The organism is Exilibacterium tricleocarpae (assembly GCF_007004655.1).
GTDB lineage: Bacteria > Pseudomonadota > Gammaproteobacteria > Pseudomonadales > Cellvibrionaceae > Exilibacterium > Exilibacterium tricleocarpae.
Map to the genome: position 1 here is coordinate 57,672 of NZ_ML660094.1, position 57,671 is coordinate 115,342.

Annotated in this window: 58 protein-coding genes and 2 tRNA genes (2 of these 60 cut by a window edge); 25 read left to right on the top strand and 35 right to left on the bottom strand. The window is 58.0% G+C overall.

Annotation, left to right across the window (positions count from 1 at the left end):
• Positions 1-109: the final stretch of a GFA family protein gene (locus tag FKG94_RS13330; protein WP_142904838.1), read on the top strand. It extends 236 nt beyond the left edge of the window; 109 of the gene's 345 nt are visible here — the last part of the coding sequence; its start codon lies off the left edge, out of view; its stop codon occupies positions 107-109.
• Complete coding sequence (locus tag FKG94_RS13335) at positions 106-591, top strand: GFA family protein (protein ID WP_142904839.1); 486 nt, start codon at positions 106-108, stop codon at positions 589-591. Before FKG94_RS13330 ends, FKG94_RS13335 begins: the two co-directional genes overlap by 4 nt.
• 43 nt (positions 592-634) lie before the next feature.
• Here FKG94_RS13335 and FKG94_RS13340 read toward each other — a convergent pair whose 3' ends face one another.
• On the bottom strand, positions 635-1,072 hold the full coding sequence (locus tag FKG94_RS13340; RefSeq protein WP_142904840.1) for a hypothetical protein: 438 nt from the start codon (positions 1,070-1,072) through the stop codon (positions 635-637).
• A 42-nt stretch (positions 1,073-1,114) separates the two neighbouring features.
• Positions 1,115-2,104 carry an NAD-dependent epimerase/dehydratase family protein gene (locus FKG94_RS13345; RefSeq protein WP_142904841.1) on the bottom strand — a complete coding sequence of 330 codons (990 nt, stop codon included), beginning with the start codon at positions 2,102-2,104 and terminating at the stop codon, positions 1,115-1,117.
• Positions 2,105-2,658: 554 nt separating this feature from the next.
• Between FKG94_RS13345 and FKG94_RS13350 the strand changes: the two genes are divergently transcribed.
• Together FKG94_RS13350 and FKG94_RS13355 are read left to right on the top strand one after the other, a co-directional pair.
• Entirely contained in the window at positions 2,659-3,165 is a 507-nt protein-coding gene (locus tag FKG94_RS13350) for a MarR family winged helix-turn-helix transcriptional regulator (protein WP_142904842.1), read from the top strand.
• A 120-nt stretch (positions 3,166-3,285) separates the two neighbouring features.
• Positions 3,286-4,158 (top strand): DMT family transporter, encoded by an 873-nt coding sequence (locus tag FKG94_RS13355; RefSeq protein WP_142904843.1) that lies wholly within the window; start codon positions 3,286-3,288, stop codon positions 4,156-4,158.
• Between the two features lie 557 nt (positions 4,159-4,715).
• Here the strand turns inward: FKG94_RS13355 and FKG94_RS13360 are convergent.
• The 5 genes from FKG94_RS13360 to FKG94_RS13380 form a co-directional block, all read right to left on the bottom strand.
• Positions 4,716-6,173, bottom strand: coding sequence for a UxaA family hydrolase (locus tag FKG94_RS13360; RefSeq protein ID WP_142904844.1), 1,458 nt, complete (start codon positions 6,171-6,173; stop codon positions 4,716-4,718).
• A gap of 996 nt (positions 6,174-7,169) precedes the next feature.
• A complete protein-coding gene (locus FKG94_RS13365; RefSeq protein WP_142904845.1) occupies positions 7,170-7,583 on the bottom strand; it encodes a type II toxin-antitoxin system VapC family toxin in 414 nt (137 codons plus the stop codon).
• The gene (gene vapB / locus FKG94_RS13370) at positions 7,583-7,810 is read right to left on the bottom strand and encodes a type II toxin-antitoxin system VapB family antitoxin (protein ID WP_142904846.1); all 228 of its coding nucleotides are present in this window, start codon (positions 7,808-7,810) and stop codon (positions 7,583-7,585) included. The genes FKG94_RS13365 and vapB overlap by 1 nt, the downstream gene beginning before the upstream one ends.
• 258 nt (positions 7,811-8,068) lie before the next feature.
• Positions 8,069-8,145, bottom strand: a tRNA-Arg gene (locus tag FKG94_RS13375).
• 34 nt (positions 8,146-8,179) lie between these two features.
• A tRNA-Pro gene (locus FKG94_RS13380) sits at positions 8,180-8,256 on the bottom strand.
• Between the two features lie 230 nt (positions 8,257-8,486).
• Between FKG94_RS13380 and folD the strand changes: the two genes are divergently transcribed.
• The 4 genes from folD (at position 8,487) to FKG94_RS13400 (ending at position 11,531) form a co-directional block, all read left to right on the top strand.
• Positions 8,487-9,332, top strand: a complete 846-nt coding sequence (folD, locus tag FKG94_RS13385) for a bifunctional methylenetetrahydrofolate dehydrogenase/methenyltetrahydrofolate cyclohydrolase FolD (RefSeq protein WP_179957642.1) — start codon at positions 8,487-8,489, stop codon at positions 9,330-9,332.
• A gap of 71 nt (positions 9,333-9,403) precedes the next feature.
• Positions 9,404-10,093 (top strand): 16S rRNA pseudouridine(516) synthase RsuA, encoded by a 690-nt coding sequence (gene rsuA / locus FKG94_RS13390; protein ID WP_142904848.1) that lies wholly within the window; start codon positions 9,404-9,406, stop codon positions 10,091-10,093.
• 3 nt (positions 10,094-10,096) lie between these two features.
• A complete protein-coding gene (locus tag FKG94_RS13395) occupies positions 10,097-11,146 on the top strand; it encodes a class I SAM-dependent methyltransferase (protein ID WP_142904849.1) in 1,050 nt (349 codons plus the stop codon).
• 58 nt (positions 11,147-11,204) lie between these two features.
• On the top strand, positions 11,205-11,531 hold the full coding sequence (locus FKG94_RS13400; RefSeq protein WP_142904850.1) for a hypothetical protein: 327 nt from the start codon (positions 11,205-11,207) through the stop codon (positions 11,529-11,531).
• Positions 11,532-11,603: 72 nt separating this feature from the next.
• Here FKG94_RS13400 and FKG94_RS13405 read toward each other — a convergent pair whose 3' ends face one another.
• The 4 genes from FKG94_RS13405 to recQ form a co-directional block, all read right to left on the bottom strand.
• A complete protein-coding gene (locus FKG94_RS13405; RefSeq protein WP_142904851.1) occupies positions 11,604-12,347 on the bottom strand; it encodes a spermidine synthase in 744 nt (247 codons plus the stop codon).
• 23 nt (positions 12,348-12,370) lie between these two features.
• Entirely contained in the window at positions 12,371-12,964 is a 594-nt protein-coding gene (locus FKG94_RS13410) for a hypothetical protein (protein WP_142904852.1), read from the bottom strand.
• A gap of 221 nt (positions 12,965-13,185) precedes the next feature.
• Complete coding sequence (locus FKG94_RS13415) at positions 13,186-14,694, bottom strand: alpha/beta hydrolase (RefSeq protein ID WP_142904853.1); 1,509 nt, start codon at positions 14,692-14,694, stop codon at positions 13,186-13,188.
• Positions 14,695-14,707: 13 nt separating this feature from the next.
• Complete coding sequence (recQ, locus tag FKG94_RS13420; protein ID WP_142904854.1) at positions 14,708-16,561, bottom strand: DNA helicase RecQ; 1,854 nt, start codon at positions 16,559-16,561, stop codon at positions 14,708-14,710.
• A 278-nt stretch (positions 16,562-16,839) separates the two neighbouring features.
• On the opposite strand from recQ, the gene FKG94_RS13425 reads away from it, so the two are divergent.
• Positions 16,840-17,115: a hypothetical protein gene (locus FKG94_RS13425; RefSeq protein ID WP_142904855.1), complete on the top strand. Its 276-nt coding sequence runs from the start codon at positions 16,840-16,842 to the stop codon at positions 17,113-17,115.
• Between the two features lie 83 nt (positions 17,116-17,198).
• A complete protein-coding gene (locus FKG94_RS13430; RefSeq protein ID WP_142904856.1) occupies positions 17,199-17,936 on the top strand; it encodes an endonuclease/exonuclease/phosphatase family protein in 738 nt (245 codons plus the stop codon).
• 205 nt (positions 17,937-18,141) lie between these two features.
• Here the strand turns inward: FKG94_RS13430 and FKG94_RS13435 are convergent, their stop codons facing one another.
• From FKG94_RS13435 to FKG94_RS13445, 3 genes are read right to left on the bottom strand one after another with little or no spacing between them, the layout of a single operon-like run.
• Positions 18,142-18,927, bottom strand: a complete 786-nt coding sequence (locus tag FKG94_RS13435) for a hypothetical protein (protein ID WP_142904857.1) — start codon at positions 18,925-18,927, stop codon at positions 18,142-18,144.
• Between the two features lie 43 nt (positions 18,928-18,970).
• Entirely contained in the window at positions 18,971-19,342 is a 372-nt protein-coding gene (locus tag FKG94_RS13440; protein ID WP_142904858.1) for a hypothetical protein, read from the bottom strand.
• A 27-nt stretch (positions 19,343-19,369) separates the two neighbouring features.
• Complete coding sequence (locus FKG94_RS13445; protein WP_179957643.1) at positions 19,370-20,443, bottom strand: nucleoid-associated protein; 1,074 nt, start codon at positions 20,441-20,443, stop codon at positions 19,370-19,372.
• Between the two features lie 197 nt (positions 20,444-20,640).
• Between FKG94_RS13445 and FKG94_RS13450 the strand changes: the two genes are divergently transcribed.
• On the top strand, positions 20,641-21,195 hold the full coding sequence (locus FKG94_RS13450) for a DUF3806 domain-containing protein (protein WP_142904860.1): 555 nt from the start codon (positions 20,641-20,643) through the stop codon (positions 21,193-21,195).
• 86 nt (positions 21,196-21,281) lie between these two features.
• Here the strand turns inward: FKG94_RS13450 and FKG94_RS13455 are convergent, their stop codons facing one another.
• Both FKG94_RS13455 and FKG94_RS13460 read right to left on the bottom strand, forming a co-directional pair.
• The gene (locus FKG94_RS13455) at positions 21,282-22,031 is read right to left on the bottom strand and encodes a TIGR00266 family protein (protein ID WP_142904861.1); all 750 of its coding nucleotides are present in this window, start codon (positions 22,029-22,031) and stop codon (positions 21,282-21,284) included.
• Positions 22,032-22,241: 210 nt separating this feature from the next.
• Positions 22,242-22,847 carry a hypothetical protein gene (locus FKG94_RS13460; protein WP_142904862.1) on the bottom strand — a complete coding sequence of 202 codons (606 nt, stop codon included), beginning with the start codon at positions 22,845-22,847 and terminating at the stop codon, positions 22,242-22,244.
• A gap of 187 nt (positions 22,848-23,034) precedes the next feature.
• On the opposite strand from FKG94_RS13460, the gene FKG94_RS13465 reads away from it, so the two are divergent.
• From FKG94_RS13465 to FKG94_RS13500, 8 genes are all read left to right on the top strand, one after another.
• Positions 23,035-23,877: a mechanosensitive ion channel family protein gene (locus tag FKG94_RS13465; protein ID WP_142904863.1), complete on the top strand. Its 843-nt coding sequence runs from the start codon at positions 23,035-23,037 to the stop codon at positions 23,875-23,877.
• Positions 23,878-24,179: 302 nt separating this feature from the next.
• Positions 24,180-24,389, top strand: coding sequence for a cold-shock protein (locus FKG94_RS13470; RefSeq protein WP_142904864.1), 210 nt, complete (start codon positions 24,180-24,182; stop codon positions 24,387-24,389).
• A 557-nt stretch (positions 24,390-24,946) separates the two neighbouring features.
• Positions 24,947-26,695 (top strand): vWA domain-containing protein, encoded by a 1,749-nt coding sequence (locus FKG94_RS13475; RefSeq protein WP_142904865.1) that lies wholly within the window; start codon positions 24,947-24,949, stop codon positions 26,693-26,695.
• A gap of 55 nt (positions 26,696-26,750) precedes the next feature.
• Positions 26,751-27,329, top strand: coding sequence for a sigma-70 family RNA polymerase sigma factor (locus tag FKG94_RS13480; RefSeq protein ID WP_142904866.1), 579 nt, complete (start codon positions 26,751-26,753; stop codon positions 27,327-27,329).
• Positions 27,326-28,357, top strand: a complete 1,032-nt coding sequence (locus FKG94_RS13485; protein ID WP_142904867.1) for a hypothetical protein — start codon at positions 27,326-27,328, stop codon at positions 28,355-28,357. The genes FKG94_RS13480 and FKG94_RS13485 overlap by 4 nt, the downstream gene beginning before the upstream one ends.
• A gap of 411 nt (positions 28,358-28,768) precedes the next feature.
• Complete coding sequence (locus FKG94_RS13490) at positions 28,769-29,089, top strand: DUF6572 domain-containing protein (protein ID WP_142904868.1); 321 nt, start codon at positions 28,769-28,771, stop codon at positions 29,087-29,089.
• Positions 29,090-29,608: 519 nt separating this feature from the next.
• Complete coding sequence (locus FKG94_RS13495) at positions 29,609-30,325, top strand: hypothetical protein (protein WP_142904869.1); 717 nt, start codon at positions 29,609-29,611, stop codon at positions 30,323-30,325.
• A gap of 390 nt (positions 30,326-30,715) precedes the next feature.
• Positions 30,716-30,970, top strand: a complete 255-nt coding sequence (locus FKG94_RS13500; protein ID WP_142904870.1) for a hypothetical protein — start codon at positions 30,716-30,718, stop codon at positions 30,968-30,970.
• Positions 30,971-31,000: 30 nt separating this feature from the next.
• On the opposite strand, the gene FKG94_RS13505 is transcribed toward FKG94_RS13500, so the two are convergent.
• From FKG94_RS13505 to FKG94_RS13550, 10 genes are all read right to left on the bottom strand, one after another.
• Positions 31,001-32,110, bottom strand: coding sequence for a WD40/YVTN/BNR-like repeat-containing protein (locus tag FKG94_RS13505; protein ID WP_142904871.1), 1,110 nt, complete (start codon positions 32,108-32,110; stop codon positions 31,001-31,003).
• Between the two features lie 130 nt (positions 32,111-32,240).
• On the bottom strand, positions 32,241-32,510 hold the full coding sequence (locus tag FKG94_RS13510; RefSeq protein WP_142904872.1) for a MoaD/ThiS family protein: 270 nt from the start codon (positions 32,508-32,510) through the stop codon (positions 32,241-32,243).
• Between the two features lie 82 nt (positions 32,511-32,592).
• Positions 32,593-33,447: a hypothetical protein gene (locus tag FKG94_RS13515; protein WP_142904873.1), complete on the bottom strand. Its 855-nt coding sequence runs from the start codon at positions 33,445-33,447 to the stop codon at positions 32,593-32,595.
• A 218-nt stretch (positions 33,448-33,665) separates the two neighbouring features.
• Positions 33,666-34,481 (bottom strand): universal stress protein, encoded by an 816-nt coding sequence (locus tag FKG94_RS13520; RefSeq protein ID WP_142904874.1) that lies wholly within the window; start codon positions 34,479-34,481, stop codon positions 33,666-33,668.
• Between the two features lie 228 nt (positions 34,482-34,709).
• Positions 34,710-35,402: a zinc metallopeptidase gene (locus FKG94_RS13525; RefSeq protein ID WP_142904875.1), complete on the bottom strand. Its 693-nt coding sequence runs from the start codon at positions 35,400-35,402 to the stop codon at positions 34,710-34,712.
• 18 nt (positions 35,403-35,420) lie between these two features.
• The gene (gene djlA / locus FKG94_RS13530) at positions 35,421-36,218 is read right to left on the bottom strand and encodes a co-chaperone DjlA (RefSeq protein WP_142904876.1); all 798 of its coding nucleotides are present in this window, start codon (positions 36,216-36,218) and stop codon (positions 35,421-35,423) included.
• Positions 36,219-36,408: 190 nt separating this feature from the next.
• The gene (locus FKG94_RS13535) at positions 36,409-37,245 is read right to left on the bottom strand and encodes an ion transporter (RefSeq protein ID WP_142904877.1); all 837 of its coding nucleotides are present in this window, start codon (positions 37,243-37,245) and stop codon (positions 36,409-36,411) included.
• Positions 37,246-37,707: 462 nt separating this feature from the next.
• The gene (gene hemB / locus FKG94_RS13540; protein WP_142904878.1) at positions 37,708-38,679 is read right to left on the bottom strand and encodes a porphobilinogen synthase; all 972 of its coding nucleotides are present in this window, start codon (positions 38,677-38,679) and stop codon (positions 37,708-37,710) included.
• Between the two features lie 301 nt (positions 38,680-38,980).
• Entirely contained in the window at positions 38,981-40,408 is a 1,428-nt protein-coding gene (gene cysS / locus FKG94_RS13545; RefSeq protein ID WP_142904879.1) for a cysteine--tRNA ligase, read from the bottom strand.
• Positions 40,409-42,094 carry a glutamine--tRNA ligase/YqeY domain fusion protein gene (locus FKG94_RS13550; RefSeq protein ID WP_142904880.1) on the bottom strand — a complete coding sequence of 562 codons (1,686 nt, stop codon included), beginning with the start codon at positions 42,092-42,094 and terminating at the stop codon, positions 40,409-40,411.
• Between the two features lie 211 nt (positions 42,095-42,305).
• Between FKG94_RS13550 and FKG94_RS13555 the strand changes: the two genes are divergently transcribed.
• The gene (locus tag FKG94_RS13555; RefSeq protein ID WP_142904881.1) at positions 42,306-42,800 is read left to right on the top strand and encodes a peptidylprolyl isomerase; all 495 of its coding nucleotides are present in this window, start codon (positions 42,306-42,308) and stop codon (positions 42,798-42,800) included.
• Positions 42,801-42,819: 19 nt separating this feature from the next.
• On the top strand, positions 42,820-43,551 hold the full coding sequence (locus tag FKG94_RS13560; protein WP_142904882.1) for a UDP-2,3-diacylglucosamine diphosphatase: 732 nt from the start codon (positions 42,820-42,822) through the stop codon (positions 43,549-43,551).
• 8 nt (positions 43,552-43,559) lie between these two features.
• Here FKG94_RS13560 and FKG94_RS13565 read toward each other — a convergent pair whose 3' ends face one another.
• The 7 genes from FKG94_RS13565 to FKG94_RS13595 form a co-directional block, all read right to left on the bottom strand.
• Positions 43,560-45,104, bottom strand: a complete 1,545-nt coding sequence (locus FKG94_RS13565) for an alkaline phosphatase (protein ID WP_142904883.1) — start codon at positions 45,102-45,104, stop codon at positions 43,560-43,562.
• A gap of 142 nt (positions 45,105-45,246) precedes the next feature.
• A complete protein-coding gene (locus tag FKG94_RS13570; RefSeq protein ID WP_142904884.1) occupies positions 45,247-46,305 on the bottom strand; it encodes an aminopeptidase in 1,059 nt (352 codons plus the stop codon).
• A 109-nt stretch (positions 46,306-46,414) separates the two neighbouring features.
• Positions 46,415-49,105 (bottom strand): hybrid sensor histidine kinase/response regulator, encoded by a 2,691-nt coding sequence (locus FKG94_RS13575; RefSeq protein WP_142904885.1) that lies wholly within the window; start codon positions 49,103-49,105, stop codon positions 46,415-46,417.
• A gap of 149 nt (positions 49,106-49,254) precedes the next feature.
• Entirely contained in the window at positions 49,255-49,944 is a 690-nt protein-coding gene (locus tag FKG94_RS13580) for a crotonase/enoyl-CoA hydratase family protein (protein WP_142904886.1), read from the bottom strand.
• 12 nt (positions 49,945-49,956) lie between these two features.
• Complete coding sequence (locus FKG94_RS13585; RefSeq protein ID WP_218943524.1) at positions 49,957-50,472, bottom strand: SixA phosphatase family protein; 516 nt, start codon at positions 50,470-50,472, stop codon at positions 49,957-49,959.
• A 7-nt stretch (positions 50,473-50,479) separates the two neighbouring features.
• The gene (locus tag FKG94_RS13590; RefSeq protein WP_142904888.1) at positions 50,480-50,743 is read right to left on the bottom strand and encodes a DUF5062 family protein; all 264 of its coding nucleotides are present in this window, start codon (positions 50,741-50,743) and stop codon (positions 50,480-50,482) included.
• Positions 50,744-50,754: 11 nt separating this feature from the next.
• Positions 50,755-51,285 carry a GNAT family N-acetyltransferase gene (locus FKG94_RS13595; protein ID WP_218943525.1) on the bottom strand — a complete coding sequence of 177 codons (531 nt, stop codon included), beginning with the start codon at positions 51,283-51,285 and terminating at the stop codon, positions 50,755-50,757.
• A 308-nt stretch (positions 51,286-51,593) separates the two neighbouring features.
• Here FKG94_RS13595 and FKG94_RS13600 point away from each other — a divergent pair, with 308 nt between their 5' ends.
• The 3 genes from FKG94_RS13600 to FKG94_RS13610 all read left to right on the top strand — a co-directional run bounded on the left by FKG94_RS13600 (position 51,594) and on the right by FKG94_RS13610 (position 54,200).
• Positions 51,594-52,772, top strand: a complete 1,179-nt coding sequence (locus FKG94_RS13600; RefSeq protein ID WP_142904889.1) for an iron-containing alcohol dehydrogenase — start codon at positions 51,594-51,596, stop codon at positions 52,770-52,772.
• A 7-nt stretch (positions 52,773-52,779) separates the two neighbouring features.
• Entirely contained in the window at positions 52,780-53,202 is a 423-nt protein-coding gene (locus FKG94_RS13605; RefSeq protein ID WP_246125142.1) for an acyl-CoA thioesterase, read from the top strand.
• Between the two features lie 71 nt (positions 53,203-53,273).
• Positions 53,274-54,200: a DUF6279 family lipoprotein gene (locus tag FKG94_RS13610; protein ID WP_142904890.1), complete on the top strand. Its 927-nt coding sequence runs from the start codon at positions 53,274-53,276 to the stop codon at positions 54,198-54,200.
• A gap of 161 nt (positions 54,201-54,361) precedes the next feature.
• Here FKG94_RS13610 and FKG94_RS13615 read toward each other — a convergent pair whose 3' ends face one another.
• Positions 54,362-55,138 carry a helix-turn-helix domain-containing protein gene (locus FKG94_RS13615; RefSeq protein ID WP_218943526.1) on the bottom strand — a complete coding sequence of 259 codons (777 nt, stop codon included), beginning with the start codon at positions 55,136-55,138 and terminating at the stop codon, positions 54,362-54,364.
• Positions 55,139-55,239: 101 nt separating this feature from the next.
• A complete protein-coding gene (locus FKG94_RS13620; RefSeq protein ID WP_142904892.1) occupies positions 55,240-56,238 on the bottom strand; it encodes a ketoacyl-ACP synthase III in 999 nt (332 codons plus the stop codon).
• A gap of 671 nt (positions 56,239-56,909) precedes the next feature.
• On the opposite strand from FKG94_RS13620, the gene FKG94_RS13625 reads away from it, so the two are divergent.
• On the top strand, positions 56,910-57,671 hold the 5' portion of the coding sequence (locus FKG94_RS13625; protein WP_142904893.1) for a helix-turn-helix transcriptional regulator. It continues 105 nt past the right edge of the window; the window shows 762 of its 867 coding nt (coding positions 1-762); the start codon lies at positions 56,910-56,912; its stop codon lies beyond the right edge, outside the window.

Here is a 57,671-nt window from a genome sequence, read left to right on the forward strand (position 1 = left end):
TGGCATCGGCCCCGATGGAAACGAGATGGTTGGAATCAATCTAAATTGCACAGAAGGATTCGATCTCTCAACAGTATCGATCGAAGATTTCGACGGGGCAAGCCTATGAAAATACGCGAGGAAACCATCAGTGGCGGCTGCCAATGTGGCGCTGTTCGCTATCATTCTGAAAAAATCTTCGACAACGCACATATATGTCATTGCCGGATGTGTCAGAAGGCTGTCGGGAACCTCTTTGCCGCACTGGTAGCGGCCCCAAATGATGCACTGCAATGGACACGAGGCAGTCCGGACGTGTTTCAAAGCTCCGACCAAGGCGAGCGCGGCTTTTGCTCTCTCTGCGGTACGCCCCTGTTTTATCGAGGGAAAAACAGCGGCAGAACAAACCTGACGATTGGCTCGCTCGACAACCCTCAGCGCGTTGAGCCGCACAGACAAGAAGGAGTCGAGTCGCGAATACCCTGGTTCTCACGTTTGACGGCGATTACCGATGAGGCAGCCACAGGCGCGGATGGCGATGGAGAGTGGGCACGCTCGATTACCGCAACCAACCGCCAGCATCCGGATCATGACACGGATGGCTGGCCCTAAATTTCGAGACCCTTTATGAGTTGGGGTCTCGATTTCCGTCACCCTAACATCGCTCGATACCGAGCTCCCTGAGCGCTTTAGCCACAACAGCATACGAATCCGCAAGCGCCAGAATCATGGGGGGGCTACCACGCCCGCGGCAATCGACCAACACACGGTGAGATGGATACCATCGAAATGTCAAACTTGGATAACCATCTGCGGTTCGCAACTCCAACTCACCGGCGGTATTGATGGCCCACTGCGCGACATCAGAAAAGTTCCCGCTCGCGGCCGAGCCGTCCGCGTTAAGAGAGATCGAATAGCCATTGCGGGGTAGCGCGGGGAAAATATCGGAAAAGACACGCCAGCGATGATCGGTAACGACCGCGGCAGTCAGGCGAACGCCGGCAGTATCCGTCGCTACACCGGCCTTGCCCGGCATCGCCCACCCCATTCCCAACATCGCAATAACTATTATTAAGCGCATCATCAATGCCAATATTCTCCAAAAAGAGCCTAAATCGCAGAGCGGCAGAAGCTATCACTCATGAACCGGATACGGACCATCACTGAATACTTCATCGTGATACCCCTTGCTTCCTACAGCAACCGCAATTTCGCTTATTGGCTTCTCCCCCGCGCGACAGGACGCCAATACATACCTGAAGTCAAATTTTGGCGTCCAACCCAAATCTTTACGGGCCGCCTGGTTGACATAGACCCGGTCAATCCGCTTGAACATCTTCCATCCCAATGACTGATAAACATCATCGAATTCGGGCACACGTCGCTGTACTACCTTGGTCGCATCGGAATTGAGTTGGGTCATATCCTCGGGAAGAAAAGGCGTAGTTGCACTTACGATATAGCGTCCAAATCCCAAACCGTTCGCTCTCTCCGCTGCATTGATATGGGCATTGACAACATCCTCAATATCGGCACGGCGGTATAGAAACTCATTCGCTTTGATATTAGCGTCCAAATAATTTTCTCGCTTTTCCCGATCATCGTCCTGTTCCGGGAAAAAACGCGATGTCCTTAAGACAACGCAACTGAGCCCGTGCTTTCGATGGAAGAGATGGCAAAGCTCCTCAGCTGCCATTTTGGTTACGCCATAGATATTCTTGGGTAGCGGCTTAGTGTCTTCTGTGACCCATGCGGCAGGTTCTCCAGCCGCGGGGCGCATCGCATCACCGAAAACGCTGGTGGTACTGGTGAAGACAAAGCTACTAACATCGTTTGCGACTGCCGCTTCGAGCAGGGTCAAGGTGCCCGATATGTTGGTATCAACGAATGCCTGCTTCGAATGTGTAGCAACATGGGGCTTGTGGAGTGTCGCTGTGTGATACACGACATCCACGCCTGTCATGCAGTCTGCCACGCAGTTCTTATCAGCTACCGAACCTACGACCGTCGTGAACGGTGAAGGCTTGATGTCGAGACCGACCAGATCTGACCCGGGCTCTGCCAGTATGACCCGGGCCAGAGCCTCGCCCAGATGACCTGAGCTTCCTGTTATTAACACTTTCATCGAATCATATCCCGTTACACCGCAACTTCAAGCCAATGCCTTTCTTACATCAATATTTAGGTCATTTTCCACTCGCTATTGTATCACCTGCAGAAGGCTGTCTCTGTGAAGATTCTGCCCAAACTGGCCGTAGCATAAGAGCTTGATCGGATTGACGGCCCAGAGCGCCGGGCGTTTGATCGGGCCCACATTTCGCTTGAAACTACTCATTCCAGGCTCGTGGAGCTTTGATTCAGTAGGGCCTTGGTCGCACTCATGACCCACGAGATGGGCGCATCTGAGGCCACCGGCGCGACAGCGTGCCAGGCTCGCTCAACAAGCACCAACTATTCTGCCACAGGGGGCACCTGCCTCAATTTGATCAGCGGCAAACGCCCGGCCTGAGAAGAAAGTGAAAGCTCGAGGTCAAGGTGCTGGTTCCCCGATGGCACCTCCGCTCTCCCGATTCCGCAATCACGTCCGCAGGGACATCCGGGTAAAGTAGCACTCAAGGAGCACTTCTTTGTCTGCGCTCTCTACTTGTACTATGTATGCAGTATGCATATAATTGCAAAATGAATAAGGATCGCACCGCCAATCTGCTCGGCGCGCTGGCGCTGGGCCTCACCGACGCGCTGAACCGCGAGACGGAGATGCGCGCCGAACATGGGGCGACAGCGCCCGCTGCGCTCGTGACCGTCGGCTTTCATCCGGGCGAATCGATCGATGGACTCTCCAGAACACTGGGCTTGAGCCATTCGGCGACCGTTCGCCTCGTCGACCGGTTGACGAAGGACGGCCTGTTTGAGCGCCGGGGTGGCGCGGACGGGCGTACCTCAGCCCTCTACCTGACACGACGGGGGCAGGCGCGCCGGCGCGCGATCCTTCAAGGCCGTAGACGCTTGCTCACCGAAGTGGTTGGCCCGTTGTCGGATGACGAGCGAGCCGCACTGACCGGTCTGATGGAGAGACTTCTCAACGCGCTAACCCGCGACCGCCAACACGCCGACCATATCTGCCGGCTTTGTGACGAGCGCATCTGTCCGAGCGAGACCTGCCCGGTGGAGTGCGCCGTCACATGATGTCCGAAGACAAGCGAGATCACCTTGGTGAAACCGCCCCACTCTGCCGCTCCAAGTAAGACACCAAGCTCCGTCACGGCGGATGCATCGCCCTCACACCGGCCAGGGCGCGGTATCGCCATGGCGGCGGCAATACTCTCCGCCGCCTGCTGGGGGTCGGCAACCGTTCTGAGCAAGGGAGTGCTCGAGCACATGCCGCCCATGACCCTTCTGATCATCCAACTGACGGCGTCGGTCGCGTTTCTTTGGATCACCGCTCTCGTGCTGCGTGTGCGCTGTCGCTTTGACCGGCGGGCGCTACGCGGAAGCCTGAGCGGACTTCTGGAACCGGGTATTGCGTATACACTTGGCGTCGTCGGACTTGCGCTCACGACTGCCAGCAACGCCTCCCTCATCGGAACAGCCGAGCCGCTTTTTGTAGTCCTACTCGCCTGGATTCTTCTGAGAGAGCGCGTGAGTGCATCGATGTTGGGCTTGGTACTGATGGCGAGTCTTGGCATCGGGTTGGTGGTTATTCCTGACATCAGTAACGACACCGGTGAAGGATCACTGCTCGGCGATGCTCTCATCACAGCCGGCACGCTGTTTGCCGCACTCTACGTAATCGCCACGCGAAAGTTAGTTATGACCTTCGATCCAATATCACTATCGGCTATGCAGCAGAGCGTTGGTCTGATCTGGACTCTTGGGGTGTTGACGCTCGCCCTTTCACTCGGGCTCACCACGGTCGGGCTCGGCGGGGTTGGATTGGACATACTCATTCTCGCGGCCGTGTCGGGCGTCGTGCAATACGCTTTAGCATTCGGGTTATATCTTTTAGCGTTGCAGCGGCTGCCGGCCAACATCGCCGCATTCTACCTTGCTCTGATCCCGGTATTCGGCGTCGGCACGGCCTATATTTTCCTGGACGAGGTGTTGACCCCGTTGCAATGGCCTGGCGCTGTCTTCATCATCATATCTGTCGGTGCGGTATCCTACCTAAGTCAGGAGTGAGGTGTCATTGCGAACACTCCAGGTCAAGGTGATCGTTCCCTGAAAGCACCTTTGCCTTCTCGATTCTGGCGATGACATCCGCAGGAATCCTCCAAGCAAACAGAAAACAAGGATTGTCGGTCAAGGTGCTCTAGCCGCTAATACTTCAAGCCGAGAGGATACTGTGTAGACATAGCCACCCTTGGTAATCGCGACCGGCTCGGCGAGCGCCGGAACTCGGTAATGACCAACATTCTACCGGCACCCCAGGAGAAAACTCTGGCAATTTCGCCCTCCTCAACTATCACCCAAACCTAAGAACCGTAACGAATTCGAACCTCAAAAAATAAGACATTTCAGAATATTGACGATAGACAACGGTGGGCAATAAACTGAAGGCTAGCTAACTTATTGATCAAAAAGCCAAAATCATGATCTAGAGACTGGCGCCTTCTATTTGAAGGCATATCGAACTTTTTGCTGCGCGCCGGGCCTGAAAGATCGGATTATTCTGGAGGAGATTGGGCAGACGTATCCCAGCGAGTATCTTGCTTAAGGCATTGATACAGCATCCAAGATCAGAGAACCGCAGAGCGCCGCCAAAAGGCCATTTGGCGATTTGAATGCGATTTCGGTTGGCGCCCGGAAGCGACATCCAGCACGAGGTCCAAAAGCGCATTCACGCATGATAACTGCTGCGCCGTCTCGATCATTGGCTCGCCGTCGAAATCGATCCAGTCCGGCTTTTCGCTGGCCAGACGTTGCGTCGAGGAAATCTTAACGACGGGCGCGAAAGACCCCATCGGCGTACCCTTGCCGGTGCTGAAAAGAACAATATTGGCCCCGGCTGCGACAAGTGCACTGGTGGATAGTTCATCGGTTCCAGGCGCTTCGACAATCTGAAAACCGCTCGATACCGCGGGTTCGCCATAGCGAAGCACGCCCACCAGGGGAGAGGAACCCGATTTTTGTGCCGCACCGAGCGCTTTTTCGGCCAGGGTCGTCAGGCCGCCCTCAATGTTCCCGGGGTTGGGCTCGCCGGGCACCACCGCACCCTCGTACGCGAACTGCTTCCTGTAGTCTTCGAGAATGAGATCGAGCCGAGTCGAGGTAGCGACTGTGGAGGCGCGAGCTCTAAAGTGGTCGGCCGCTTCCATAAGCTCGGGTAACTCCGTCAGCAGTGTCGCGCCATGGCTGGCGACAACGATATCAGCTATATGTCCGAGCAACGGGTTCGCGGTGAGTCCGCTGAGACCGTCGGTTGCACCGCACTTCAGCCCAACGATGAGCTTGCCAATTTCCTGCCGGGACCGATTGTCCCTCACTATTAGCGAGTGCATCTCTTGCGCAGCCCCAAGGACAGTATGGTAGTCGTCAGGCTCGTCCTGTAAACCAATCTGCCTGAGACGCCCATTCTCAGTTCGCGAAGGGGACAGCCGAGAAAAGTCGGCAGAACGGAGTCCGATAAGAAGCGCCGCGCCGCAGTTCGGGTGTGAAACGAGTGCCCCCAGAAACGCATCGAACGAGGGATCTGGTCTGGGCGAGGAATCCAATGCGGGCACTACCCAAACGCCGTGATCTTCCCCATTCTCTCGCTCGTTAAGTTCGGCTGCAACGCGGCGCGCCAGTTCTTCAACCGAGCCGACCAGACAAACCAGCCATAACTCGTTGCGCGTGCCGACGCGCCCATCGGCTCGTCGAAATCCGAAAAACTCAAGTCTGCGTGTCGAAGTAGGCCTAAATTCGCGATCGGTGGGTCGCACCTCCGGACCGGGGCGCTCGCGTGATCCCGATGCATTGTGCGTGTGGACCAGCGCCCCTGACGGTATGGTCCGGGTTGCCACCGCGATAGTATGCCCGTAGCGGCGGATGGAGGCGGCACGTTCGATGTCCTGCAGGGCGACTTTATAGCCTGACGGAACTCTCTCAATCGCAACCACGTTGAATGTGCCATCCGACAGCACGTCGCCCGGCTTTGCCGCCTCCAGTGCAACTGCGACATTGTCATCCGCGTGCGTTCGGACCGCGCGAGCCACCCGTTCCTCCAGGTCTTTTGGGTATTGCGATAAGAATACATAGAAAAAATGCTGAAGTCAGCTTTTGGTCAACCGGGATTAATGGCGGCAGAATCGCCTAAAATGCGCTCCGACTGCCGCGGACAATCTGCCATGATCGGTGCCCTCCCAAAGTTCATCATGCCCTCCCTATTTCGAAGGCAATGTAAGGGAGGGGCATGCAACATTCGAACTTTTTGCTGTCTGCTGAGCCTTGAGGCTACCCTACTGTCACCAGCACCACTTTTGACGAGTTGCCAAAATCAGCTCTCAGCTCACGCGTGGGAAGAGCTGTGAATATAGCGATCCTCTGCCGCATAGTCGAAAAGCGGAAGTGGATACCCGGCCAAGGCTGTTTGCCAGTTGGTGTCGTCGTGTTGCCTGGGCCAGTCACAATATGGACCCACCGCCTCTGTATATGACGTTACTGGCTTGTATCCCAACTCAGTTGCTGCCCTCGTGCTGAGTACGAAAGGCCTTGGCAGCGACCAAGGTGTCCAGCCGATCGGCGCGCTGCCATGATCATCACCGACGTCCAGCGGGAGTAGCCTTCCCCGATAGCCCAGATGATCGGCAATCGCGGTGCCAATCTCGGCCACGCTGAGCGCCTCAGGGTCGGCGGCAGCGACCGCTGTCCTTTGGCAGGAACTCCAGATCACACACCGTCCCCCAGAGGATTCGAACTTCAAGATTACCCATTATTTCAATGACGTAGAGACGCCGTCGCGTTCTCGACATCGGGCTCACGCCTCGTGAAGCATCCTAAATTATTGATATACCTGAAAAAGCCGCTGGGTGCGGAGGGCGGCGCCCCCTATTGAACGCATATCGAACTTTTTGCTGTGCGCCGGACCTGGAAACTCGAGTTATCTTAGAAGAGGTTGGACAAGCGTATCTCTGGAAAAATCCTGTCTGACAAAACTTTCGTTGCACTTCGCCTTAAGGCAGCGTGTCGAATGCCGCTGCTGTCGGCGAATGTCAATGTTGAGCCCAGTTCTCCAGCGTCAAACCCCGCACCTTTGAGAAGTGCCTGTGGTTGTTTGTAACCAATACGGCGTCGAGTGAAATCGCATGTGCGGCAATCATGGTATCGTTATGTCCGATGGGCGTGCCCTCAGCGAATAGCCGCGACTGCAGCTCGGCAAAGCAATCTGCTTCCTTCGTCGTCCAGTCAGCGATGAAATCCAGCCGATCTGAGAACTCGTCGATCAAGCGGTTGTACTTCTCACTCGCCGCAGAACGAGCGGCGCCCAAACGCAGTTCGGAATACGTGATGACGGAAATGCAAATCGTGCGACCGCTTTCGACTTTTTCTTCCATCACTGACAGCAGAGGTTTAGGGGCCTGTCGCATAATGTAGCTGCAAATGTCTGTATCGAGCATATACAGCATTAAAGCTTAACCCGGTCGGTTTCCATCACATCAGGCCGCTCGGACATAAAGTCATCGCCCGCGGTGCCTGCCTTGGGCAACGAGGTCCAGGTCTTTCGCAACGGCTCCAAAATCAATTTGTTCCCTTCCCGGCGGACGGCCACCTCACTGATACCCTTGAAAGCAAGACTCCGGGGAATCCGGACCGCCTGGCTGCGGCCATTCACGAACAGTTTTGCGGTATGCATGGTATCAACCTCCAAAAGTGTGGGAACTATAGCCCATGCCGCAGCATATCACAAGCATATGCCAAAATCCGGCACATCCTAAAGATCACCCCCCTCTCCTTTCAGGGACCGTATCTGAGGGAGGCATGCAGCATTCGAACTAAAAGTCTATTTATTTCAGAGTCTTAAGGGAAACGAGCTGCGCCGGGGACAGAGGCTATGGCAGTTTTTATGAACTGAGCATTGAATGCTATTGAGAAAATCGTAAAGCGCAGGAGGTGGCGCGCCCGGCAGGATTCGAACCTGCGACCCACGGCTTAGAAGGCCGTTGCTCTATCCAACTGAGCTACGGGCGCGTTACTGAGCAGAGCCCTGCCAGCTCACATGGAATGGTCGGAGTGGAGGGATTCGAACCCCCGACATCCTGCTCCCAAAGCAGGCGCGCTACCAGGCTGCGCTACACTCCGCCGGCTGTGGCCGAAGCCATATTCCAGGAGGGCGCATAATACAAAGGCCCCTCTTTGCCGTCAACGACTATATCGTCAACCTTGAAAATTTATCTATGCAGACCAAGGACTTAGCGGCCGACCTCAGCCCTGTTTCAGGTAGTGACGGGGCTCGATTCCTGTGGGACAATACGCGCCTTTTCCATCTTCACCCACAGCTGCAGCCAAGACGACAGGGGAACTCATCCGCTATGCCCGCACTTATCCTCGACGGCAAAGCCCTCGCGCAACAAACCGAACAGGCACTGTCCCGGCGGGTCGCCGCCCTAAAAGAAAAAAGCGGTGGCCAAACCCCTATCCTCGCCACTATCCTGGTGGGCGATGACCCGGCCTCGGCCACCTATGTGAGAATGAAAGGCAACGCCTGCCGGCGGGTCGGCATGGATTCACTGCAGGTGGAAATGCCCACCACCACCTCGACTGCAGAACTGCTGGCCAAAATCGGCGAACTCAATGACAACCCCAACGTCCACGGTATTCTCCTGCAGCATCCGGTACCGCCGCAGATTGATGAACGGGCCTGCTTTGACGCCATTGCTTTAAGCAAAGACGTCGACGGCGTCACCTGCCTCGGCTTCGGCCGCATGAGTATGGGCGAGGCCGCCTACGGCTGCGCCACCCCAAAAGGCATTATGCGCCTGTTAGAAGGCTACGATATTCCGCTCGAGGGCCGCCACGCCGTGGTTTTGGGTCGCAGCCCGATTCTCGGTAAACCCATGGCGATGATGCTGCTCAACGCCAATGCGACGGTGACCATCTGCCACTCCCGCACCCGCCAATTGCCGGACTTGGTGCGCCAGGCCGATATCGTCGTGGCCGCTGTCGGGAAACCGGCATTTGTCCGCGCCGACTGGGTCAAGGATGGCGCCGTAGTGGTGGACGCCGGTTACCACCCCGGCGGCGTCGGCGATGTCGAGCTGGCGCCACTGGCAGAGCGGGTCGCCGCCTATACGCCGGTGCCGGGCGGGGTCGGTCCGATGACCATCAATACCCTGATTTATCAGTCGGTCGAAGCGGGAGAGAAGACACTCGGTTAGCGGCCGGTCAATGGGCCGCCACCGCCGGCCCCAGGCCCAGCCCATAGCGGCGGAAACTGAGGCAGGACACCATGCGACTGGATAAGTTTGTGAGTCAGGCTGCCGGTATCAGCCGCTCGCAGGTAAAAAAAGCCCTGCGGCAGGCAGCCGTCGCGATTGACGGCGACCCGGTCGCCAATCCCGCCCAGGCGGTGGCGGCCGGTGCCCGGATCACGCTGCACGGCCGCCGGTTGACGGCGCCCAAACCACAGTACGTTATGCTCAACAAACCGGCGGGCTACGTTTGCGCCACCCGCGACAGCGACCACCCCACTGTTATCGACCTGATTGCCGAACCCGGCGCCGGCCGGCTGCAGATCGCCGGCCGGCTGGACCGGGATACCACCGGCCTGGTGCTGCTTACCGATGACGGTCAGTGGAATCACCGCGTTACCGCACCGGCGCGCGCCTGCCTGAAAACCTATACCGCCACCCTGGCCGAACCCCTGGCTGATAAGTGGATCGCGGTGTTCGCCGCCGGGGTCCGCCTCAAAGCCGATGCCCGCCCCACCCAACCGGCCAAGCTGCAAATACTGGAGGCGTGCCGGGTCAGACTCAGTATCACCGAGGGCAGGTACCACCAGGTCAAACGCATGTTTGCCGCCACTGGTAATCGCGTCCTGTCACTGCACCGCGAGTCGATCGGTGCGCTGGCGCTCGACCCCGATCTCCAAGCCGGCCAGTACCGCCCGCTGAGCACGGCTGAGATTGCGGGGTTCTGATCGATGGACCCCTGCTATAGCGCCCTGCTACCCTATTTGACCGCACCGGACCGCCCCACCCTCTGGTTCGCCGACGAAAATGCCTCCACAGCCGGTGCCCGGTTGCAACGGGGCCGGCACCCTTATCTAACCGCCTTCAGCAATCGCTACGATGTCTATCAGCACTTGTGCGATAGGGGCGTCCGAAGCCATTTCTGCGACTTCGACTGCGCCCTGCTGGACACTGTCAAATGCAACATCCTGGTCTATCGCATCTCCAAAGAAAAACCGTTGACCCACCACCTGATCAACCGCGCATACACCTGCCTGGAGGATGGCGGCACGCTGGTGTTGTGCGGCGAAAAAAGTGAGGGGATCAAGAGTTATGCAAAAAAAGCCAGCGTCTTGTTTGGCAGCAACGCCACACTGAAAAAAGCCGGCCGGGCCTATATCACCACCATCACCAAGACGCCCGCCGCCGGACCCCGGCTCGACGACCAGCACTACGCCGAACTACGCCCCATCGCCCAGGTCGGCGGCACTCCCATCTACAGCAAACCCGGCGTGTTCGGCTGGAATAAAATCGACGCGGGCAGCGCCCTGCTGATCGAGAACCTGGCACCGCTGCTGGCCCTGCTACCCGCCCCGCCCGCTACACTGCTGGATCTCGGTTGCGGTTACGGCTATCTCACCCTCGCCAGTACAGCGATCACTGCGCAACGGCGCGTGGCCACCGACAATAACGCCGCAGCCCTGAAGGCGGCGGAGTACAACTTTTCCAACGCGAGACTGGCGGTGAGTGTGGTGGCGGATGATTGCGGAGCGCAGTTACGCGAGCGCTTTGATCTGATCGTGTGCAACCCACCTTTTCATCGGGGATTCGGTGTCGAGGGCGACCTTACCGATAAATTTCTGCAACGCGCTGCGCAGTTGCTCAGCGCCCAAGGTGCCGCCTTCTTTGTGGTCAACCAGTTCCTGCCGCTGCAGCGCAAAGCAGCCGCTCTTTTCACCACTGTCAACAAGGTGGCCGGCAACGGCAGCTTCAATGTGTTTTACCTGGCGGGCAGCCGCTGACGGTTTTCATCCTCGAAGCCCGAGGATTCTCTATTTATGTTGGCTGGCGGCTCTTCAATTGTATGCGCTGGAGGCTTTCTATCTTAGTTCGCTGAAGGCTTTCTACCTTCGTTCGCTGAAGGCTTTCTACCTTCGTTCGCTGAAGGCTTTCTACCTTCGTTCGCTGAAGGCTCTCTACCTTCGTTCGCTGAAGGCTTTCTACCTTCGTTCGCTGAAGGCTCTCTACCTTCGTTCGCTGAAGGCTTTCTACCTTCGTTCGCTGAAGGCTTTCTACCTTCGTTCGCTGAAGGCTCTCTACCTTCGTTCACTGAGGGCTTTCTACTTTCGTTCGCTGAAGGCCCTTTATCTGTGTCGCCACCGACTGGCAAAATCCACGGAAAGATAGCGCCATTCGATTGATCCCCGTCGGGTTGCGGCTTTGGAGACACGAAAGCGCACCGAGAAAGACTCACGCCACTCAACGCAGTTTGCGAAATGTAAAATTCAACCGGCAGGACTTTTTGCGCCGATCCAAATGGGGCGTTGCAGCCAGGGTGTCGAGGAACAGCTTTTTGGTTACCGGCGCCGTAAAAAAAGCCCCGATCACATTATCGTACAACGATGTCGTCAGTCGATAGGCCGACACGAAGCGGCGTTCAGTCGCCAGCATAGGAGCCGATTTTCGCAATGCCGCAGCGCTGTGAAAGTTAAACACCAGCGCGCCCCGCGGTGCCAGCGCTTTGGCAAGTGCAGCGGTCCAGTCGGCGTCCACCGCCACTGCGCGACGGGTTTCAGTACCGTCATGTCCAAACAAATCGTCGATAATCAGATCGTAACCAGGGCCGCGGTATTCGTTCACCCAGGTGACGGCATCGGCTTGCACCAACTCGATATTGCCGGCCTGCAGTCCGAAGAAGCGTTGTGCCAACCGAAGATGCACGGGGTTGAGTTCAACGCCGGTAATCAGAGCCGGTGTCAGGAAATAGTTGAGTTGCTGCATGACCGCACCACCGCCGACACCCAGCACCAGCACGCGCTTGATCTGACCGGCGGGCAGAAAAAAAGCCGGCAACAGCAACAGGTCCCAAACACTGCCCCCCACCGGATGGCGCGGGTTGTACTGGCTGTGGAATACGCCGTTGGTATACAGGCGCCGGGTAGCGCCCGCGCTGCGGACTTCGTAGCGATTACCACCGCTGGTTTGCTGCCACAGGATTGCCATCGGCGCAGTCAGAACCTCAGGTCTTACAGGCAGAACATATCGAGCTGCTCTTCTTCGATGGCGCGCGCCGTTTTTTTGCCGGCGCGGGATTTTTTCCGCCCATCCTGCTCCGGCGGTGGTGCACCAAACAGGTCGACGATGGCCCCGCTCGTGCCCGGTCTCGCGTTCTCACCGGCGGCGACCGCACTGCTGTCAACCGGGGTCGTTGCCGCTGTGGCAAACGCCGGCGGGCGTTCGAAATTGACCTCGATAGATCGCGACTGGTCCTTGATCACAAACTCATCCGCCCAGGCACTGGTGGCATCACAATAGGCGATACCCTTCAGGTAGCGTACTTTTTGCGCCGCCTGCTGCAACCACAGTTCGGAAAACGCACATTCAACGGCACTAAAGCCGGTGAAATAGTCAGGCTCATGGGGACTGTCCACCAACAGCCAAAACACACCCAGGCCGTCGATGTCGTAGGTAAGGCCGCGCTGGTGCAGGCCTTCGACCAGATTGCGCAGCGCCGGCTCACTCCTTTCGACATTGGCCTTCACAACTTCGATACCCTGGGATATCAACGCGCTCTTCGCAGCAAACAGAGTACGGGCGCGGACGGCTAAAAATTTCTTCATCGATATTGGAATAGGGAAATTATTTAACAGGTATTGGTTTATATCTGCGGAAAAAACAATGCGAATTTATTCTTTGCGACGACTCGCTATCTACCAATGGCATGGAACCGGCGACTTTGAACCAGCGGCACCACCCATCGATGATCCGCAGTGTACCCCATATCCGCAGGTCTACACAGTGTTTTATTTTGACCAAAAAGTGTGTTTTTTAGACGGCCGCATTACGGCGGCGAGCCGCCGCAGTCAAGAGACAGGGGCTGCCCGGGCGCATCCAGATAGGCGCGCAACAATTGGTGGACACAGTCGCTGCTGCTGACTACGGCATGACCGATCTGTTCGAACACCAGATGCTGACTGTTGGGACGCCTGGCCGCAAGCTCGACCGCCCACTCCGGCGGCGTTACCGGGTCCAGGCCACCGGACAATAGCAACATCGGTGGATGTGCCGCCAGGCCCCCGCCGGCACCGGCCAACTGCGGCGGGCGCCAGGAGGTGCCGGTACCAGCCGCCAGTTCGGGACAGACATCGTAACGCCAGGCACTTTCGGTGTAGGCCGCCAGGTCCGGAAAGGCCTGCACGGCGGCCTGATAACTGGCCTCGCTGACCGGCGGGTTATCGGCACATTCGACGGCAAAATAGGTGACGCTGTTAAACCCCGGCTCCAGGGCATAGTTGGTAAAGGTCTCAGTCAACGACGCCAGCAACTGCGTCTCGCCCCGCTCCAGTCCCTGCAGGGCGCCGGCCAGTTTTTCAATGGTGTAAACGTCGTAGAGGGCGCTGAAGGCAATGCTGAGCAGGCGCTGGTCATTGACCACCACCTTATAGGGCGCCCGGCCGTGCCAACTGCTGACCGTAAACGTCCGGGGATTGCGTGCCAGTTGCCGCATCTGCCGCCAGAACAGGGCCTCGAGATCGGCAGCCCCGACTCCACAGGCCGCCTCGACCCCGCAATAGTGCCAGAACCGTTGCAGGGCGTGGGCCAGCAACCAGGGCCACTCAGATACCAATCCCTTGTCGAGCGGATAGACCGAGTCGAGCACGGCACTGCGCAGACCGGCGGGCCGGCGGGCGGCAACCGCCAGCGCCAGGCGGCTGCCATAGGAGACACCGAACAGATTCCAGCGTTGATACCCCAATTGCTCCATCAGCAACAACACATCGCCGGCGCTGGCCCGGGTGGAGAAATAATCCGGTTTGAAGCCCTGGCGCGCCAACCGCGCCCAGCACCCGCGCAGCACCTCGGCACCGCGGCGCAGTTCCTCCTCGAGGTCGATAGCGCTGGCCAGCACCCGGCGCGCGAAGCGATCGTACTGCCGGCAGCCCCATTGCGGCTGGCTGCGGCCGGTGCCGCGCTGGTCGAAGACGATAAAGTCGCGGGACAAATCGGCCCGCTCCAGCCAGTAGACCCAGTTTTCCACCTGGTCCGCAGCCACCTGGCTGGCGGCGCCGGGACCGCCGGCCAGATAGACCAGGGGGTCCGGCCGGCGCTCGGCTGACGCGCTTTCGAACACCAGGAATGCCAGGGTGAACCGGCCATCTTCACCCGTGGTAGTGAGCTGGCCGCAGCGAATGTTCAGGTCCCAGGTATTGTCGAACCAGCAGTCGACCCACCGCACCCCGGCATCGATATCGACAAGCGCGACCGGGCTTGGGCGACGTTCCGTGATGGTGGAGAGCAGCACCAGCAACAGGCCCGCCAGCAGGCAAGCGGCAATCAACTTGACTTTCACCGCACCCGCCCTTTCACTCCGGACTGCCGGCCAGCGTGTGCGGCGGCGCTACCTGAGAGTCATCGCCACCCGCCTCATGGCGCCGGATAACCTCGAGAAAGGCATCGCTGTATTTTTCCAGCTTGCTCTGGCCGACGCCGTTGATACGCGCGAACTGGTCTGGGTTGGCGGGCCGATAGGCCACCAGTTCCATCAAGGTAGCATCGTGAAAAATCACATAGGGCGGCACATTCTGGTCCTCCGCCATCTTTTTGCGACAAGCACGCAGAGCGTCCCACAACAACCCGTCATCACCACTGAGCTGATGACTGCTGCCGCGCTGCTTGCGAACTTTCTGCTCGGTCGGGTCGCGGCGCAAGGCCAGGTTCTCCTCACCACGCAGCACCACGCGGCAGCGCTCGGTTAGCCGCAGCGAGCCAAAGCCCCCCATATCGACGGTTAAATAACCGCGGGCAACCAACTGCCGGTACACGGAGCGCCACTGGCCGGTGTCGAGGTCCGCCCCCACACCGTAGGTGCTCAACTGCTGGTGAGAAAACTGCCGCACCTTGTCGGTTTCCTTGCCCACCAGCACGTCGATCAGGTGGTTGACGCCGAAACGCTGCCCGGTGCGATAAGCGCAGCTCAACGCTTTTTGCGCCGCCACTGTGCCGTCCCAGGTCTGCACCGGAGTCAGGCAGGTATCGCAGTTGCCGCAGGCGTCCGGCGTCTCCTCGCCGAAGTAATGCAACAGCGCCTGGCGGCGACAACTCGTGATTTCGCACAATCCCAACATGGCATCGAGCTTGTGCCGCTCCACCCGCTTGTGCTGCTCGCTGCCTTGGGAGGTTTCCAGCATCTGGCGCAGCTTCACCACATCCTGAATACCGTACACCATCCAGGCGGTGGCCGGTTCACCATCTCGCCCGGCGCGGCCGGTCTCCTGGTAATACGCCTCAATGCTCTTCGGCAGGTCCAGGTGAGCAACAAAGCGTACATCCGGCTTGTCGATGCCCATGCCGAACGCCACGGTGGCCACAATAATGACCCCCTCCTCCCGCAGAAAGCGCTCCTGGTGCCGGCGCCGCTGGTCGGCGCCAAGCCCGGCGTGATATGCGAGGGCAGTATAGCCCTGGCCCTGCAGCCACTCAGCGGTGGCCTCCACCTTGCGGCGCGACAGACAGTAGACGATGCCGGCGTCGCGGGGATGCTCGTTGTGGATAAAGCGCAGCAATTGCTGGCGGGCGTTGTTCTTCTGGGTGATACGGTACTGGATATTGGGCCGGTCGAAACCACAGCAGAACTGACGTCCGGTCTGCAGGTGCAGCCGCTCGATGATCTCCTGGCGGGTGCGCTCGTCGGCGGTGGCGGTGAGGGCGATCCGCGGAATGCCCGGAAACTGGCGCGGCAACAGGTCCAGCGACAGATAGTCGGAGCGGAAATCGTGGCCCCACTGGGACACACAGTGGGCCTCATCGATGGCAAACAGTGCTACTTTGCACGCACCCAATAAACCCTGGGTACGCGCTTGAATCAGCCGCTCCGGCGCGATATAAAGCAGGTCGAGCTGGCCGGCGCGCAGTTGCGCCTCCACCGCGGCGGCAGTGCCCGGATCGAGGCTGGAGTTGAGGTAGGCGGCGCGGATACCCAACTGTTGCAGCGAAGCGACCTGGTCGTGCATCAGGGCGATCAACGGCGAGATCACCACGCCGGTGCCCGGTCGCACCAGTGCCGGAATTTGGTAGCACAGGGACTTGCCGCCCCCGGTGGGCATGATAACCAGGGCATCGTCGCCGTTGACCACCGTGTCGACAATCTGGTCCTGGGGAGCGCGAAAGGCATGAAAACCGAAGGTGTTTTGTAAAATATCGAGAGCGTGATTTTGCATCGCCGGATTATACCCCGTCCTTGGTGTATGATGGTCGCATTTACGTCCTTGCACAGCATTTGCGTCCTTGCACAGAGAGTTGCTCCCTGATCCGGGCTACACTAGCACGATGTTGCTAAAATAAACAACCAGAGGGAATTGCGCGGCTGTGGCAATGCAACTGAACGCCACTGTAGTAAACGCAACTATAGTAATAGCCAAGGTAGAACAACACTTGGCATTGACAGAATAGACAGTACAAACAGGTAGAGAGCGCAGACAGAGAGAAACACCTAACCATGCAGTACGAACCCTTTTCCGAGGCAGAGGCGAACCCGCAGCAGTTTCCCTGCGGCCGCTACCGATTAAACAGTTGCGAGCTGCGGGCGTTATTGCAGCGTGACGACTGCGCCGGTGTCGGCGTGCGAGTGCTGCACCTGGGCACTGTGGCGCTGGACCGCGCAGAGTTACTGGAGCGGCTGCGCGACGACCGCCACCCGCGGCTCGACGACATAGCGATAACCTGTCTCGACAGCCAGGTTATCATCGACGAACCCTCCCGGGGTGCACGCTAGCTGCCGCGGGCCCGGGGCCCGCTGCGCCTTTTTGCGGGTATTGCCGGCCACGTCTTGTCACGGGGGTGTCGGCTAGCACGGTTATGCCCGATTTGAACGTACTGTCCTACAATATCCACAAAGGCTTCAACGCCAACAACACGGCTTTCCTGCTCCACGAAATTCGCGATGCGATTCGCGCCCAGGGCGCCGAGTTGGTACTGCTGCAGGAAGTGATCGGCGAGCACCAAAAGCACGAGAACCGCCTCGAGCAGTGGCCCCGCGCCTCCCAGTTCGAGTTTCTCGCCGACCAGATATGGCCGCATTTTGCCTACGGTAAAAACGCCATCTACCAGCATGGCCATCACGGCAACGCGATCCTCAGCAAGTACCCGTTCGACTCCTGGAATAACGTCAATATCACCCGCTGGCGGTTTTCCCAGCGGGGACTGCTGCACGGGCGCATTCTGGAGCGAATTCATGTGATCTGTGTACACTTCGGGCTGCTGGCGGCGGAGCGGCGCTATCAGTTGCGGCGCCTGATGCACCTGATCGAGCGCGGCGTGCCCGCCGATGCGCCGCTGATTATCGCCGGCGACTTCAACGACTGGACCCGCCAGCTCGACCGCCGCCTGCAGCGCTCGCTGGGCATGCAGGAGGTGTTTCAATGCCTGCTCGGGGCCAACGCCAGAACCTTCCCGTCCAAGTGGCCGCTGCTGGCTATGGATCGTATCTATTTTCGCGGCCTGCGCCTGCTGGAGGGGGAACGGTTGTTGGGGCATCCGTGGCGGGACTTGTCCGACCACTGTGCACTGCAGGCGAGCTTCCGTCTCGCCGATTAAGTGGTATACTCACCCGAGGTGTCCGCACCCGCCGAGGATAAACTTTGGGGTTAAACCCAATGAGTGCCGAATGGCACCCGCTACTACGGATGCACGACTGACTGTAAAAAAGCCGATGGTCAGATTCGCTGGTGAAACATCTGCGTAGCAGCCTAGCTTCCCTGCTCGGCGTCGCGGACACCTCCCCCACCGGGGGGCCCGGGCGCTAACGCCCGAGGAGGCCTTTCAATTTATCCAGCTTTTCCTTTTGTTTATCGTCCAGTTTTTCTTCCAACTGCTGTTTCAGCTTGTCCTCCGCCTCATCTTTGAGTTGCTCCCGAATAGCCGAGGTCGCCGCCTGTTTGGCTCTTTCCATCAGGGGCGTCAGCAGGGCCTGGGTTAATTCCTCTGGTGACAAGCCGGTTTGCGGATCACCGATATCGGTCAACTCAATGGCGGGCATATCGAGGGTGCGCTCGCCCCACTTTTCCGATATCAGGCGCAGTGAATTGTCGGCGAAAGAAATTTTCTCCACTGCCAGGCGTACCTCAGCGGCGGCCGCGCCACCGCTATCTGCTGCGGGCTCACCACCGGCGCCGGCGGTGGACGCCGGTTTCATATTGTCGAGCAGATCGGTCAAATTCGTGCGGGTCAACTCCCGCTGTTCGGCAATCAACTGGGCCCCGGCAATGCGCACCTCATTGATGACCACCACCGGACCGGTCACCGACGTCGGCTCCACCTGCAGCACCACCTCCCCCAGGCGCACGGCATAATCGCTGCCGTAACCGGCGGGATTGGCCACCACCAGTTCGTGCAACGCGCCGCGTCCCTCGGTCAGTTGAATATCGGCCCGCTCCAGGGTCACTGCAGTGCGGGTGACGTCCGAACCGACCGACTCGATTGCGGCCTTAACCAACTCATTGATGTTCTGCAGACCGATAACCACCACCAGAACCAGTACGGCAACCACCGCCACCACCAGGCCGATCAGTATTTTCCCTAGCTTCATTGTTGTCTCCTCCGGGTATTGGGTATTGGGGATTGATGCGGGTTCAGGTTCTGTCCGTGCCGTCGGGCGATTGCAGGCGCGGCGGCGCCTCGACGGCCGGCGGCGGTTCCTTCTCGAGCGCCTCACGGGCCCGTGACAGCTCGCCTTCGACGGTCTCCAGCAGGGCCTCCCAACCACTGAGGATGGCGCTGTTGGCCTCCTCGATAGCGCCTTTGACGCTGCTCTGTTCAAGGCTGTCCAGTTCCTGCTGTACCGTGCCCAGTTGACCTCTGAGCCCCTCGAGTTCAGCCTGCAAGGTCAGTAACTGTTGCTGTAATACCGCCTGGCGGCGGTGGGATTGATACAGTTGCCAGCCGCTCAGGACCATCGCCACCAGCAGCGCCGCAACCAGCAGTGAACGTTTGTCGCCAATCATAGTGCCCCCCTTTTACTCACACCTTACTCACGCCTCGCTCAGCGGTCGCTCAATAGTATCCGGCCGCGGCCCGGTGCTCGATGTTTGCTGCTGCTTTTGCTGTTGTTGTAGATGTTGCAACAGGCGCAGTTTCAATGAACTGGGAATGTCGGTAATGGTAATACTATCTGACTGCTGGTCATAGACCACAGTTTCCCCGAGGCAGTTCGATGAAAAGCTGACACTGAGCTGTTCATTGCGGCCGCTCAAGCGCACAAACTGTCGCAATTGCCCGCGATCGGGTATCAATTCCGGTTTCGGCTGCGGCTGCCGGTGCGCCACAAAGCGGGAGAAGTGCTCGGGTTGGCTGGCATCTATATGCTCCGACAGTTTTGCCACCGACACCGGCTCACCGCCCTTGTCCTGCTCCAGGCAGTAGTCGACCACGCTTTGCCGGCAGGCCCGCGCCTGCGGCTCGGGCAACTCGGCTGCATACTCGGCGACAATATCCAAAAAGGCGGTGGTCTCCGCCGCGGTGTCCACCTGATCGCTGAACCCCACCAATTGCCAGCACAGCTCGGTCAGCGCCTTGTCGCCGCGGGAACGCAGCACCGAGAGGTAGTTGTTCTTCTCGCCACTGCGCCAGGCCGTCAGATTGACTTTGGCACCGAACAGAATTTGCGTCGCATCGAGAAACTGCACATCGTTCATATCCAGGTTGCTGTCGATATACAACCCTTCGCACTGGTCGACGACGAACAGGTAGAAGGTGTCGCCGTCGAGCAGCTGCTCCACGAAAAACAGCAGATGCGCATCGAGAGCCACCTCGCTGTCGTCGAGCACGGACTGCAACTGCTGCATCACCTTGGCCGAGAAGCTGGCAAAGCCCAGGCGCTCGTGCGCCCACTCGTCGAGCCAGCGCGGCAGCGGACTGGCGGCCATATCGCCGGAGAAGCAACCATAGAATTTGCCGGCCTTGCCGATATAGGCCTGCTTCAGACGCCGCACCAGTTCCTCTTGTTGCGGCGAGATCGGGTAGGCGTCCGGGCGCAGCGACAGGCGCGTGCGGGCACTGCCACCCGGCCGGCTCACGTAGTGAGCGATCGCGTGTGAAAGGGGCATAGATGTCCTAGGTCCAGCGCCACCCGGACGCTCTTCCGGTTCGACGGCGGGCGGACCAAATGGCACTTTTAAAAACAGCATTTGTCAAAAAGGACGCTATTATAATCCCCTGCGCCGCGAATGGTAGTCGACTATAATACGGCGCGTATGAATACCCCGCTTGTGCAAAGCGGCTATATGTCTGAGGAGCCACTATTTTGAAACCCGTCCTGAAACCCGTCCTGAAACCTATGGTTCGCGCCGTGTGTTACTGCCTGCTGTTGAGCCTGTCGGCACCGGGGAGTTGGGCCGACGACGAGGACAAAGTCAGCATCACCGAACTCGGCTGGATGGACCGCAACCATCTGCAAAAGCAGGTGGACACCATTGACGATATCGCCCGCCGCCAGCTGGGCGTTCAGGTGCGCAACAACCGCGACGACCTGGAGCTGCTGCAGCGTATCGTCAACCAGGGCCTGATCGGTAAAGAAGAACGCCTTAAACTGCAGGCCATGGGCGCGGTGCTGGGCAACCTGCTGGTGCGGGAGCTGGGCCTGAAGTGGATGGTGTATGAGGATAAAGTGGGCAGGAGCCGCGCCATCTGCGTCGAGGCCACCAGCCACTGCCTGTTTCCGGTGACCATGTTGTCGCGGCGCATGGAGGTGGGCATTTTGGTCAATGTGCGCGAGGTCTACACCAACGCCGTGGAGATTATTACCCCTTACCTGCCGAAAAAACCTTTCGGGCTGCCCGCCCTGCTGCAGGGGCATTGATTTTAAGACCCCGAGGATCTTAGGACCCCGGGGATTTTAAGACCCTGGGAATGTTACGAGCGCGGGCAAACGCCCTGTATCTCGCCCTATTTCTCGCCCTTGTCGCGACCGCCGCGGCTTGGGGCATGGGCGATCACCCGGTCCGCCAGCCGGGAAAACGGCAGACTCTGCAGCCACACTTTACCGTGCCCGGACAAATGGGTCAGAAAGACCCCTTCGCCACCAAAAAACAGGCTTTTCAGGCCGCGGTTGAGACGAATGTCGTAGTCGACCCCGCGGGTGAACCCCACCAGGCAACCCGTGTCCACCACCAGTTCGTCCCCCACCAGGGTCTTTTCGATCACTGAGCCGCCGGCGTGGACAAACGCCATGCCGTCGCCCTTAAGACGCTGCAAGACAAAACCCTCACCGCCGAAGAAGCCCGCTCCCAGGCGCTTGCTGAACGCCAGGTCCACGCGGGTGCCGAGCGCGGCGCAGAGAAAACTGTCTTTTTGGCACACCACTTCACCGTCGCATTCATTCAGGTCAAGTGCAATCACCGTACCGGGGTAAGGTGCGGCAAAGGCGACCCGGCGCGGTTGTTCGGCGCGATTGCTGAAGTGGGTCATAAACAGTGATTCGCCGGTCATCAGGCGCTTGCCGGCGCTGAACAACTTGCCAAACACCCCCTGCTCCGGGTCGGCGCCGTCGCCCATTTTGGTAGCGAATTCGACACCGCCCTGGTAATAGTTCATTGCCCCGGCTTCGGCAATCACCGTCTCGTCGGGGTCGAGCAGAACCTCTACCATCTGCATTGAGGTGCCGATAATCTCATAGTCGACGTCGTGCGAGTCCATAGTATCCGATCCCCGTCTGCGATTCAGTGGCGGCCCCGCGCACGGGACTGCAGGGGTGAGTTTAGCATCGAATTTTCTGGTCTGACTATGGAACCTCAGGTGATGGGATATCAAAGCCGCTGCACAGATCGCCGCCGCAGGCAGGACAAGACCGGCGGCAGCACGAACGGGCACCATAACCAGCGCCGGCGCGAGAATGTGGGACAGGCGTCAGGCGCGATAGTGGCCGAGTTCCTGCGAGAGTTTCTCCCGCGCCACGGCAATGTAGCTGCGCATCGAGGGGGATAACGCCGGCGCCGGCAACTGCTCGGCACCGCGGTTCATCGTCACGATATAGTCGCGCAGACTCCGGTCCAAACCGTACAGGGCCTGAATCCATTCATCGACGCAGTCCATATAGGCGTCGGGCGGCAGATCGAAAAAACGGGCGAAGGCATTGTGAACGCCGGCCAGTGTTTTCTCGCCCGGTGCGGCCAGCCCTCTGGGAATCATATAGGTCCGCAGGTAGCGAAACGGAAACGCCAGCAATCTGGCGAGGCGGCCCAGCAGTTGCCAACTGACGATAAACGGCAGACTCACGGCGATGATCAGCCCCTGGCCGAGACGTCGCGGCATCGAGGCTGACCAGTGCAATTGATCCAACGCCGCGGGCCAGAACCAGTGCTCGAGCCCAAAAGCCTCTCGTTTGAGCACATTGCGCTGATAGCGCCGGGCAATGTGGAAACAGACAAACTCCGACCTGCTCAACAACACGCCGCGCTTGCCCAGTTTTTTGACTGCGGTCTGATATTCCTGTTGGTCGCTGTTAACGCTCAATCGACACCTTTCCTGACGGCTAAACCTACGGCTTACCCCACTGCTGACTCTATCCTGTTGGCCGTCGCCACCAACAGCGGCTACCCGGTTTGACCACTAATCACAAAGCCCTATACTGCCTATACTTCCCGATGCGCCCCGGAGACCGCCGGCGCACCGAACCCGCACCCAACGCGAAGGACTCCCCGTGGAACAGGAACTGGAATACGCCGCTACAATTTATCACACAATCACTGAATTTTTCGTGAACTACAGCTTTCAAATCGCCGGGGCGCTCATCATCCTGGCGATCGGCATATGGGTCGCCGCCCGGGTCTCGACGGCGGTATTCAATCTGTGCCAGCGCCACAATCTCGATGTCACCCTGAGCCAGTTTATCGCCAATGTTATTCGCCTGCTGACGATCGCCATGGTCGCCATTATCGCCCTGAACAAACTCGGTATCAGTGTCACCCCCCTGGTCGCCGCCATCGGCGCGGTCTCTCTGGGGGCCGGCCTGGCGCTGCAGGGGTTGCTCTCTAACTACGGCGCCGGTCTCAACATCGTCCTGACCCGTCCGTTTGTAGTCGGCGATACCATTTCGGTGCAGGGCGTAACCGGTCTGGTAAAAGAAGTGCGTCTCGGTTACACCCTGCTTACCAACGAAGACGAAGTGGAAATTATCATTCCCAACAAACATATCGTCGGCGAAATCATTCACAACTCCCGCGCCGACACGCTGCTGGAACTGCATATCGGTATCGCCTATCACTGCGACCCGGTGGCAGCCGTGCGCAGTCTCGAAAACGCAATAACTCAGGTGGCGGGTATCAATACGCAGCGGGCGCCGCAGATTGGCATCGACGAATTCGCCGACAGCAGTATCAATCTACAGGTGCGGGTCTGGATTCCCACCAGCCACTTCCACGAAGTTCGGTTTCGAGCCAACCACGCTATTCACAGTGCCTTGCGGGAAGCCGGTATTGACATTCCGTTTCCGCAACGGGAGGTTACTCTGTTGCCGGTAAGCGAGGGGCCAAAGGAAAACTAGTACCGATGTTGACACCGATCAAGTTTCCTTCAAGTCGGCGCTTGATTTTTTGACCGGCAAGGACCTGAGCGGTTGCCTTCAAAGTCCAACCCCACTAAAATTCTGCCAGTGCGGTGGTTACACGTGGGCGGTGACAGCCTCGAACGCATTTGCGGTGACACTGAATTTGCGGCGATAGAGCAAGTAACTAATACCTCGAGAAAACCTGAACGTACAACCATGAAAAACCGATGATTCTGTGCTGACAGTGCTCGGCTGGCAGAAATGCATATATATAGTAAGGGCAAACACAAGGTTTACATATGTCTGATAAATTAACGGGAACCGTTAAATGGTTCAATGAAAGCAAAGGTTACGGTTTTATTTCTCGAGAGGACGGCCCGGATCTCTTTGTACACTTTAGCAATATTGCCGGCACCGGGTTCCGGACACTACAGGAGGGTCAGCCCGTCACTTTCACCGAGGGCACAGGCCAAAAGGGCCCGCAGGCGGAAAACGTCGAACCCGCGTAACGGCGCCACTTTTATTCCCTCATTGCCGCTCCGACCCTGTTGACCCTGTTGACCCTGTTAAAGGTGCGGGTATGGTGATGTTGTAACTTATCCCGCTTTTACTAGCGGGGTAAGTAATCTGTAACATTTGCACTCCACAACTGACTGTACTTCGCAGACGACAGCACTTCACAAGTGGCACTCCATTATTAATACCCAAAAAAAGCGTTGACACTTTTTTACAAAATTTTGTCATTCCATCTTTTGCTCGTTAGCTACGATAGTCGGAACAGGCGATTACCAAGAATTTAAAAAGCGCTAACGTCGAATCTGTTCATAACCGATAGATATAAGTGCACCCCTGCAACCGATCGCACTATACTGCAAGCGGCGGCTACCCAATCCGCACTACCACTTGACACCGATAGCGCTAACCGCAATCGAGCGAACTGATCCGCAACACCAGCCAGCACCGCCGGATTTTTTTTAACCCCATTTCTTTTGCGCCAACGTTTAACCCTCTAAACACCCATCACCAGAACACCAACCACAAGAACACCAACCAAGAGGACGGTTAAATGCCGAACAAAACATTCTTACTGACAGGGCTTCTGCTGGCCGCCATCGGCGGTTGTGCAGTGGAACAAGGTGCCAAACAAGGTGCGGAAGACGGTGAAAAGGAATACACCACGGTGGACCTCAATACCCTGCCGGCGCAGACTGACCGGGCAGAAACCGCAGGCGCAGTCGCAGAACCCGAGCTGGCGCTTGAGGAAATCGTCAACAGTGCCGAGCCTCGGATGTCTCGTCCCCGCTCCCCGCAAGTCGCCTCAGACCATGCGGCCAAGACCCTGGTCTTGCCTGCCCCGATGCCCAGACCACAGGAAGTGGACCGGGAAAACTACCTGGCCATGGAAGACAACCCGGTAAAGCGCGCGGCTGAGCACCCGGTGTCCACTTTCAGTGTCGATGTGGATACCGCCGCCTACAGCAATATCCGCCGCATGATCATGCGTGAAGGCCGACTGCCGCCCGGCGACGCGGTAAAGGCGGAGGAGCTGATCAACTACTTCAGCTATAACTACCCGGTTCCCACCGACACCCGCCAGCCGTTTTCCATTACCACCGAAGTGGCGCCGAGCCCCTGGCACGCTGAACGCCTGCTGCTACAGGTGGGTCTCAAGGGCTATCAGCCGGCCACCGACAACCCGCCGCCTGCCAACCTGGTGTTTCTGGTGGATGTTTCGGGCAGTATGCAATCGCCGTTCAAGCTGGAGCTGGTCAAGCGCTCACTGCGGATGCTGGTCAACGAAATGTCCGCCCGGGACCGCCTGGCGCTGGCAGTCTACGCCGGCGCCGCCGGCCTGGTGCTGGAGTCGACCCCGGCGGACCGCAAGCTCGAGATACTTAACGCCATCGACGCTCTGGAGGCCGGTGGTTCCACCAATGGCGGCGCCGGTCTGCAGTTGGCCTACAATACCGCCCGCCAGCACTTTATCGATGGCGGTATCAACCGGGTGATTATCGCCAGTGACGGCGATATGAACGTCGGTGTTGTCAATCACGAACAATTGAAAGACTTAATTCGAAAAAATCGCGAGTCCGGCATCGCCCTCACTACTCTTGGTTTCGGTACCGGCAATTACAATTACGCGCTGATGGAGCAACTGGCCGACGTCGGCAACGGTAACGCCGCCTATATCGATTCCCTTAAAGAAGCACACAAGGTGCTGGTCAAAGAAAGACACTCGACCTTGCACACCATCGCCAAGGATGTGAAGATCCAGATCGAGTTCAATCCCGCCCAGGTGGCGGAATACCGCTTGATCGGCTACGAAAACCGCCTGCTCAGACGGGAGGATTTTCGCAATGACAAAGTGGATGCAGGCGATATCGGCGCCGGTCACACAGTAACCGCTCTCTATGAGATCGCGCTGGTGGATTCCGCCGGTATACAGATCGACCCGCTGCGCTACCAGCAGGGCGAGCGTATCGCCCCCACCTCAGAAAATGCAGAACTGGCCTTTGTACGACTGCGCTACAAGCAGCCCGATGCCGACGAGAGCCAGGAGGTTGCCGTCGCTGTCAAGGCCGCCAGCATACGCGGGGATATTCGCCAGGCCTCGGCCAACCTGCGCTTCGCGGCGGCGGTGGCGGGCTATGCCCAAATACTCCGGGGCGGCATCCACACCGGCGAATTTGGCTACCCACAGGTCGCCGAACTGGCGCGGGAGGCGCGGGAATCCGACCCCAACGGCTACCGGGCGGAATTTATCTCACTGGTTGAGTTAAGCCAGAGTCTGGCGCAGAATCTGGTACAACGCTGACACCGGGATAGGAAGGCCATGGGTTTACTTCGCAGCAACAGCGGGCGCTGATCCGTTGTTGTATCGTTTTCGCTCCGACGAGGCCCTGATGCAGGCCTACCAGGCCGGCAACACCAAGGCGTTTGCCGAGCTGTACCAGCGCCATAAGAACGGCCTGTTCGGTTTTTTGTCACGCATGGCCGGCGCCGGCCGTCCGGCCGCCACAGTCGAAGACCTGGCCCAGGATACCTGGATGTCGATTATCAAACAGACCGCCGGCTACGAGCCCCGAGCCAAGTTTCGCACCTATCTTTATACGCTGGCCCGCCGCAAATTTATCGACTACCTGCGCCGCACCACGCACTGGATCGAAACCGGTGACGAGGCCATGGACGCACAGCCGTACATGGCTTCCGACAGCCACTCACCGGCCGCCGCACTGGAGGTGCAGCGCCTGCTGCAGGCCATAGCGGCCCTGCCCCAGGAGCAACGCGAGGCCTTTCTGTTGAAAGAAGAGGGGTTTACCTTGAACCAGATCGCCACCATCACCCAGGTGGAGACGGAAACCGCGAAAAGCCGACTGCGCTATGCCAGGCAACGCCTGCGCCAGACCCTGCACGCCGACTATGCGCCCACCACCGGGGATAACCCATGAGCAGCGAAAAGCGCGATCGCCGACAACCGCTCGATGACAAAGCCTTGTCTTCGCTCTATCGACGTGCGCCCCGGCAGCCATCCCCGGCGGCGCTCGACCGAAAGATTCTGGCCGCTGCCGGGGCCCGGCGACCCGCCCGCCCCCACAACAATATTTACCGGCGCTGGTTACCGGCGATATCGGTCGCCACAGTAGCGGGACTGGCCCTGTTGATCGTGTTTCCACTGCAGCCCCCGCCACCACTTACCCTCAAGGAGCCGGCGCCTTACCGGCTGATCCCCGGGGAAACCGAGGCCGATCCGGAAATGGCCGAATTACAAGAAGACGCAATGACAGACGATGACGCCATCGGCGCAAAAACGTTAGCGGTGCCTGAATCAGAACCGGCGACGCTACCTGCACCGCAACGAGTTCGAAGGGCGGTGGAAGTGGAAAGAGAAATACAACAGTCGATAGCAAGTCCGATAGACAATCGGGGGGAAGGACCCGCGGACAGCCTGGAGGAAGCGTTGACGGGAGGCCTGGCAAAGGAATCGCCAGCGCACCCGATAAAAGTACAAAGGAAGGCTGCGGCAGAGTTGTCGTCTGGTTTGGATTCGCCGCCATCGCAAGCACCACAGCCGCAGGATTCGGAGTCCGCTTTCACGCCATCGCGGCCTGGCGCCGATACCGCCGACACCGCGGGCAAGTCGGTTGCCGAACCGCTGACCAGGCGGGAAAGCGTGGCGACGGAGGAAAGTATACTGCAGGCGGAACCGTTAATGGAAACGTTACCGCAACAGCCGATCGCCAGTCCGTTCGACTCGACTCACCGATCTTCGAGCGGGTTGAACACCTCTGTGGTTCGCGAGCCGGAGGCGTGGTTGCGGGATATCACCGCACTGCTGGACAAGGGCCGCGAGCAGGCGGCGCTACGCGAGTACCGGCAGTTTTTGGTCGCCCACCCGAATTATGTGGTGGATGCAGCCCTGGGTCACCGCCTCGATAATTTGCGCGAACGGCCGCCCAAGTCGCCGCAACCGAAATAGTACTCCCGGAGCCCGCCATTCGCAGACAGTTGGTTTGCGTCGCTTTACGTCAATCGAGTACGTCTACCGGACCCAGTTAAACCTAAACTTGCAGTAACGACATGCATGACTGCCGCCGGCACTTTGCCTGGGGTTGGCCGGGCTATATTGAACCTTTTCCGTAAAGTCGCCACTTGTTAATCGGTTGTCAGCATAACGTTAGGAAAGTAGAACGCTCAATATTGGTTACAGAGAGCTGTTTTTCTGTAAAAGCGCCCTTGTGGTAAATGAGGCACCAGTTACCTTGCAAGGGGCTATAAATCTCTATCGTTAATTTTATGTAGGTATTGAACGTCACAGTAAGTCGACATATTGTTTATGAATTCTTATTAGACACACACTTAGTCGCCTGATACTTAAGAGGATTTTAAAATGACAGTATCCCAACTTGATGTCATTGATTTCATTGCGCAAAAACCCGACACAAACGAAATATATTTTAATATCGTGGATCACCTTGCGTGGAACTCCAAGGGGCATATCGATGCACTTAAACAAAAATTCGACAATTATGTTGAGTATATTAGTAGTGACGCACTTACGGAAGCCTACCCGGAGGCTGATAAAAAAAACAAGGTTATAGAGCTACTCTATGTGACCGAACCCAATGCCTACGCGCTCGATGCTATTTCTCAGCTTGGAAAAATCAGCCAGGACAAAGGGATTAGATTTTCTCATCGTCTCGTGCGATAGCAAATATTACCAGCAGCCTTCTACTTATTAAGTGAATAACGAATTATGTTTCTTCACTTAATAAGTAAGACAATCTCTCCTTTTCTATTTTTCCTTTCCGGGTTTTCTTTTCTCTATAAAGAAAACTAAAATTAATATTTAAACTAAACCATATACATCCTGCCTTTTATTCGCTTTCATTTTCTATAAAAACCCACCAACCTCAAAATCGCTTTTCTATTTTTTTACTAAAACTTTTTTGCTAGACCTTGATGAAGCAAAGACATTGAACTCAAAAACTCTATTAACCACTTTAGAATATACACTGAAATTAACTAACTTTAATGATCCGTTCACGCGAAAACTTTTTAGTGGGAGGGATATACTTTTATCGAAGACGAAAACATATCGGCATTAATCGTAACTGCCAGCATTGTTTTTAAAAAACTGTTAAAGCTTAAAATAAAACGCAGCCAACTTTTCTATTTTGCGTTACGCAATTAAAGAAAATAGCATCAATCATTAAAACAGGTATAGACTATGACACTAAATATGAGCCATAACCCTGCTAGCAGTTCGTATAGGGTCCAGGCAGAAGCTGTAAAGGATAGACAAGGCGATCAACTCCAAAAACAAGACCGTTTTGGGAATCGATACAACGTTATGTTGAAGCGCCACAATTCTATTTGGAATAAGTCGGCGGAAAAGCAAGCTGCACATAGTATGGCAGCCGCACAATATCCCAATAGATCGCCAACTACGATTCAACTTGCGGCTAACAACATTTACGGAGCAGCCTATGAGGCCCATGTAGGGAGAGCGTTGCATCGGGACCCCGCGTTTAGCGATGTGAAAGATCAGGTTAATATTGTGCCAAACCGGCCGGCAGGTCAGCGTCCATACACTACTCAAGACCTAAAAAATTTAAATAAATCACCAGGCAGAACATTGCGCACTGATTTTATGGCCAACGTAAATGGTAGTTACAATAATATTGAATGCAAAGGCTCGTCAACAGCCGGTTACACGCAAAATCAAGCCAACATGCTTAGTGATATCCGTAATAGAGGTGCAGTTGTTACCAGTGATCGAGGCAGTTATCAGCGCCATCAAAATTTGGGTAGTGTTCAAACTTATACAGTTCGACCGAATACTGAGGATGAGATGTTTGAAGAAGAAGTTCTAGAGCCGGCCGCACCTCCTCGACCAAGACCAGCTCCGCGACCAGAAGACCCTTACTATGGGCGACGCTGGTAAAGTCTGGAGGCGCTTTTTACAAAAGGTCAACGGTTCTCAGTTGGCCTTTTTATTTTTACCCCATCATGCCAGCGCCCAGTAACCACGGGTATCGATATGTCGCTCACTTTTCAGTCCCGAACGTTCAAACACAAAATTCAAAACCAATTCCATCAACACCTCACTTCATTACCTTACAAATCAATGACTTATTGATAGACTGATAGCTGATCCGCAGCAGGTCTCACGACAGCCGGGCCACTCCCGGACGGCTGAGGCAGAGCGACGGCCCGGGTTGCCGCAACCGACGCAGTTCTCACTAACGCCGGACCACTGGCAGGCGACGAGGTCAACTGGTAGAGTACCGCCATTACACTCAACGCCATGCTTGCAACCGATAAGCGATTTACAATGAGCTATCTGGACGACCTCAAAGAATTCCGTATCGATCAGACGGATATCGACCGCGTCGCCGACACCTGGCGCGAGCGCGCCCGCACTATGGGTGAGACGCCCCACCCCGCCGCCGTCTACCAGACCGCCGCGGCAGACCTGGCGCTGGGGTTAATCGATCTGCACCGTGAAACCACAGCGCAGATGCCTACCGATCATTCGGTAAAAAACTGGCTCGGTATCGTCAGCGGTGTGGATTTAACCACTGGCTAATTGCGTTCTCCCGTCATCCGGAAAACCTGCTCAGCCGCCTGTATCGGGATCAAACCGCAACGCATAAATCGGCGGCAGATGGTTCGACACGCACTGCCAGTCATCGCCCTGGTTTGCCGATACCCAGAGGTTACCCGTGGTTGAACCGAAGGCCAGCCGCTCCCCGCTGCTGTCCACGTCCAGCGCATGACGCAACACCAGATCGTAGGCATGTGTGGCCGGCAGGCCCCGGTCCAGCATCTCGAAGCTGCCGCCACCGTCGCGCGTGCGGGTCACCACCAACTTGCCATCCACCGGAATACGGCACTCGTCCTTTACACCGGGAACAAACCAGGCAGTGTCCGGTTGCCGCGGGTGGACTGCTACGGCAAAGCCGAAAGTAGAGGGCTGCACATCGGTAATCTCGCGCCAACTGCGGCCGCCGTCGCCAGAGCGGAAAATACCGTTGTGGTGCTGTATCCAGGCCACCTCGGGCGCCGCCGGACACACCGCCAGACTGTGGGGGTCCTGCACCGCCAGGGCATTGATACCCTCCGGCGGCATATATTCCGCACGCAGGCCCTGGCCGTACAACTGCCAGGTGTCACCGCCGTCGAGAGTCTCCCAGACCCCGCCACAGGATACCGCCACCAGAATACGGTTGCTGTCACGCGGATCGACGCAGATGGAATGGATACCCGGCTCGTCGTAGCCGCCACCGAACCAGTCACTGCGCTCGGGCCGGTTCCAGAGTGACTCGATCAGGCGCCAGGATTCACCCCGGTCCTCGCTCTTGAACAGGCCCCCGGGAATGGTGCCGGCCCAAAGTGTCTGCGGGCGGTCCGCACCGCCTGCCGCCAGGACCCAAAGCTGTTCGAGGGAAACCCCGTCCTCACCCTCGACGGCGGGATACTTGGGCACTGCGATCTCCTGCCACTGTTCACCGCCGGCATCGGCGCGGTGTAACTTGACGCCAAAGTGGCCCAGGTTCAACGCCGCATAGCGGTCGCCGTTGCGGGGGTCGGTAAGGACGGCGCTGACCGGATCACCGACAAAAGCGCTGTCCTGCAGCGACCAGGCATCGGCGCCATTGCCGGCGTTAACAAAAGTAAAAAGGCCCTTGCGGGTTGCGATACGCAGGGTTGCAGGTTGGTTAGTCATGATGTGGTTTTCCTCCCTGATGACTGTGTTTTTAATACTTATATTTAGTCACTGAGCCAACAACTATTCTAAAGATACTGTTATTTTAAAAGTTACTATTATTCTAAAAACTATTGCACCAAGAATGACATCACCCACCGGACAGCGCCTGTGCCACGTAGATTTCGGAATCGGGGGTAAGTGTGTCACTGAGATAACGACGGTCGCCGACCATACGACCGTCGACAAACACCGCCACATGTTTGCGCAGGCTGCCCTGGTCGTCGAGGATATAGCTTGCCAGCCTCGGATTATCGACGAACACCCGCTGTAAGGCCTGGCCCACGGTAGCGCCTTCCACCGCCTGTTCGGGACAGGACAGATGGCGATTGAGATTGGGAGTAAAGCTCACTTTGACCACACAATCACCTCGGGCTCGGCGTTTGCACGCCAGCTAGTTTAAGCGTTTCCGCTGCCGTCGGCCAGCCCCCGGGATGCCGCCCCTACACCTCGACGCCCAGTTTAAACAACTCGCGGTTCAAGACTTCATCGAGGCGGCCGAAATCGTCCGCTTGCAATTCGATAAACTTGAGCTGCCGGCGCCGGTATAACTCCCTTTTTTCAAGTTTGGCCGCGAGTATCTGAGCGTCACCCCGCGGCGGCCACAGTTCGATAACGACTTGATAGACCGGCAAAAAGAAATCACTCTGTACCGCGGTGTCGGTGGCCAGCGGCCGCCGGTAGGCGTGCACGATATTGTGTACATAGAGCCAGTTGTCGACCCGCGCCTCTTCGACGCTACCCAGGCGATGGCCGTCCAGGGCACACACTTGTTCCGCGCCGCCGGCCTCACAGCAGGGCACATCCGTCCCCGCCAGTTGCGCCAGCACCTGGCGCAACGGCTCATTGGTTGCGGTGTCGCGGGGCCAACTGACATAGGGTATACCGGTTTTGGCATCCTCGCGTTGCGCGGCGCCCAGGGCGACGCCCGCCGCTGTCAGCTTCCAGCCTTTCAGGTGAGGGGTTATCCAACCCAGCTCTGCCAGGGCGGCGTTGACGGTATGGCCCGATAGCTGAAACGGCTTGCCTAAGGCGGTGGCGCCGACGGCGGGTGTGGCATAGGTGTCGAAAACTTTGTGGGTTAGAATCGCGGCCGGCCAGACAATGTATTCGCCGTATTTCTGGCTGCGGCGATACCGGCCGCCCTCGAACTCACCCTTGGCGGTGAGTTTCCAGCCGCTGTCGTGCTGGGTGATCCAACCCGCCTCGATCAGGGTGCGGGTCAGTTGTTTCAGACTGACGCCGAGCTTCTGCGCCAGAGAGGAACGGGAATAAACGGTCTCGCGCTCGGCTGCCATCACCCACTACCGGCCAGCGCCGGTATCCATGCTGTTTGTCAGCGTTACTCGCCAAAAAGTGTTTGCTAAAAAAGTCTCTACCAAAAGTACCTGTCAACAACCGCCGCCAACTGCGTTGCTCAGGCAGCACCTGGCGGCTTCGTTTGTGACGTCGTTTACAACAGTGTTCACGACCGTATTTGCGATAATGCTGACAACAGCGTTTACGAGATCGCCGATCAGTTGTTAACCACCATGACATCGCAATTGAGCGCGGAGATCACGCGCTCGGCGGTGTTGCCGCGCCGTGTTCGGGATTTACCGGTCTGTCCCAGCGTACCGATAACCACCAGATCAGCGCCGATATCAGCTGCCACCGCCGACACCACTTCGTCGGTGTAACCCTGGGTGACATGGATTTTATCCGCCGGCAGTCCGGTCTCATTGGCGAGCCTGCCGCGGTCGGGGTAGTGCATGGAATCCAGATAACCGTTGACTACGTGAAAATCCGCGCCGTAGATTTCCGCCAGCCATTTACTGCGCTCGAGAATCGCCGAGTTCAATTCGCGCTGGAATTCTCTGGTGGCCTGGAAGTTAACTGCTGCCAATACGGTTTTGCGTTGTTCTTTGGCGCCGGGCCGCGCCAGCAATACGGGGCAATCGGCATTGCGCAACAGACCCCACTTCGATTCACTGAACGAAAAGCGGCTGGTGTTGGGTTTGACCCGCACCGGCAGCAAAATCAGATCGGCACAAAAGCGCCGCGCCGACAGCATAATCGCATCCTGCCAGTCGGAACTCCAGGAAATCTCGATTTTGCCCTCGAGCCCTTTTTCCTCCATCGGCTTGCGAATCTGTTCCTGAAACCAGTCCTGATCGCGAAACAGGTTCTCGTTGATTACGCGGGTATCGACACTCTGGGTATCGACGGCAACGAACACATGTAACTGCGGCGACACGGCACGCAGTTGCGATGTAATCAGCGCGCGCTCCAGCGCCAGGTGCACATCATCACTGGGATCGACAACAACAAACAACTTTTCCTGCGCAGACATAAGGATTACCTGTAGTTAGCGTGACTAAACCGCATTCGCAAAACAGCTCAGGCGACCGGTTTCAAGTCGATAAAATCGATTTTGCAGCTTTAACGATCAGTTGCAACGATCAGTTGCAATGATCAGTTGCAACAACAGCCGCATTTAAGCACAACACCGTCGAAGAGCCAAGCTCAGGGGCCCCGAAAACGCTAATCGCCACACAAAAAGTTGACGTAAATCAAAGCGTTACCTTAACGCCCGCAGGATCGCCAACCAGCGCCAAAGGCGCAGGATATCTGCCAGCGCCGCCGCCACGTAGGTTAACGCGCAGGCTTTGAGCACCTGCCTTACCGCCGCTATCTGAGGCTCGGAAACGTACTCGCCCTGTAACAGGATCGGCAGTGCCTTGTTGAAGCTCGCGTCCCACTCCTCCGGCAGTATGGCCACATACATCAGTACCGAGACCAGCATCGTCAGCACCCCCACCAGCGCCGTCAACAGCACGGTGTGGGGCAGCGGCACTATGGCGGTCACCAGGGGAATCAACAGCAGAATAAACATACCGCAGCGCTGCAAGGTCGCCGCCCGGCCCATATAGCGGCGGCGCAACTGCGTGACCGGTTCACCCCGGTTGAATTGAATGGCGTGGCCCACTTCGTGGGCGGCCACGGCGACGGCGGTGAGGGATTTGCCGTCGAACACATCCGGACTCAGCCGCACGGCGTTGTCGGCGGGATCGTAATGATCGCGGTCGGGTTCTGTGCGCTCGACCTTGACCTGGTCGAACTCGAAGCGCCGCAACAGGTGCTGGGCCAATTGCGCGCCGGTGCCGGGCAGTGCGGGCAGCGGCCGGCTATGGCGGCGCAGCACGTAGGTGACCCAAAGTTGCGGGCCGTAAATCAGCAGCCCCAACAGGGCCAACAACAGCAGGTAGATCACCAGCAGCTCCGGGGGGACTCAGGCCGCCGCCGCGGCCTGGCGGTGCTTTCTGATCAGATCGTAGGCCGCCTGTACCTCCTGCGACCGCTCGGTGGCCACTTTCACCATATCCTCCGGCATCCCCTGGCCGATCAGTTTATCCGGGTGGTACTCGCTCATCAAACGCCGGTAGGCGCGCTTCAGCTCCCGGTCGTTGACCTCGGCGCCGACGCCGAGCGCCTGGTAAGCCAGCGCCAGGGCCTGCCCGGACGGCGGTGCGGCGGGCCCGCCGGCAAACTGGTCCTGGGCCTTAATCATCTCCAGCAGTTGCCGAAACGCCGCCGGGGAGAAACCCACCGCCTCGGCTACCCGGTGCAGTAGTTGTTCCTCCTGTGGGTGCAGGATGCCGTCGGCCAGGGCCACACCCACCAGGTAGATGATCAGCATACGCTTCAGGCCGGCGAAGCGCTGGCAGTGTCGTTGAAACTCCTCAAGGGTGGCCTGCAAGTCGAACTCGGCTTCGGCACCGGCCTTGAACAAGGCGATGGCCTCGCGGCGATGCTCGGCAGTCAATCCCATATGCGTCATCAGCTGCTCGGTCTGGCCGATCTCGGCCTCCGAGACCCGGCCGTCGGACTTGGCCAGGTGCCCCATAACGGAAAACACGGTTTTGAAAAACACCGTCTGCACCTGGGCCAGCTCTGCGGGGCTGGCGCCCACCAGTGAGCGGGCCAACCCCTTGTCAAAGAAGTTGCCGACCAGCACACCCAACAGGCCGCCGATCCAGCCGCCCACCATAAAGCCCAGAATACCGCCGATAATTTTGCCGAACCACATCACTGCCGTATATCCAAATTAACTGTGTCGTTTGGGTTTGAATAGCCCGCCCTATTATTGGGTTAATTGGGCAAAATACAACAACTTTACCAAAACCCGGTTACCAAAAATCCGGGGTAGCCGCGGCGGACCCGGGCGCTGCCCGCGTTCAGATACCTGCCACTATTGATAACGCCTGACTCCACGCCCGCTACTGGCGCTGTTGCTGCAGCAGCGCCTTAATCTCATCCAGTTGCTGCTTTAATTCAATCAGGGTCGGTTCTCCCGCCGCCTCCGCCTCCTGGGCCCGCACCCGCTGGTGCTCTTCCTCCAGTACATTCACGACTATACCGATAATCATATTGAGGAAGGCAAAGGCGGTAAAAAAGATAAATGTCAGGTAAAAAGCCCAACTGAAGGGATACACCTCCATGGTCTCGTACATAACATCGGTCCAGTCTTCGAATGTCATCACGCGAAACAGGGTCAACAGACTGAGGGCGATATCCCCCCACAGGTCCTGGTTGACGGTGCGAAAAAAGGTGCTGCCGATAGCGGCGTAGATATAGAAGATGATAAACATCAACAGCAACACGTAGCCGAGCTGCGGCAGGGCCTTGATCAGGGAATTCAGCAACATGCGCAGCTCGGGAATAATCGATACCATACGCAGCACGCGGAAAATCCGCACTAGCCGCCCCACCAATGCCATATCGCTGTTGTCGATGGGAATCAGGCTGATGGTGACAATCAGCGTGTCGAAGATGTTCCAGCCGGATTTGAAAAAATGCCGTTTGTTTTCCTCGCCGAGGAAGCGAATAATGATCTCGATTAAAAAGACGATGGTAATAAACCAATCCAGGACATACACCGTCTTCATCAGCGCCGGCGAGATATCGTAGGTTTTCGCACCGATCATCAGCGCGGAAAAAATAATGACGCCCACTACAAACAGTTCGAAGGCTTTATTCGACCGGATTCGATAAAAGGTCTGCTGCCATTGTGCGTTTTTGCTTTGATCAGCACTGTGCATTGATGGTTCGCTCATAGTGTTCCTCAACTAACTTACTGCTAATCTGTATACGTTCACTATTGCACACAACAGGAAGGTCATTATTCATGTTACGCTAAATTCGCGGCGTAAATTCCATTGTGGGAGGCTCATCGGGGGAAAACCGGATACTGGGCTTTGAATTCGGTGCTATGGCTAAGCGGTGATGGGGGACCTGGGCCTAAATCAGGATTGGTGCCAACAGACCCGGTCCTGCCCAGGGGTCGCGGTTGCGGGTTCAAGACACGCGGTAAACCCATCCCTGGGGCTCGTCTGCCGCATCCCTGCGGCAGACGGTCTTGAACCCGCAACCGCGACCCCTGGGCAGGACCTGACAATGTGGCTTTTTTCGGGGTTCTTTGCATCATAGTTGTAGGCTGGAATACCTGCCGCTGCAAACAGGCTCAGGTGGTGGGTTGCTAAAACAAACAAAAAGCCTGTCTTGTTACTCTGGTCTTGTTACTCTGCCAGCCACCCGCTCAACGCTTCCGCATAGTAAGTAATAATCAGGGTCGCACCGGCCCGCTTGAATGCCGTCATCGTTTCCAGCACAACCCCCTTTTCGTCGATGACACCCGCTGCCGCGGCAGCTTTGACCATCGCATACTCGCCGCTGACATGGTAGACCGCCAGTGGCCGGTCGCTGTGCTGGCGGATATTGGCGATCACATCCAGATAGGCAAGCCCGGGTTTCACCATCAGGATATCGGCCCCTTCGACATCGTCCTGCAGCGATTCGGCCAGGGCTTCGCGGCCGTTGGCCGGGTCCATCTGGTAAGTATCGCGGGTGCCTTTGAAGGAGCTGTCGACGGCGTCGCGAAAAGGTCCGTAAAACGCCGAGGCGAACTTGGTCGAATAAGACATGACCGGCACCTGGGTAAACCCCGCCTCGTCGAGCGCTTCGCGAATCGCCGCCACCATACCGTCCATCATGCCGGACGGCGCAATCATATCCACACCGGCGCGGGCTGCTGCCAGTGTTTGCTTTTGCAGGTTCAGCAGTGTCGCATCGTTGTCCACATCGCCGTCGCCCACCACGCCGCAGTGTCCGTGGCTGGTGTACTCGCAAAAGCAGTTATCGCTGATCACCAGCATTTGCGGCGCGGCCTGTTTGGCGGCTCGGATCATCCGCGCCATCAGGCCATCGTCCGCCCAGGTGTCGGAGCCCTCCTCGTCTTTGTTGGCGGTGACGCCGAACAGGATAATCGCCTTGATGCCCTTTTCCCAGGCGCCGCGCACCACTTCCGGCAAGGCGCTTTCGGGATGGCGGACCACACCCGGCATACTCGCTACCGGTACAGGCTCGGCAATGCCTTCCTCGACGAAAACCGGAAAGATAAAGTCCTCCATGCGCAGATGGTTCTCTCTGACCAGGCTGCGCAATACGGGTGTACGGCGCATGCGGCGAAAGCGAAAATCGGGTACTGACATAGTCTTCTATTCCAAACACGTAACAAAATTGTATTTCAAACTTGCATCATTCTATGAGCACCACCTCCGGTGGCACAGTGCGGGGACAGGTTTTACCTGTCCCCTTAGAATGGTGCCACTCCCCTTCTTCAAGGCACCACCCGCGGCGACACAGTGCGGGGTCGGAGTGCTTGCATTTTAACCAGCACAGTGCGGGGTCGGAGTGCTTGCATTTTAACCAGGAAAAGCCTGGTTAAAATGCAAGCACTCCGACCCCTTCGAGGAGGACCCCTTCGAGGGGAACCACTCCCCTCAGCAATGGCTACCGCTCCCTCTTCCAGTTAGTCCCCTCTCGCGAATCCTCCAGCACCACACCCTGCGCCTTCAACGCCTTGCGAATTTCATCCGCACGGGCATAATCTTTATCCGCCTTGGCCTGGGCTCTTTCCGCAATCTTTGCTTCAATTTCCTCCGGCGTCGGCCCGACAATACCCTCACCGCCCATAGTGACAGCATCCAACGTAATATCCGCCCTACCCCGCACGCGACCAAACCACTCATCCGGACCGCGCTGCAGCAGACCAAGTAACCGCCCCGCCTGCAAAAGCGTGGTTTTCAACCGCGCTTTATCCCCCTGCGCAGCCTTGTTCAACAACTTCGTCACCTTGTGCATTTCCCCCAAGGCAACAGGCGTATTGAGGTCATCCAACAGCGCCAGGAAGAAAGGATGGTTTTGCAGGTCCACATCGTCGACCCCTTCAAGCGCCTCCACTTTATCCAACGCACTGTAAAAAGAATTCAGACAAGCTTTAGCCTGATCAAGCAACGTCTGAGAAAAATCCAGCTCCGACCGATACTGAGCCGACAGCAACGCATAGCGAATCACTTCCCCATCGTACTTACCCAACAATTCCCGCACGGTGCGAAAATTACCCAGCGATTTGGACATCTTCTCACCGCCGACATTGATATAACCATTGTGCATCCAATAGCGCACATACTCCCGGCCATCGTGGGCACAGCAGCTCTGCGCCAGCTCGTTCTCATGGTGAGGGAAAATCAAGTCACGGCCGCCCCCGTGGATGTCGATGGTCTCGCCCAGGTGCTTTTCAATCATGGCCGAACACTCGAGATGCCAACCCGGCCGCCCGCGCCCCCAGGGGCTGTCCCAGCCGGGCTCGGCGGCGCTCGACGGCTTCCACAACACAAAGTCGCCGGCATATTTCTTATAGGGCGCCACTTCCACCCGCGCACCGTCGAGCATGTCTTCCAGCGAGCGGTTGGAAAGCCGGCCGTAGTCGGACATGGAGTTCACGTCGAACAGCACATGACCCTCGGCCTCATAAGCGTGACCCTTCTCAATCAGGCGCCGGGTCATGGCGATCATCTCCGGCAGATGGTCGGTCGCACGGGGAACGATAGACGGCGGCAAGTTGCGCAATTGCGCCATATCGCTCTCGAACTCGGCGGTAAAGCGCGCCGCCAACGCGCCGATCTCTTCGCCGTTTTCCGCCGCCGCCTTCATAATCTTGTCATCGATATCGGTAATATTGCGGGCGTAAATCACCTCGCCATAGAGGACGTTCAGCAAGCGAAACAAGGTATCGAACACCACCACAGGTCGCGCATTGCCGATATGCACCAGGTTGTAGACCGTAGGGCCGCAGACGTACATTTTGACCCGATCCGGTTGCAGTGGCTGAAACGCTTCTTTTTGCCGGGTTTTGGTATTGTAGAGTGTGAGTGTCATTTACTTTTTATCTTTAAAACCGTCTTTTAAACCAATGGTGCGATTGAAAACAAGCGCTGCCGGAGTGCTCAGCCGATTGTCCAGGCAAAAATAACCCTCCCGCTCGAACTGGAAGTGATCTTCCGCCGCCGCTGCCGCCAGGCCGATCTCACCCTTGCAGCCGCTGAGCACGGTCAGGGAATCGGGGTTGAGGGCATCGAGAAAGTCCTTGTCGCCGGTATCCGGCGCCGCATCGGTAAACAGGCGCTCGTAGAGACGCAGTTCGCAATCGACATTTTCCCGGGCCGAAACCCAGTGAATCACGCCCCGCGGGCGCACGCCTTCCGGCGGGTTGGCGCCTACCGTGCCCGGCACCAGACTCGCGTGCACGACAGTAATATTTCCCTGCGCATCCTTTTCCACCTCGTCGGCGCGAATCACATAAGCGCCGCGCAAGCGCACCCAGTCGCCGGGCACCAGGCGTTTGAATTTCTTGCGCGACAGTGTGCTGTCCTCGTTGAAATCGGCGCGCTCGATATACAATTCCCGCGTAAAGGGCAGACGCCGTTCCCCCATGGCCGCATTCTGCGGATGCACCGGCTGTGTCATCGACTCGACGTCACCGGCCGGAAAATTGCTGACGACCACGCGCAACGGGTTGAGCACACACATCGCCCGCGGCGCATGTTCATTGAGATGGTCGCGCACCGCGTACTCCAGAGTGCTCATATCTACGGTGCTGGCCGAGCGCGTCACCCCGATCAGCTCGCAGAAGTGCCGCAGCGCCGCCGGCGGGTAACCGCGCCGGCGCATACCGGAGATGGTCGGCATGCGCGGGTCATCCCAACCGTCAACATGTCCCTCGTCCACCAGTTGCTTGAGCTTGCGTTTGGAGGTCACCGTGTAAGTCAACTCCAAGCGCGCGAATTCGTACTGGGTGGGCGTATGCGGCACCGGCAGATTGGCAATAAACCAGTCGTAAAGCGGGCGGTGATCGGCAAACTCCAGGGTGCAAATGGAATGGGTCACACCTTCGATGGCATCCTCCTGCCCGTGGGCGAAGTCATAGCTCGGATAGATGCACCACTTGTCGCCGGTCTGGTGATGGCGCGCCTTGCGGATGCGATACAACACCGGATCGCGCAAATGCATATTGGGCGAGGCCATATCGATTTTGGCCCGCAGGGTGCGGCTGCCCTCATCGAATTCACCGGCTTGCATCCGCCCCAACAAATCCAGGTTTTCTTCCACACTGCGGTTGCGATACGGGCTGTCCTTGCCCGGCTCGGTGGCCCAGCCGCGATAGCGACTTGCCTCCTGCGCCGACAGGTCGCAGACATAGGCCTTGCCCGCGCGCACCAGCGCCTGGGCCCACTGGTAAAACGTATCGAAATAATCCGAGGCGTATTTGACGTCGCCGTGCCACTGAAACCCCAACCAGATGACGTCCGCCTTGATCGCGTCGACATACTCCTGCTCTTCCTTGGTCGGGTTGGTGTCGTCAAAGCGCAGATTGCAAACACCGCCAAACTCCTCGGCCAGACCGAAGTTCAGGCAGATGGACTTGGCGTGGCCGATATGCAGGTAGCCGTTGGGCTCCGGCGGGAAACGGGTCACCAGCCGTTCGATCTTGCCCTGCTCGAGGTCTTGTTTGACGATTTGCTGGATAAAGTGCAGCGGCTTGTCTGGCCTGGATTGTTCATTCATGCGTTTAGATCAGCTTCCCTTAAAGGTGTCCGGCCCGCGCCGCCCCACCGCCCGCGGCCGGCCGGCGCACAACTGGCGGTTTCAGAAACCGGGCAAAGCGCGTATTATAGCGGCCTCGCAGAGGCATAAATAGTGTCATAACCACTTATCAAATAAAGAATTTTCCCAATCGGCCAGGCATTGGCCGCCGATGTCAACACAGGAGTCCTCCATGATCACCCTACACACCAACTTTGGCGATATTAAGCTGGAACTGGATTTCGAGAAGGCGCCGAAAACGGCCGCCAACTTCAAGCAGTACGCCGAAGACGGCTTTTATAATGGCACCATATTCCACCGTGTTATCGACGGGTTTATGATCCAGGGGGGCGGTTTCGACGCCGATATGCAGCAAAAAGAGACCCGCGATACGATTGAAAATGAAGCCGACAACGGCTTGAGCAACGACAACGGCACCATCGCCATGGCCCGCACCATGGACCCTCACAGTGCCTCTGCACAGTTTTTCATCAACGTGAAAGACAACGGTTTTCTCAACCACACCAGCAAAGACGCCCAGGGCTGGGGCTACTGTGTTTTCGGTAAAGTGGTCGACGGCATGGACGTAGTCAACCAGATCAAGGGAGTGAAAACCGGCAACCGCTCCGGTCACCAGGACGTGCCCGCCGAGGAAGTGTTAATCGAAAAAGTCACGGTCGAGGGCTAGCCACCACCGGTCGCCGTCAATGACCACCTATTTTATTTCCGATCTGCACCTTCACGACACGCGCCCGGCCATAACCCGGGCGTTTTTCAACTGGCTCGACGCTATTTCCGGTCACTGCGCGGCGCTTTATATTCTCGGCGACCTGTTTGAGGTCTGGATCGGGGACGACGATGACAACCCGGAACACCGGCGGATCGTCGAGCGCCTGCGGCAATTGCGCCAGGCGGACATCCCCCTGTATGTGATGCACGGCAACCGGGACTTTTTGCTGGGGCCGGCATTCGCCGCCGCCAGCGGGGCCGAACTGCTGGACGATCCCACCGTTATCGATCTCTACGGCGAACCGGTGTTATTGATGCACGGCGACAGTCTCTGCACCCGCGATCACGACTATATGGCTTTTCGCCGCCAGGCCCGCAGCCCCGACTGGCAGGCGCAATTGCTGGCAAAACCGCTGGCCGAGCGCCGGGCCATTGCGGCAGCGCTGCGCGAACAGAGCCGCTCCATGAACAGCCTGAAGGCCGAGGATATTATGGACGTAACCCCGGCGGAAGTTGTCAAGGTGATGGAAGCACACGGCGTGCAGACCCTGATTCACGGCCACACCCACCGGCCGCAACGCCACCACCTGAGCGCCAACGGCGCGGCGGCGGAGCGCATCGTGCTCGGGGACTGGGGACCGCAGGGCTGGTGCCTGGCGGTCTCGCCGACACGCCGCGAACTGTCGAGTTGGCCGCTGGCAGGCGAGTGAAGTCGGCGCTACAGTTCCCAACCCAGGGCCCGCGCCATCACATGGAAGATGACGTGCTGCTCGATAACCCCGCCGACCAGATAGGCACTTGCTCCGGTGGCAAACAGGGCCACATCCTCACCGCCGTGGGTCTCCGATTGCCGCTGCACCGCGGCCTGCTGTTGAAAATCCCGGTGCAGGACCTGCGTTTCGGTCAAAGCAGCCGCCCCCGCGCGCAGGCTGGGACCGTTATGGTAACCGAGGGTGGTATAGGGATGGCCATCGTCGGCCGCACTGGGGGCACCCGGCTGCGGCGGCCGGATATTTTTTACCAGCCCCAGGATCGGATTGCCGCGCGGTGGATAGCCGCCGATGGTAAAGACATGGGAGTGATCCGCAGTGACCAGAATCAGCGTGTCGTCGAGGTTTACCCGCTCGACGGCGGCCGCTATCGCCGCGGCAAATTCCTGGGTATCGGTCAACGCGCGGTAGGCATTGGTGCCGTGATGGGCGTGATCAATGCGGGCGCCCTCGACCATCAGAAAATAACCCTGTCTCTCTTGCTGCAGATGTTCGACGGCAAAAGTCGTCATCTCCGCCAGGGAGGGCTCCCGGGCGTCATCACGATCAGCCTCGTAAGCCATATGGGAGGCATTAAAGAGCCCCAGGACATTGCCTCTCGCCGCTGCCCCCGACTGCGCCAGCCGCCGCAATTCGCCGCTGTCGGCGACCACTTGATTGGCCGGGCTTTGTCCCTGCCACTCCTGTATCAGATTGCGCCGGTCTACCCTTACGCCCCCCTCCTCGGCCGGTAAAAACATCCGCCGGCCACCGCCGAGCATCACATCGAGACCGTCGCCGTGGGGAAAGCTCAGCATCTGATCGGCCAGGTCCCGGCAACCTTGGCGGCGCGCGGGCTCGGGGATATTGGCGTCGCTCTCCCAGGCGCGCGACGGTGCATGCCCGTATACCGCTGCGGGTGTGGCATGGGTGATTCGGGCAGTGGACACGATACCGGTGGCCATACCGCGCTGCTCGGCCAGGGCCGCCAGGGTCGGTGGAAAGTCTGTCACCGGCCCCAGGCAATCGTGCTGATCAGACCGGGTATTGATCACCCCGATGCGGGTTTTGACACCGCTGTTCATGGCGCTGGCGGTGCCGGCAGAATCCGGGGTCTGGGCGTCGGTGTTATAAGTTTTTACCAGTGCCACATAGGGAAACGTATCGAAAGACAGGCTGTTTTCCTCGCCGCTTTCACCGCGTGACTGGCCGTCAAAGATGCGCGCCGCGGTAATCGTGGAAATGCCCATACCGTCGCCGACAAATAAAATCACGTTGCGAGCGCGGTTGGTATTCGGCCGCAGCGCCAGCCGCGCCGCCACCGCCTGCCGGCCACTGGCAAACCACGGGTCTTCGCCGGCGCGGGAATCGGCGCGCGTATCGGAACGCGCATCGGAACGCGCATCGGAACGCGCATCGGAACGAGAGTCGAGCGCATCGCGGGCCGGCGCGCAGGCACCCAGCACGATCAATACCGAAAGTGCCGCTAGCAAACGGCAGGTTACTGAGATCACGTTGTTTTCCTATGGCAGGTTTTAACGAGGCCGCAGCATAACACGGCCTTGGCGCGCTAAAAAGTTTGCCCACAGAACGAGGGTGGACTGTGAAGACTCTGTGGCGATGCGGTGGTGCCGGCGCCGGCGCGGGATACAGGCTTTAGTCGGCTTCCTCGAGCCAGCTGGTCAGGCGCTGATAGCGCACTTGGGCCGGCAGTTTTTTCAGCGCGTTAACACTGGCGTAGAACGCGTCGATGGAGGCACTGGTCTCCAGCTTGCGCAAAAAGTGCGGCACCCACTGACTGTAGGTATTGACACTGGCCAGGATCGCGTTGTTGAGTTCACGGTTGACCCAACCTTTGTAGGCACCGTCGGGAAACCGCCGTAAATACGTCTCGCGCAGGCGCTGGAAAGCCAGCTGCTTGGCAGCCCGCTTTTGTGCCGCCGGCAAGTCTCCCGCGTAAAGCGTGCGCAGTTCGGCGCGGGTCTGCTCTACAAGCTGCAAAAACGCCTGCCGGTGCAACTGCACGTTTTTATAGGCGGCGATCTCCCCGGCGCGGTTGTGGTGGCGAAACCAGCGCTCAACGCCGGCCTGCTCAACCGCCGTGGCAAAACTCTCATTGATGGCCGAATCGTCGTTGATGTAGAACACCTGATGAGCCAACTCGTGAAATATCAAACCCGCAAGTTCCGCTTCGCGCCAGTGGAGGTAACTGCTCAGCACCGGATCGTTGAACCAGCCGAGTGTACTGTAGGCCGGCACCCCGCCCACCATGACATCAAAGCCCTGCGCTTTTAATGCCTGGGCTTTGCCCCGGGCATCGTCCCGCTTGAAATAACCGCGGTAGGCGGCGCAGCCGATCACCGGGTAACACCACTGGTGCGGCTGCAGGGAAAACTCCGGTGTCGCCACCACCGACCACACCGGATAATCGCGATCGAGTTCTACATAGCTGGTGAAACTGCCGGCGGCCGGCAGGCTCAGTTCGGCGCCGGCAAACGCCCGCAGTGATTGCACCAGTTGCAACTGCCGCCGGGTTTCGTCATCAGTTTGCGGCGCTTCCAACAGGGTATCGATGGGTTCGCGTTTGCTGAGCAGGCTGAGCTGCCCGGTGGCCGCCTGGGTATAGTAACCGAGGGTTTCACACCCTCCCAGTAACGCCAGCGCCGCCAATAAGGCCAGCAGGCGGACCGGACCGCCGGGTACTTTCAACTGCATAGGAATTTACTCTGCTTCTGCGGGCAACAGGTTAAGCACGGGAATAGCCAAACCGCACGCCTTGTGCCACATTATTTAAATGGCGTTTTTTCGTGCACGACAAACCCAATTAACTCGTGTTAACCGGCCTCAAATATTTGGCCAGTACTTCGCGCAATTTTTCCGGTTTCAGCGGTTTGGCCAGGTGCTCGTCCATGCCTGCCGCAAAAGCCGCCTGGCGTTGCTCGGCCATGGCGTGTGCGGTGAGCGCAACAATAACCGCATGTCCGCGCGCCTGGCGGGTCTCGATATCGCGAATCTGGCGGGTGGCGCTGAGCCCGTCCAACTCCGGCATTTCACAGTCCATAAAAATCAAATCGTAGGGCGCGCCCGACGCCACACGGGCACACTGATCCCGGTAGTGCTCGACAGCCTCCAGGCCGTTGTTGGCTATTTCCGTGGTGATGCCCTCTCGCGCCAAAAAGCCCTTGATCACCATTTGGTTGACCGGATTGTCCTCGGCAACCAGAACCCGCCAGGTTGCGGCATCATCTGCACCGTTACCACCTGCCGCCACGGCCGGCGCCGGTTCGGTTCGGGGTGGATTTTCGGCCTGAGCCTGTGCCACGGCCCCGGCCAGAGTCTGCCGCAGCAAACTCGGCGCCACCGGCATCTCCACCGTAGCGACGACGTTGCAGGCGGTCAGCTCGATACCGGAAGGTGCCGCCGTGGCATGGGTCATCAACAAGATGCGGCCGTCAGGCTGTAACGTTTTCAAATCGCGGGCCAGCTTGATGCCCGCCATGCGCTCCAGTTGTTCCGCCAGTAACACGAAATCCGGCTGTTGCGCGGCGATGGAGCGGTGCACGGCGGCGATGGAATCCGCTGTGCGCACGTTCATGCTCCAGGCGCGGGCGTGCTCGGCCAGAGCCCGGCAGCGGTGCGGGCGGGCATCGGCGATCAACAGGTGCCGACCGGCCAGGGTGCTGTTCGCGCCCGCCGCCGCGGCCGCTCCGCCCGCCTCCACCAGTGGCAGCGTCAGGGTGAATACAGAGCCTTTGTCGAGGGTGCTGGTCACCTCCATATGCCCCCCCATCAGGCCCGCCAACCGCTGGCTGATCGCCAGTCCCAGGCCGGACCCGCCATAGCGCCGGGTGATGCTGGAGTCGGCCTGCACGAAGCTGTCGAAAATACTCTCCTGCTGTTCCTGACTCATACCGACGCCGGTGTCGCTGACAAACAGGTGGTACCAGCGCCCCTCCTCTGCGTTGCCGGAAGTCTTGACCGAGACCTGAATCTCGCCGCTGTCGGTAAACTTAAATGCATTGCTCAACAGGTTCAGCAGAATCTGGCGAATCCGGGTCGGATCACCACGCAGTTGCGTGGGCACAGCCGGGGGTACATCCACCATAAACTCCAGGTCCTCAGTCTCGCGCAGCGTAAAAATGGCGGCGCAGCCAAAAACCAGTTTCTCCAGATCGAAGGCGACCTCTTCGATCGCCATCTTGCCCGCCTCGATCTTCGAATAATCGAGAATGTCATTGATCACACTCAACAGCATCTCACCCGAGGTGTGGATGGTGTTGAGGTAGTGGCGCTGCTGCTCGCTGATAGGGGTGTCTTTCAACAGGTCTACCATACCGAGCACACCGTTCAGCGGCGTGCGTATTTCGTGACTCATGGTGGATAAAAACAGGCTCTTGGCTTTCGCCATTTCAACCAGTTCTTTATTGACGCGGTTCTTTTCCCGATAACTGCGAAAGATGATGGTGATAAGGGTGAGCACCAGCAGCAGTGCCGCGGTGGCGGCCCCCAGAGTGACTTTCTGATTGCGGATGATATTGCCCTGTTTTTCCAGAATCACGTCCTTTTCCAGTATTCGCGCCTCTCTGGCCGTGACCTCGTCGCGCATCACATTGAGTCGGTTGAGGGTGCGCTGGATTTGGGTGGAGTACTGTTCGATGTTGGCCTCCTGACTGGCGAGCACGGAAGCCCGTTCTGCCAACTCGCCTTCTTTGCGGGTCAGGGATTCGGTAATTTGATTGATACTGTTCTCGAGCCGGTCGAGTTCCTGTTTGCCGTCGGCCAGCTCCTGCGTCTGCCGCGCAATAGCCAGTTGTTGACTGTCGATCTCGCGGTTCTGACTTTCGATCTCCGCCTCCTGTTGGGCCATGGTCTGGCGCTGCCGGCTGATCAGGACCTCCTGCTCGAGCAGCTCGCGACGCCGTTCTTCGGCCAGCGCCATCACTTCGGCCAGCTCCGCCTCGGTTTCCTTGTGAATGATGGCCACATCCAGCTCCGTACCACCAAACAACGTGATGTCCTTGCTGAGCGCCAGGCCCTCGTAAAGGATACTTGAGCGATTCAATTCAAACGACAGGCGTTCGGGGGTGGGCTGAAAAAAGTTGATCATCACGTTGCGCTTGTCGTCTGCGCCGTCGGTGATCAACAGTGTTTCGCTTTTGCGCAGGCGGCGCGCGATATCGACCAGTTCCCGGTTGTAAGCGGGGCCCACTACCAGTGCCTGCAGATCGCGGGCACTGGCCAGGGAGCGGACGCTGATCACCCGGATCGGCTTGCCCCGCACCTCGAAATCCGCCAGCTGTCTTTTCATCATCCGGGAGAAGTCCCGGCCGCGATCGTAAACACCAATGGAGAAGTATTCAAAATCCTCCTCGCCGGGCCAGGTGATATTCACCAGTATTTTATGAATAAAGGCTATCTTACCGGCCTCGACCGATATCGCTTCCTCGGTGGCGGCGGCGGCGGCCAGTGCCAGCAACAGGCCATAGATCGACCATCGGCGGATTATCTTAATCATGCAGGAGCCACCAGGTTACGGCGCCCGCCGGCGAGTGATCAGCCCCCGCCGGGCACCCAGATCGGGCAATTATAGTACAAACGCCCGCGCTGTAGTCCAATTGGCGCGCCGTGGCTGGCGCAGGCCGTGGACGGCCGCGTGGCGATGCCCTAGTGGGGACCGCGGGCATCGATCTCGATCACGCGATCGAGGGTTTCAAGCAAATCGGCCCGGGCTTTCAGTTTGGTGTTGCGATGCGCGTCCATATTCAGTTGTGCAAGCTGCTGCGCCCGGGCGGTCGCCGTCGCCGACAACTGTTCTGCAGTCACCACCTGATCCAGAAAACCCGCTGCCACCGCGCGATCGGGATCGTACATCTCAGCGTTGATCACAGAGCGGTTAAAATACGCCGGCAGCAAGCGAGCCCGCGCCAGCTCGATGCCCGCCAGGTGCATGGTCATACCGATGGCAACTTCATTCAGGCCAATTTTAAAGGGGCCCGCCGCACCGATGCGGTAGTCCGCCGACAGCAACAGAAACGCCCCCTTGGCCACTGCGTGACCGCTACAGGCGACCAGCACCGGGGTGGGAAACGACAGCAGGCGCCGCGACAGGGTCGAGCCTTTTTCTACCAGCGCCATGGCCGCGTCCATGCTCTCACCCATCACTTTCAGATCGTAGCCCGCCGACAGCATGCCTGCCTGACCGGTTATCAAGACCACCGCCCGATCGCTCTCGGCCCGATCCAGAGCCCGGTTAAATGCGTCGATCAAAGCCGGGGAAATGGCATTCACCTTACCGTTATTCAGGGTGAGGGTCGCCACCTGGGCGTCGAGGGTGTAGCTCACTAATTCACTCATAACATGTCCTGGTCAATACTGCGGGTTGTTTTTGAGACAGTCGTTCTTCGGGTAATCGAAGTAGTCCATACTGCCCCGCCCCGGCGCCAGATCGCTCCAGCGAGTGACGGGCAGCGTGAGCTTCACCATACCGCAGGTAGGCACATTGTCGATATCGCAATAGCCCAAATCATTGACAAGTTCGGTCACCGCCGGGTTGTGACCCACCAGCAGGCAGCGGGTCCAGGTGTCGTCAAACGACTGCACGCAACCAAGCAACTGCGCGCTGTCGAAGGTATACAGGGATTCGTCATACCGAATGGCGTCCGGCGCAAACCCCAATGCCGCGGCCAGGGCCCGGGCTGTGGCCGCAGCGCGCAACGCGACGCTGGCGACGATCGCCTGCGGGATATCACCCCGGCGGCGCAGCCGTTCACCCATCTGTGGGGCATCGGCAAGGCCGCGTCGGTTCAATGGGCGATCGCGATCGCCAAGTCCGGGGTCGGCCCAACTGGACTTGGCGTGGCGAACCACAAGCAGCGTTTTCACCGGACCATCATTTGAGCAGCGGGTGGTCATCGGGCAACTGCCGGGATATCCACAGCGCCAGCTTGTGTTTCATCAACGGCTCGCTTTCCTGTCCCTTGGCCAGCGGTTGAATCAGTTTGTCGTGCACCAGCAGCCGGTACAGGTACTCCACCTTCTGTTTGACGGAATCGGTGCTTTCAAAGCGACCGGCATGACGTTTTTCAGCATACAGCGCGCCCACCCGCAACGCCTCTTTGAGTAACTGTTGTTCATTTTTCAGCTTTTTCGACATTGCTGTGTCCCTTAATAATCCTTGATTGGGTTCTTCCTTTCGACGTTGGCCCCCGACGACATCAAGGGCTTCTCCCAAAACAACGCCCGACCGGTGGCGGGACTCAGTTCGTAACCCGCAAAGCCGAACTTTCTATAGGCCTGTTGTGCAGTCTTATTCCCCTCCAGCACTTCGAGAGTCAGCTTACAGCAACCGCGTTCACGGGCGCACTCTTCCACCAGTGCCAACATGCGACGGCTCAGCCCGCGACCGCGGTAGGCGGGCAACACCGTCACATCGTGAATGTTCATCAACGGCTGGCATTGAAACGTGGAAAACCCCTCAAAACAGTTGATCAGCCCGGCCGGTTCAGCGCCGGCAAACGCCAGCACCGACAAGGCCGTGGGCACTTGTGCCAGGCGCTCCACCAGTTGGGTTTTTACGCGTTCGGGGAGATCGCGGCCACCTCCCATGGGATCGAGCGCGTAGGCACTCATCAGGGTAACGATGGCCGCCGCATGGGACGGCTTCCGATAGTCGGCAACAACCAGGGTTATATCCACTTCAGCCTCTGTTCGAATGAGTTAGGAACACCTCGATTGGCACTTGAGGTATCGTGCAGATAATGATTTGAAAAACCGCTTAGCGCAACCGCTCGTATACGCATTTCTATGATTGTGAGTCTGTGAGGCTGGGCGCCTGCGCTGTTGCTTCATATAATAGAAGTAACGAGGCAGAACACGGCAGGCCGCTTGCGGTCCAAGACTTAAACATTCACGACGTGAATCCAATGATCACAAATATAAATTTCAAATATATCGGTTGGATTCGCAGAATAAACCTTCGGGTACCTGAGGCGGGTCACTGAGCAATGAAGTCGTTTACCTTCAACACCACCCCATCGATTATCTGCGAACCCGGCGCCATCGGCCGTATCGGCGATATCTGCCGGCGCCATCGCATCAGCCGGCTGCTGATCGTGACCGATCAGGGCATTCTCGACAACGATCTGCTGGGACCGCTATTGGGCGCACTGAGCCGGGCGCAAGTCTCTTATATGACCTACGCCGACGTACAGGCGGACCCGCCGGAGGACACGGTGCTGCGAGCTTTGCGCCAGGCCCAGACCAACAACACCGACGGTGTGGTGGGTTTCGGCGGCGGCAGCTCCATGGACACCGCCAAACTGGTGGCCCTGATGATGGGGTCCGGCGAGAGTCTGGCGGAAATCTACGGCGTCGACAACGCCAGCGGGCAGCGCCTGCCGCTGATTCAGGTGCCCACGACTGCCGGCACCGGCTCGGAAGTGACTCCCATCGCCATTGTCACCACCGGTGACACCACTAAGACCGCTGTCGTGGCCCAGCAGCTGATGCCGGATGTCACTATCCTGGACCCCGAACTCAGTCTCGGCCTGCCACCCCTGGTCAGCGCTGCCACCGGTATTGACGCCATGGTCCATGCCATCGAGGCTTTTACCAGCGCCCGGCTCAAAAACCCCTATTCCGATATGCTGGCGCAGCAGGCCCTGAACTTATTAGCGGGCAATATTCGCGACGCCGTGCACCGCGGCGATTCACTGGCCACCCGCCAGGCCATGTTATTGGGGGCCTGCCTGGCCGGCCAGGCCTTCGCCAACGCCCCGGTGGCCGCGGTACATGCCCTCGCCTATCCGCTCGGCGGCCACTACCATATCCCCCATGGATTAAGTAACGCCCTGATGCTGCCTCACGTGCTGCGCTTTAACTGCGAGGCCGTTGACGCCGCGCGGCAGTATGCGCAGCTGGCACCGATTATCATGGAACGCCATATCCCACTGCCGGCCAGCGACGGGGAGCGACGGCACCTGGCCGGGGAAATGATCGACCACCTGGTGGCCCTGATTGCCGATCTGGCGCTGCCAAACACCCTCGCGGCAATGGATATCCAGGAACAGGAACTGCCGATGCTGGCGGAAAACGCCATGCAACAGCAGCGGCTGCTGGTCAACAACCCGCGGGAAGTTAACTACGAGAACGCCTTGAATATTTACCGTGCCGCCTACACCTGACATTCCCGTGCCCAGCCGCGTCGACTATCGGTATTTTGTACCGATAACCACACGCTGGATGGATAATGACGTCTACGGCCATGTCAATAACGTGGTGTACTACGCTTACTTCGACACCATTGCCAACCGCTTTTTGATCGAAAAAGGCGGCCTGGATATCCACGCCGGCCCGGTCATCGGCCTGGTGGTAAACTCTCAGTGCCGCTATCGGGAGGCTGTCGCCTTCCCGGATCAGTTGGATGGCGGTTTCCGCGTCAACCGCGTCGGCAGCAGTTCGGTTGAATACGGCCTGGGTATCTTCAAGGCGGGGCAGGACCGGGCCTGTGCCTCAGGCACGTTCACCCATGTATTTGTCGAGCGGGAGACCCGCAAACCGGCCCCCATTACCGGGCGCCTGCGCGAAGCGCTACTGGCGGCTTGTCACAATTGATCTATACACTTCAAGCTGCCGTACCATAGAGAGCACCGGGCGGCGTATTTCACACGAAGGGTCGAAGGGAAATGATCGAACGAAAAGGATTCGGCACCTTCAGCCCGACCACACACCACCCACAACGACCATTGGCCATGATGATACGCGCGCGATCCAAAGTTCAACTGACATGCCTGCTGTTGGTCTGCCTCCTGTTTACCGGTTGCTCCACCAAACTCACCTACAACTTTCTCGACTGGTGGATGGGCTGGCTGGTGCGCGACTATGTTACCCTCGAACGGGATCAGCGGCGCCAGGTCAAGGCCGCTATCGACAGCTTTCACCGCTGGCATCGCAGCGAACAGCTGCCCGCTTATGCGGACGCCCTGGAGCAGTTGCGGGACACTTTGTCGCGACCGGCGGTGAGCAGCGCCCAGCTCGAAGCCCACGGTATCCGCATGAGCGAGTTCTGGGATGCCGCGCTCGACCAACTCACGGCCCCGGCCGTTGCTCTGGCGGCATCGCTTTCCGACAAGCAGATACAGCAGGTGTACGACAATCTGGAAAAAAAGCGCTTGGAGTACCTGGAAGAATACGCACTTCCCGACCCGCAGGAACGACAGGAAAAACGGGTGGACAGAACCCGGGACGTCCTCCAATCCTGGCTTGGCCGACTGGACGATAAGCAGAAACAGCTGATTGAAGACTGGAGTAAAACGATACAACCAACGGCAAAACTCTCCGGCGACCTGCGGCAGCAGTGGCAGGAAGAACTCAAACAGGTATTACCCTATCGCGACCAGGCGCAGTTTCTGGAGGAGAATATAGAGAGGTTGATGTTTTACCCCGAAGAGCGCTGGCCGCAAGCTTATCGGGACGCGATAGCCCACAACCAGCAACGCACCTTTGAACTGGTGATCCAGCTCAATGCCTCACTGACGGACAAGCAACGGCAGCGGCGCGATAAAACCTTCCAGCGCTACATCGACGACTTTCGCGAGTTGGCAGAGAAATAACGGCAGCACGGCAAATTCAACGTCGCTTTGTGCAGCACCTGGCAGCTCTAAGATTTCTCTATTGATGAGTCGGCGGCCAGGTCGATACATACCCACTGGACGAACGTGCCGAGCCTGCCGGCGATTGGCGTCCCACCGGCACATAATGTCGGTTTATGTTTCTAGGTTTTAAGTTTTCGAGCCAGCGTATTTCTCGATATACCCAATCGTCTCGCAGCCTCGGCTTTATTGCCATCACAGCGGTGAATGGCCTCGTCGACCACCATCTGTTCAAAAACAGACGCCGTTTTCTTCAGGGGAACCAGGTTGGGGGAAAACAACAGAGTCTTCATCCTATTGATCTTTCTGTGTTCCTCCGTCTTTGGAATCAAAGCCAGGAGCCGAAACATATGGGGTTGACTTTCAGTCCACAGCAGCACAAACAACAACAGATTAATAGTCAGCGACACGATACCGGCAGCATTTATGGGTATATTCATTTGCATAAACGCCAGCACTGTCGACACGGCCAAAATGCTTGGTCCAGTGGCGACCGCCAGCACAAATGCGCGGCGCTGCCTGACACGATCAGGATTGGTGCGGGTGCAATAGATCATGATCACCAGGCTGCCAATAAGCGCCGTGAATATGGTGAGCTTGATCAACCAATAGGCAGGTCCCGGTATCCGGGTTATTGAATAACCAATACTTTCGACATCGGCAATGGCAAACTTGGGGATGGCGACGATCGTTATACACACTATTGCACAGGCTAAAATCACATAAGTGACTGTTTTCTTTAGATATCCCCCGATTTCCAGGGACAGGCCCAGCAGCGCCAGGCAAGTGCCTATGGCAAAGATGTAGTAAGCCGTCAGGTAAACAGCCCCAGCCCTGGGATTGGCGACAAAGGAAAAGCTGGCCAGCTCAGCCAGGTTCAGGCCCAACAGTGCGATCAAAAACCCCCACATCCAGGGATTTATTGATCGCAATGCGTGCCTGGCTACCCAAAAAATAATAACCTTCAAAGCCAACGCAAATATGCTTGGCAATGCATAGATTAGTAAATCATCCCCGCTTGACATATAGACAGTCCGCTCCCTGCTCCCAGAACCAGCAACTTATCACCGCGCTTGGGGCGATTCAACGCCATATTTACCGGAATGCTAGCACTGGTCAGGTTGCCGAGAAAATCATACGTGATAGGGGCACAATTTAAATCTAAATCCGCCGCACTAGTCAATTGTTTATGTGGTATGGCACCTACTTGGTGGCAATACATTACATCAATATCCGTTGGCGACCAATTCAAGGCCCGATAAGTCTTATCGATAAGCTTTTTGTGCAGCCCCACAAATACGCGACTGATGAGTCCCATTATCATCTGTCCCTCGACACCAGCCTGGGTGTGGCGATAGTAGCAGAGCTCGGCATGCTGGCCCTCCGAACGCATCTCCATCCACTGCCAGCCGCTGTGGGCGGTACCGCGCTGTACCACCATAGCGCCACCGGCATCACCGACCGTCAGGCTGCCTATCCATCGCTTGAATTCCTCCTTATTATTGGTGCGCTTGATCTGCTCGATGGCCTCGAGCATTACCCGGCTCGGTTTCTCACCCGTGCAAACCAGCACATTGTCGACCGCACCATTGCTGATAAAGCTGTCGGCAATTGCCAGGCCGTTCATAAAGCCGTGGCAGGCGTTGGTCACATCGAGCACCGTGGCCCGCGTGGCCCCGAGTTCAGTCTGTACCCGGTGGGCCGTAGCCGGCTCCTGCCAGTCCCTGTCGATACCACAGTACAGAATCATATCGATTTCGCCCGCTTCCAGCCCGGCGTCTTCCAGGGCGTTGTGGGAAGCTGCAATTGCCATGTCCGAAGGCAGGGTCCTGGCATCGGATATTCGTCTCTCTTTGATACCTATACATTTCGATATGTAGTTTTTGGGTGCACCAAATCTGGTGCTGTCGATTTCATCCATCAGGCTCTCCGATGTCACGCGGTCGGGCGGCAGGAAGGCGCCAATGCCTGCAATCCGAGAATTTCCTTTAATTTCCATAGCTTACACTCCTATCAATTTTTGGGTAGGTGGTTTTTTGTTGTCACAGCATAAATTTTTTGCCTGTCCAAAAACGGACGGGGCATATCAATTTACCGCCATATTGACAGTTACTTCATCTTGTATTTAAACACTAGTTGTAGATGGGGGGCTCAGTATTCTGTTGCCATCTGACGGCGATCACTTGTGCGCCAAAAAACAAACGATGTGGAGGGGTTACCGGGTATCACGGCTGGAAAAGCGTGACTCAGACAACCCGGCACCGGGCAATGTCACTGACGCAACAATTGCGGCCGGCGGTGCAAAAGGGGGCGACGGGTATCTCAGGGCGGCGCACGTTCCAGCTGCTCATTTATTAACCTGGTTGCCCCGATCTATCGGGCAAAAAGCCAGTCGATTGATGCGCTGGTCAGCGCCGAAGTTTACGCCGCCATGCCCCAGGTATACCGGCCAGACACGATGGGCCGGTTACCCGTACCAACCCGCCGGCAACAGCCTGTTTTCGATTCCGGGTGCAGGAGGGTTTATTGTCGATAACGCTGATCAAGCCTGCCGGCGGCGCAGACCGACAGCGCCGGCGGCCCCGGCCAGTCAAGACGGCACCGGGAAAACACCGAGCGCAGGTCGGTTCTGGAACACCGAAATCATCACCCTATATATAGAGAGTCATCATGCTTGAAAAGATACTAAACAAAAAGGCCGAACCTGATGCGCCCACCGGCGCCGCCGATCGTATGGCCGCGGTATCGCCAGACAAAGTCAGCCTGTTTTTCGGCAGTGAGGAGTCCGATGAAATACTGTTGGAGCGGTTGAAAATCGAGCGCAACCTCTATCGCGTGCTGGACGGCTCGGAAACCCCGAGACACCTGGCGCAACAGGTACTGGCGGCGATACAGGACTGGGGGTTCTGCGATTATTCGTTTATGCGCTTCGACACCGTGAACCTGGGCGACGATCGCCTGGCCCTGATGCCGGTGATCGTGATGGCCAGCCATCCGGGCAACAGCGGGCTGCGCTTGCTGGTCACCGCCGGCGATATCCGGGCCCGACACCTGGCCCGGATATACTATGCCCTGACCTGCCTGCCGGCGGAGATGTTCGGCAAACTCGATGGCCGGTACTTACTGATGGCCAGCACCAGCACCGACAATTACACCGTCTCAACGGGTCAACCTGACATCGATCGGGCCCTCAGCCTGTCGACCGTGGACAACGACGAGGGCCAGCAGTACTTGATCACGGCACTGGCCAACAAAATCGAAGGCATCGGCAAGAGTAAATTTGCCACCGTTTTCAAGCACAGTGAAGGCACCGATATAAACCCGCGCCCGCGGCGCCTGATCAAGGCTCTGGCACAGCAGGATGTCACCCTGCGCGATGCCGCGGCATTGCTGAACGTCAGTCACGATACGGTAAACAAGCATATCGCGGCG

Excerpts from the sequence above, each read along its gene's own strand:
- FKG94_RS13335 (WP_142904839.1), top strand. The coding sequence starts at position 106 with ATGAAAATACGCGAGGAAACCATCAGTGGCGGCTGCCAATGTGGCGCT.
- FKG94_RS13345 (WP_142904841.1), bottom strand. The coding sequence starts at position 2,104 with ATGAAAGTGTTAATAACAGGAAGCTCAGGTCATCTGGGCGAGGCTCTG.
- FKG94_RS13350 (WP_142904842.1), top strand. The coding sequence starts at position 2,659 with ATGAATAAGGATCGCACCGCCAATCTGCTCGGCGCGCTGGCGCTGGGC.
- FKG94_RS13355 (WP_142904843.1), top strand. The coding sequence starts at position 3,286 with ATGGCGGCGGCAATACTCTCCGCCGCCTGCTGGGGGTCGGCAACCGTT.
- FKG94_RS13365 (WP_142904845.1), bottom strand. The coding sequence starts at position 7,583 with ATGCTGTATATGCTCGATACAGACATTTGCAGCTACATTATGCGACAG.
- vapB (WP_142904846.1), bottom strand. The coding sequence starts at position 7,810 with ATGCATACCGCAAAACTGTTCGTGAATGGCCGCAGCCAGGCGGTCCGG.
- folD (WP_179957642.1), top strand. The coding sequence starts at position 8,487 with ATGCCCGCACTTATCCTCGACGGCAAAGCCCTCGCGCAACAAACCGAA.
- rsuA (WP_142904848.1), top strand. The coding sequence starts at position 9,404 with ATGCGACTGGATAAGTTTGTGAGTCAGGCTGCCGGTATCAGCCGCTCG.
- FKG94_RS13395 (WP_142904849.1), top strand. The coding sequence starts at position 10,097 with ATGGACCCCTGCTATAGCGCCCTGCTACCCTATTTGACCGCACCGGAC.
- FKG94_RS13405 (WP_142904851.1), bottom strand. The coding sequence starts at position 12,347 with ATGGCAATCCTGTGGCAGCAAACCAGCGGTGGTAATCGCTACGAAGTC.
- FKG94_RS13410 (WP_142904852.1), bottom strand. The coding sequence starts at position 12,964 with ATGAAGAAATTTTTAGCCGTCCGCGCCCGTACTCTGTTTGCTGCGAAG.
- recQ (WP_142904854.1), bottom strand. The coding sequence starts at position 16,561 with ATGCAAAATCACGCTCTCGATATTTTACAAAACACCTTCGGTTTTCAT.
- FKG94_RS13425 (WP_142904855.1), top strand. The coding sequence starts at position 16,840 with ATGCAGTACGAACCCTTTTCCGAGGCAGAGGCGAACCCGCAGCAGTTT.
- FKG94_RS13430 (WP_142904856.1), top strand. The coding sequence starts at position 17,199 with ATGCCCGATTTGAACGTACTGTCCTACAATATCCACAAAGGCTTCAAC.
- FKG94_RS13435 (WP_142904857.1), bottom strand. The coding sequence starts at position 18,927 with ATGAAGCTAGGGAAAATACTGATCGGCCTGGTGGTGGCGGTGGTTGCC.
- FKG94_RS13440 (WP_142904858.1), bottom strand. The coding sequence starts at position 19,342 with ATGATTGGCGACAAACGTTCACTGCTGGTTGCGGCGCTGCTGGTGGCG.
- FKG94_RS13445 (WP_179957643.1), bottom strand. The coding sequence starts at position 20,443 with ATGCCCCTTTCACACGCGATCGCTCACTACGTGAGCCGGCCGGGTGGC.
- FKG94_RS13455 (WP_142904861.1), bottom strand. The coding sequence starts at position 22,031 with ATGGACTCGCACGACGTCGACTATGAGATTATCGGCACCTCAATGCAG.
- FKG94_RS13470 (WP_142904864.1), top strand. The coding sequence starts at position 24,180 with ATGTCTGATAAATTAACGGGAACCGTTAAATGGTTCAATGAAAGCAAA.
- FKG94_RS13475 (WP_142904865.1), top strand. The coding sequence starts at position 24,947 with ATGCCGAACAAAACATTCTTACTGACAGGGCTTCTGCTGGCCGCCATC.
- FKG94_RS13485 (WP_142904867.1), top strand. The coding sequence starts at position 27,326 with ATGAGCAGCGAAAAGCGCGATCGCCGACAACCGCTCGATGACAAAGCC.
- FKG94_RS13490 (WP_142904868.1), top strand. The coding sequence starts at position 28,769 with ATGACAGTATCCCAACTTGATGTCATTGATTTCATTGCGCAAAAACCC.
- FKG94_RS13495 (WP_142904869.1), top strand. The coding sequence starts at position 29,609 with ATGACACTAAATATGAGCCATAACCCTGCTAGCAGTTCGTATAGGGTC.
- FKG94_RS13500 (WP_142904870.1), top strand. The coding sequence starts at position 30,716 with ATGAGCTATCTGGACGACCTCAAAGAATTCCGTATCGATCAGACGGAT.
- FKG94_RS13505 (WP_142904871.1), bottom strand. The coding sequence starts at position 32,110 with ATGACTAACCAACCTGCAACCCTGCGTATCGCAACCCGCAAGGGCCTT.
- FKG94_RS13515 (WP_142904873.1), bottom strand. The coding sequence starts at position 33,447 with ATGGCAGCCGAGCGCGAGACCGTTTATTCCCGTTCCTCTCTGGCGCAG.
- FKG94_RS13520 (WP_142904874.1), bottom strand. The coding sequence starts at position 34,481 with ATGTCTGCGCAGGAAAAGTTGTTTGTTGTTGTCGATCCCAGTGATGAT.
- djlA (WP_142904876.1), bottom strand. The coding sequence starts at position 36,218 with ATGTGGTTCGGCAAAATTATCGGCGGTATTCTGGGCTTTATGGTGGGC.
- FKG94_RS13535 (WP_142904877.1), bottom strand. The coding sequence starts at position 37,245 with ATGAGCGAACCATCAATGCACAGTGCTGATCAAAGCAAAAACGCACAA.
- hemB (WP_142904878.1), bottom strand. The coding sequence starts at position 38,679 with ATGTCAGTACCCGATTTTCGCTTTCGCCGCATGCGCCGTACACCCGTA.
- cysS (WP_142904879.1), bottom strand. The coding sequence starts at position 40,408 with ATGACACTCACACTCTACAATACCAAAACCCGGCAAAAAGAAGCGTTT.
- FKG94_RS13550 (WP_142904880.1), bottom strand. The coding sequence starts at position 42,094 with ATGAATGAACAATCCAGGCCAGACAAGCCGCTGCACTTTATCCAGCAA.
- FKG94_RS13555 (WP_142904881.1), top strand. The coding sequence starts at position 42,306 with ATGATCACCCTACACACCAACTTTGGCGATATTAAGCTGGAACTGGAT.
- FKG94_RS13560 (WP_142904882.1), top strand. The coding sequence starts at position 42,820 with ATGACCACCTATTTTATTTCCGATCTGCACCTTCACGACACGCGCCCG.
- FKG94_RS13570 (WP_142904884.1), bottom strand. The coding sequence starts at position 46,305 with ATGCAGTTGAAAGTACCCGGCGGTCCGGTCCGCCTGCTGGCCTTATTG.
- FKG94_RS13575 (WP_142904885.1), bottom strand. The coding sequence starts at position 49,105 with ATGATTAAGATAATCCGCCGATGGTCGATCTATGGCCTGTTGCTGGCA.
- FKG94_RS13580 (WP_142904886.1), bottom strand. The coding sequence starts at position 49,944 with ATGAGTGAATTAGTGAGCTACACCCTCGACGCCCAGGTGGCGACCCTC.
- FKG94_RS13590 (WP_142904888.1), bottom strand. The coding sequence starts at position 50,743 with ATGTCGAAAAAGCTGAAAAATGAACAACAGTTACTCAAAGAGGCGTTG.
- FKG94_RS13600 (WP_142904889.1), top strand. The coding sequence starts at position 51,594 with ATGAAGTCGTTTACCTTCAACACCACCCCATCGATTATCTGCGAACCC.
- FKG94_RS13610 (WP_142904890.1), top strand. The coding sequence starts at position 53,274 with ATGATCGAACGAAAAGGATTCGGCACCTTCAGCCCGACCACACACCAC.
- FKG94_RS13620 (WP_142904892.1), bottom strand. The coding sequence starts at position 56,238 with ATGGAAATTAAAGGAAATTCTCGGATTGCAGGCATTGGCGCCTTCCTG.